The sequence below is a fragment of the Streptomyces spiralis genome (assembly GCF_014654675.1).
GTDB lineage: Bacteria > Actinomycetota > Actinomycetes > Streptomycetales > Streptomycetaceae > Streptomyces > Streptomyces spiralis.
This window is the reverse complement of record NZ_BNBC01000002.1, coordinates 110,686-167,369: the sequence shown is the minus strand read 5'-3', so window position 1 is coordinate 167,369 and position 56,684 is coordinate 110,686. Positions and strand designations below refer to the sequence as shown.

49 protein-coding genes and 1 pseudogene (2 of these 50 only partly in view) are annotated in these 56,684 nt (G+C 71.6%); 22 read left to right on the top strand and 28 right to left on the bottom strand.

Going from position 1 to position 56,684, the window contains the following annotated elements:
• Together IE318_RS03180 and IE318_RS03175 are read left to right on the top strand one after the other, a co-directional pair.
• A protein-coding gene (locus tag IE318_RS03180; RefSeq protein ID WP_229903306.1) for a carbohydrate ABC transporter permease crosses the window boundary here: on the top strand, positions 1–226 show its final stretch. The gene continues 728 nt to the left of window position 1, outside the view; only the last 226 of its 954 coding nucleotides appear in the window; the start codon falls outside the window, past its left edge; the stop codon is at positions 224–226.
• A gap of 147 nt (positions 227–373) precedes the next feature.
• The gene (locus IE318_RS03175; protein ID WP_189896024.1) at positions 374–2,011 is read left to right on the top strand and encodes a GH39 family glycosyl hydrolase; all 1,638 of its coding nucleotides are present in this window, start codon (positions 374–376) and stop codon (positions 2,009–2,011) included.
• 154 nt (positions 2,012–2,165) lie between these two features.
• Here the strand turns inward: IE318_RS03175 and IE318_RS03170 are convergent, their stop codons facing one another.
• From IE318_RS03170 to IE318_RS03125, 10 genes and pseudogenes are all read right to left on the bottom strand, one after another.
• Complete coding sequence (locus IE318_RS03170; RefSeq protein ID WP_189896022.1) at positions 2,166–3,482, bottom strand: RICIN domain-containing protein; 1,317 nt, start codon at positions 3,480–3,482, stop codon at positions 2,166–2,168.
• A 77-nt stretch (positions 3,483–3,559) separates the two neighbouring features.
• Positions 3,560–5,542 carry an alpha-L-fucosidase gene (locus tag IE318_RS03165; RefSeq protein WP_189896020.1) on the bottom strand — a complete coding sequence of 661 codons (1,983 nt, stop codon included), beginning with the start codon at positions 5,540–5,542 and terminating at the stop codon, positions 3,560–3,562.
• 43 nt (positions 5,543–5,585) lie between these two features.
• Positions 5,586–7,997: a ricin-type beta-trefoil lectin domain protein gene (locus IE318_RS03160; protein WP_189896019.1), complete on the bottom strand. Its 2,412-nt coding sequence runs from the start codon at positions 7,995–7,997 to the stop codon at positions 5,586–5,588.
• Positions 7,998–8,025: 28 nt separating this feature from the next.
• Positions 8,026–8,214 (bottom strand): hypothetical protein, encoded by a 189-nt coding sequence (locus IE318_RS03155; RefSeq protein WP_189896016.1) that lies wholly within the window; start codon positions 8,212–8,214, stop codon positions 8,026–8,028.
• Positions 8,199–9,716 carry an arabinofuranosidase catalytic domain-containing protein gene (locus IE318_RS03150; RefSeq protein ID WP_189896015.1) on the bottom strand — a complete coding sequence of 506 codons (1,518 nt, stop codon included), beginning with the start codon at positions 9,714–9,716 and terminating at the stop codon, positions 8,199–8,201. The genes IE318_RS03155 and IE318_RS03150 overlap by 16 nt, the downstream gene beginning before the upstream one ends.
• Before the next feature lie 75 nt (positions 9,717–9,791).
• Positions 9,792–11,429: a glycoside hydrolase family 27 protein gene (locus IE318_RS03145; RefSeq protein ID WP_189896013.1), complete on the bottom strand. Its 1,638-nt coding sequence runs from the start codon at positions 11,427–11,429 to the stop codon at positions 9,792–9,794.
• An 84-nt stretch (positions 11,430–11,513) separates the two neighbouring features.
• The gene (locus IE318_RS03140) at positions 11,514–12,938 is read right to left on the bottom strand and encodes a lectin (protein WP_189896432.1); all 1,425 of its coding nucleotides are present in this window, start codon (positions 12,936–12,938) and stop codon (positions 11,514–11,516) included.
• A gap of 422 nt (positions 12,939–13,360) precedes the next feature.
• Positions 13,361–14,827: pseudogene (locus tag IE318_RS03135) on the bottom strand (glycoside hydrolase family 10 protein); the annotation flags it as partial.
• A 69-nt stretch (positions 14,828–14,896) separates the two neighbouring features.
• Complete coding sequence (locus IE318_RS03130) at positions 14,897–16,045, bottom strand: SGNH/GDSL hydrolase family protein (RefSeq protein ID WP_189896008.1); 1,149 nt, start codon at positions 16,043–16,045, stop codon at positions 14,897–14,899.
• A gap of 136 nt (positions 16,046–16,181) precedes the next feature.
• A complete protein-coding gene (locus tag IE318_RS03125) occupies positions 16,182–16,715 on the bottom strand; it encodes an RICIN domain-containing protein (RefSeq protein ID WP_308438550.1) in 534 nt (177 codons plus the stop codon).
• A 708-nt stretch (positions 16,716–17,423) separates the two neighbouring features.
• Here IE318_RS03125 and IE318_RS03120 point away from each other — a divergent pair.
• Genes IE318_RS03120 through IE318_RS03110 form a run of 3 tightly spaced genes read left to right on the top strand, consistent with a single transcriptional unit; the run spans position 17,424 to position 20,658 of the window.
• Complete coding sequence (locus IE318_RS03120; protein WP_189896007.1) at positions 17,424–18,722, top strand: ABC transporter substrate-binding protein; 1,299 nt, start codon at positions 17,424–17,426, stop codon at positions 18,720–18,722.
• 11 nt (positions 18,723–18,733) lie between these two features.
• Positions 18,734–19,759: a carbohydrate ABC transporter permease gene (locus IE318_RS03115; protein ID WP_189896005.1), complete on the top strand. Its 1,026-nt coding sequence runs from the start codon at positions 18,734–18,736 to the stop codon at positions 19,757–19,759.
• Positions 19,756–20,658 carry a carbohydrate ABC transporter permease gene (locus IE318_RS03110; protein ID WP_189896003.1) on the top strand — a complete coding sequence of 301 codons (903 nt, stop codon included), beginning with the start codon at positions 19,756–19,758 and terminating at the stop codon, positions 20,656–20,658. Before IE318_RS03115 ends, IE318_RS03110 begins: the two co-directional genes overlap by 4 nt.
• Before the next feature lie 100 nt (positions 20,659–20,758).
• Here the strand turns inward: IE318_RS03110 and IE318_RS03105 are convergent, their stop codons facing one another.
• The 5 genes from IE318_RS03105 to lnt all read right to left on the bottom strand — a co-directional run bounded on the left by IE318_RS03105 (position 20,759) and on the right by lnt (position 26,104).
• Positions 20,759–21,031 (bottom strand): hypothetical protein, encoded by a 273-nt coding sequence (locus IE318_RS03105; protein ID WP_189896001.1) that lies wholly within the window; start codon positions 21,029–21,031, stop codon positions 20,759–20,761.
• A gap of 172 nt (positions 21,032–21,203) precedes the next feature.
• Positions 21,204–21,434 carry a DUF397 domain-containing protein gene (locus tag IE318_RS03100; protein WP_189895999.1) on the bottom strand — a complete coding sequence of 77 codons (231 nt, stop codon included), beginning with the start codon at positions 21,432–21,434 and terminating at the stop codon, positions 21,204–21,206.
• Between the two features lie 239 nt (positions 21,435–21,673).
• Positions 21,674–23,677: a helix-turn-helix domain-containing protein gene (locus IE318_RS03095; RefSeq protein WP_189895997.1), complete on the bottom strand. Its 2,004-nt coding sequence runs from the start codon at positions 23,675–23,677 to the stop codon at positions 21,674–21,676.
• A 245-nt stretch (positions 23,678–23,922) separates the two neighbouring features.
• Positions 23,923–24,402 (bottom strand): NUDIX hydrolase, encoded by a 480-nt coding sequence (locus tag IE318_RS03090; RefSeq protein WP_189895994.1) that lies wholly within the window; start codon positions 24,400–24,402, stop codon positions 23,923–23,925.
• A gap of 73 nt (positions 24,403–24,475) precedes the next feature.
• Entirely contained in the window at positions 24,476–26,104 is a 1,629-nt protein-coding gene (gene lnt, locus IE318_RS03085) for an apolipoprotein N-acyltransferase (RefSeq protein WP_189895992.1), read from the bottom strand.
• A 250-nt stretch (positions 26,105–26,354) separates the two neighbouring features.
• Between lnt and IE318_RS03080 the strand changes: the two genes are divergently transcribed.
• Positions 26,355–27,509: an O-antigen ligase family protein gene (locus tag IE318_RS03080; RefSeq protein ID WP_189896429.1), complete on the top strand. Its 1,155-nt coding sequence runs from the start codon at positions 26,355–26,357 to the stop codon at positions 27,507–27,509.
• A 204-nt stretch (positions 27,510–27,713) separates the two neighbouring features.
• Here IE318_RS03080 and IE318_RS03075 read toward each other — a convergent pair whose 3' ends face one another.
• Positions 27,714–28,256: a hypothetical protein gene (locus IE318_RS03075; protein ID WP_189895990.1), complete on the bottom strand. Its 543-nt coding sequence runs from the start codon at positions 28,254–28,256 to the stop codon at positions 27,714–27,716.
• 105 nt (positions 28,257–28,361) lie between these two features.
• On the bottom strand, positions 28,362–29,147 hold the full coding sequence (locus IE318_RS03070; RefSeq protein ID WP_189895988.1) for a glutamate racemase: 786 nt from the start codon (positions 29,145–29,147) through the stop codon (positions 28,362–28,364).
• Positions 29,148–29,204: 57 nt separating this feature from the next.
• Here IE318_RS03070 and IE318_RS03065 point away from each other — a divergent pair, with 57 nt between their 5' ends.
• Positions 29,205–30,386 carry a glycosyltransferase gene (locus tag IE318_RS03065; protein WP_189895984.1) on the top strand — a complete coding sequence of 394 codons (1,182 nt, stop codon included), beginning with the start codon at positions 29,205–29,207 and terminating at the stop codon, positions 30,384–30,386.
• Positions 30,387–30,426: 40 nt separating this feature from the next.
• Here IE318_RS03065 and IE318_RS03060 read toward each other — a convergent pair whose 3' ends face one another.
• A complete protein-coding gene (locus IE318_RS03060; RefSeq protein ID WP_189896427.1) occupies positions 30,427–31,803 on the bottom strand; it encodes a TerD family protein in 1,377 nt (458 codons plus the stop codon).
• Positions 31,804–32,099: 296 nt separating this feature from the next.
• On the opposite strand from IE318_RS03060, the gene IE318_RS03055 reads away from it, so the two are divergent.
• From IE318_RS03055 to IE318_RS03040, 4 genes are all read left to right on the top strand, one after another.
• Positions 32,100–32,552 (top strand): DUF6643 family protein, encoded by a 453-nt coding sequence (locus IE318_RS03055; protein ID WP_030164454.1) that lies wholly within the window; start codon positions 32,100–32,102, stop codon positions 32,550–32,552.
• A 41-nt stretch (positions 32,553–32,593) separates the two neighbouring features.
• The gene (locus IE318_RS03050) at positions 32,594–33,418 is read left to right on the top strand and encodes an MOSC domain-containing protein (protein WP_189895981.1); all 825 of its coding nucleotides are present in this window, start codon (positions 32,594–32,596) and stop codon (positions 33,416–33,418) included.
• A 231-nt stretch (positions 33,419–33,649) separates the two neighbouring features.
• A complete protein-coding gene (locus IE318_RS03045; protein ID WP_189895978.1) occupies positions 33,650–34,255 on the top strand; it encodes an Rv1733c family protein in 606 nt (201 codons plus the stop codon).
• Positions 34,256–34,406: 151 nt separating this feature from the next.
• Positions 34,407–36,848, top strand: coding sequence for a right-handed parallel beta-helix repeat-containing protein (locus IE318_RS03040; RefSeq protein ID WP_189895976.1), 2,442 nt, complete (start codon positions 34,407–34,409; stop codon positions 36,846–36,848).
• On the opposite strand, the gene IE318_RS03035 is transcribed toward IE318_RS03040, so the two are convergent.
• Entirely contained in the window at positions 36,818–39,211 is a 2,394-nt protein-coding gene (locus IE318_RS03035) for a hypothetical protein (RefSeq protein ID WP_189896425.1), read from the bottom strand. The genes IE318_RS03040 and IE318_RS03035 overlap by 31 nt on opposite strands.
• Positions 39,212–39,575: 364 nt before the next feature.
• Here IE318_RS03035 and IE318_RS03030 point away from each other — a divergent pair, with 364 nt between their 5' ends.
• Both IE318_RS03030 and IE318_RS03025 read left to right on the top strand, forming a co-directional pair.
• The gene (locus IE318_RS03030) at positions 39,576–40,403 is read left to right on the top strand and encodes a DeoR/GlpR family DNA-binding transcription regulator (protein WP_030164439.1); all 828 of its coding nucleotides are present in this window, start codon (positions 39,576–39,578) and stop codon (positions 40,401–40,403) included.
• A 115-nt stretch (positions 40,404–40,518) separates the two neighbouring features.
• On the top strand, positions 40,519–40,992 hold the full coding sequence (locus tag IE318_RS03025) for an SRPBCC family protein (protein ID WP_189895974.1): 474 nt from the start codon (positions 40,519–40,521) through the stop codon (positions 40,990–40,992).
• Between the two features lie 28 nt (positions 40,993–41,020).
• Here IE318_RS03025 and cds1 read toward each other — a convergent pair whose 3' ends face one another.
• Entirely contained in the window at positions 41,021–42,145 is a 1,125-nt protein-coding gene (gene cds1, locus IE318_RS03020; RefSeq protein WP_030164434.1) for an L-cysteine desulfhydrase Cds1, read from the bottom strand.
• Positions 42,146–42,515: 370 nt separating this feature from the next.
• On the opposite strand from cds1, the gene IE318_RS03015 reads away from it, so the two are divergent.
• Together IE318_RS03015 and IE318_RS03010 are read left to right on the top strand one after the other, a co-directional pair.
• Positions 42,516–42,839, top strand: a complete 324-nt coding sequence (locus IE318_RS03015) for a hypothetical protein (protein WP_189895972.1) — start codon at positions 42,516–42,518, stop codon at positions 42,837–42,839.
• Positions 42,840–43,037: 198 nt separating this feature from the next.
• The gene (locus IE318_RS03010) at positions 43,038–43,583 is read left to right on the top strand and encodes an ATP-binding protein (RefSeq protein ID WP_229903305.1); all 546 of its coding nucleotides are present in this window, start codon (positions 43,038–43,040) and stop codon (positions 43,581–43,583) included.
• Positions 43,584–44,062: 479 nt separating this feature from the next.
• On the opposite strand, the gene IE318_RS03005 is transcribed toward IE318_RS03010, so the two are convergent.
• Genes IE318_RS03005 through IE318_RS02995 form a run of 3 tightly spaced genes read right to left on the bottom strand, consistent with a single transcriptional unit; the run spans position 44,063 to position 47,711 of the window.
• Complete coding sequence (locus IE318_RS03005; RefSeq protein ID WP_189895970.1) at positions 44,063–46,624, bottom strand: ABC transporter permease; 2,562 nt, start codon at positions 46,622–46,624, stop codon at positions 44,063–44,065.
• Positions 46,621–47,403, bottom strand: coding sequence for an ABC transporter ATP-binding protein (locus IE318_RS03000; protein ID WP_189895968.1), 783 nt, complete (start codon positions 47,401–47,403; stop codon positions 46,621–46,623). The genes IE318_RS03005 and IE318_RS03000 overlap by 4 nt, the downstream gene beginning before the upstream one ends.
• A complete protein-coding gene (locus tag IE318_RS02995; protein WP_030164418.1) occupies positions 47,400–47,711 on the bottom strand; it encodes an SHOCT domain-containing protein in 312 nt (103 codons plus the stop codon). The genes IE318_RS03000 and IE318_RS02995 overlap by 4 nt, the downstream gene beginning before the upstream one ends.
• 174 nt (positions 47,712–47,885) lie before the next feature.
• Between IE318_RS02995 and IE318_RS02990 the strand changes: the two genes are divergently transcribed.
• From IE318_RS02990 to IE318_RS02970, 5 genes are all read left to right on the top strand, one after another.
• Complete coding sequence (locus IE318_RS02990) at positions 47,886–48,485, top strand: TetR/AcrR family transcriptional regulator (protein ID WP_189895966.1); 600 nt, start codon at positions 47,886–47,888, stop codon at positions 48,483–48,485.
• Positions 48,486–48,506: 21 nt separating this feature from the next.
• Positions 48,507–49,118: a DUF4865 family protein gene (locus IE318_RS02985; RefSeq protein ID WP_189895964.1), complete on the top strand. Its 612-nt coding sequence runs from the start codon at positions 48,507–48,509 to the stop codon at positions 49,116–49,118.
• A complete protein-coding gene (locus IE318_RS02980) occupies positions 49,115–50,023 on the top strand; it encodes a phosphotriesterase family protein (RefSeq protein ID WP_189895961.1) in 909 nt (302 codons plus the stop codon). Before IE318_RS02985 ends, IE318_RS02980 begins: the two co-directional genes overlap by 4 nt.
• A 136-nt stretch (positions 50,024–50,159) precedes the next feature.
• The gene (locus tag IE318_RS02975) at positions 50,160–50,345 is read left to right on the top strand and encodes a DUF1272 domain-containing protein (protein ID WP_189895959.1); all 186 of its coding nucleotides are present in this window, start codon (positions 50,160–50,162) and stop codon (positions 50,343–50,345) included.
• Between the two features lie 15 nt (positions 50,346–50,360).
• Positions 50,361–50,771 (top strand): tautomerase family protein, encoded by a 411-nt coding sequence (locus tag IE318_RS02970; protein ID WP_189895957.1) that lies wholly within the window; start codon positions 50,361–50,363, stop codon positions 50,769–50,771.
• 16 nt (positions 50,772–50,787) lie between these two features.
• Here the strand turns inward: IE318_RS02970 and IE318_RS02965 are convergent, their stop codons facing one another.
• Together IE318_RS02965 and IE318_RS02960 are read right to left on the bottom strand one after the other, a co-directional pair.
• Positions 50,788–52,026, bottom strand: a complete 1,239-nt coding sequence (locus IE318_RS02965) for an ROK family protein (RefSeq protein WP_030164399.1) — start codon at positions 52,024–52,026, stop codon at positions 50,788–50,790.
• A 36-nt stretch (positions 52,027–52,062) separates the two neighbouring features.
• Entirely contained in the window at positions 52,063–52,713 is a 651-nt protein-coding gene (locus tag IE318_RS02960; protein WP_189895954.1) for an alpha-ketoglutarate-dependent dioxygenase AlkB family protein, read from the bottom strand.
• A 68-nt stretch (positions 52,714–52,781) separates the two neighbouring features.
• Here IE318_RS02960 and IE318_RS02955 point away from each other — a divergent pair, with 68 nt between their 5' ends.
• Positions 52,782–53,915 (top strand): methyltransferase, encoded by a 1,134-nt coding sequence (locus IE318_RS02955; RefSeq protein ID WP_189896422.1) that lies wholly within the window; start codon positions 52,782–52,784, stop codon positions 53,913–53,915.
• On the opposite strand, the gene IE318_RS02950 is transcribed toward IE318_RS02955, so the two are convergent.
• Positions 53,905–54,801, bottom strand: coding sequence for a ketose-bisphosphate aldolase (locus tag IE318_RS02950; RefSeq protein ID WP_189895952.1), 897 nt, complete (start codon positions 54,799–54,801; stop codon positions 53,905–53,907). The two genes, IE318_RS02955 and IE318_RS02950, sit on opposite strands and share 11 nt — an antisense overlap.
• Positions 54,802–54,831: 30 nt before the next feature.
• Positions 54,832–55,713 carry an SIS domain-containing protein gene (locus tag IE318_RS02945; RefSeq protein WP_189895949.1) on the bottom strand — a complete coding sequence of 294 codons (882 nt, stop codon included), beginning with the start codon at positions 55,711–55,713 and terminating at the stop codon, positions 54,832–54,834.
• Positions 55,714–55,841: 128 nt separating this feature from the next.
• On the opposite strand from IE318_RS02945, the gene IE318_RS02940 reads away from it, so the two are divergent.
• Positions 55,842–56,621 (top strand): DeoR/GlpR family DNA-binding transcription regulator, encoded by a 780-nt coding sequence (locus IE318_RS02940; RefSeq protein WP_030164383.1) that lies wholly within the window; start codon positions 55,842–55,844, stop codon positions 56,619–56,621.
• Positions 56,622–56,649: 28 nt separating this feature from the next.
• On the opposite strand, the gene IE318_RS02935 is transcribed toward IE318_RS02940, so the two are convergent.
• Positions 56,650–56,684 carry the 3' end of a luciferase domain-containing protein gene (locus tag IE318_RS02935; RefSeq protein ID WP_030164380.1) on the bottom strand. The gene runs 346 nt beyond the window's last position, so the window shows 35 of its 381 coding nt (coding positions 347–381); the start codon falls outside the window, past its right edge — the gene reads right to left on this strand; it ends in the stop codon at positions 56,650–56,652.

Genomic DNA, 56,684 nt, shown 5'->3' with positions numbered 1-56,684 from the left:
CAACTACTTCCTTCCGCTGATCATGCTCAAGGATCCCAACTGGTATCCGCTGACCATCGGACTCAACGAATGGAACAAGCTGGGATCGACCGCGGGGAACGGCGCTCTCATCCAGAATCTCGTGATCACGGCCGCGCTACTGACAGTCGTACCGCTGATCATCGCGTTCCTCAGCCTGCAGCGGTATTGGCAGTCAGGCGTTTCGCTCGGCGCCGTCAAGGGCTAGGGGGTGTCTCGTCGTTCAGCCCGGCCTGATCGGCGAGACACCCCCTGGGGCCTGCCCTGCGGACCTTGGAAGCCCGATATCGACCTTGGGCCGGCATTGACGAGCCGGCTGTCTTCCACAAGCGACCCTGCAAAGAAATGTGAGACGATGACAAACGACGCCCAGAGCGAATCTCGGTTCCGGATCGACGGCGAGCTTCGCGACGAGAGCCCGCTTCCGCATATCTGGTCGGAGTGCGTCGGCGCCGGACGGGCGAATGAGGCATTGCGCGCAGACTGGCAACAGCAGTTCGGCGAGGCTGTCGATGCCTGCGGATTCCGTTACATCCGGTTCCACGGGGTTTTTCACGACGACATGTTCGTGTACCGGGAGAGCTACGGGCACGGGTTCGGCCCGGATACGCCCCTCGCCTCCCCGATGTACACCTTCAGCTACGTCGACAAGGTGTTCGACTTCATCCTGGAATCCGGGGCCCGTCCCTTCGTGGAACTGGGGTTCATGCCACGCGAGTTGGCGACGGTACACGAGACGGTGTTCTGGTGGGGTGCTCACTGCAGCCCGCCCAAGGACATGGCGCGCTGGGTTGAACTGGTGACGCGTTCGATCGAACACTGGATCGACCGATACGGTCTCGCCGAGGTACGCCAATGGCGATTCGAAGTGTGGAACGAACCGAATCTGGTTCCCCATTTCTGGACGGGAACGAAGACGGAGTACTTCGAACTCTACGAGCACACTGTGACGGCGATCAAGAACATCGATCCCGAGCTGAAGGTGGGCGGGCCCTCGACGAGCGTCTTCGTGCCCGACGACCGCTACCAGGGCGAGGTCGAGGACCGCTCGGCGATGCACGGGACGGCGAGCGCGTCCGACGTGGACGTGCTGGACTGGCGCCCGGTGTGGATCGACGACTTCATCGACTGGTGCGCGAAGCGCAGACTCCCGGTCGACTTCATCTCGACTCACCTGTACCCGACCGATTTCGCCTACGGCGCCGACGGCCAGGCGGTCCACATCACCCGATACGCCGATGCGACGTTCGACGACCTGACCCTCCTCCGCGATCTTGTGGCGAACAGCGCATATCCGGACGCGGAGATCCATATCACGGAGTGGTCGACCTCGCCGTCCGCCCGCGACTTCATCCATGACACACTCTTCGCGGCCACGTACATCACGCGGGCGTACCTGAAATGTGCCACCCTCGCCGACTCGATCTCCTACTGGACCTTCACGGACGTGTTCGAGGAGGGCGGGGCCGGGCTCGGACCGTTTCACGGCGGGTTCGGCCTTGTGAACGAGGCCGGCATTCACAAGCCCACATTCCACGCGTTCAGGATGCTCCAACGGCTCGGTGACCGACTGCTTCTCGCGACGTCCGACGGCGTCGTGACCCGGGACAGCCGGACATCGACTCTGTCAGCGCTGTTCTTCAACTACCCCGAGGAGATGGCCACGAGGGGTGTCGGCTCGGCGAACTCGTATCCGGCGACGCGCGCGCTGGCCGAGAAGGGGCCGAACCGAAGGATCCGCCACTCGATCGGTGAACTCGAGCCAGGGACCCGGTTCCTCGTCGAGATCATGGACTGGGAGCACGGTAACGTCGCCGAAGCCTGGCACCAGCTCGGATCGCCCCTCAACCTGTCCAGGGCGGACAGCTCATACTTGCGCACTGTCGCCGACTCGCTCCGCAGTTTCACGCTGACTGTGCCCGACAACGGCGTGCTCGAGATCGATGTCGACCTCTCGCCGTGGGCGGTGATGTCGCTGAGGCAGGCGGCGTGAGGCCCGCCGACCGTTCGGACGGCCGGCAGCGGTCCCGGACGCCGCTGCGCCCGCGTCAGGAGCACGGCAGGGAACCTGCGCGGTCCGGCTCGGCGTGCTGAGGTTTCTGTGGGGCCGGGCCCGCACGGTGTCGTGCGGGCCCGGCCCCGGCGTTTCAGTTCACCAGGCGCCAGTGCTGGTTCGCACCGCCCGTGCAACTCCAGAGCTGGACTTTCGTCCCGTTGGCGGTCCCCTGGCCGACGGCGTCCAGGCAGAGCCCCGACTGCACCGCTGTGATCGTGCCGTCAGGATTGATGTTCCACTGCTGGTCCGCCTGGCCGCTGCAGTCCCAGATCGCCGCCGGGGTGCCGCTGCCCGCGGACTGGCCGACGCCCAGGCACTTGTTGCCGTAGACGACCAGCTGCTTTCCGGCGGTGTAGGCCCACCGTTGGTTGGAGCCGCCGTTGCAGTCCCACAGTTGTGCCTGCGTGCCGTTGGTCGTGGTGAAGTTGTTGATGTCGAGGCAGCGCCCCGACTGCTGTCCGACGATCTCCTGGTTGCCGGACGGCGGTGGCGGCGGCTGGTTCGAGTCGAACTGTGTGAAGAACTGCCACACCGCTGCCGAGGTCCAGGTGCGCCAGCCGTCACCGGTGGAACCGTCTATGGGCCCGGGGTCGTGGCCCGCGCCGTCGAACGCGGCCCAGACGACGGGGTATCCGGACTTGCATCCCGAGTAGGCGGTGATGACGTGCGTCAGGCTTCCGTAGGCCGGCTCGGGCGGGTTCTGCGGGGTGCAGCCGTTCGCCCGGACGAAGGTGTCGCGCAGTTCCCGTCCCAGCGAGATGGGCAGCACGTCGTCCCTGAGGCCGTGCAGGCCCATGTAGGCGATGGGCTGAGTACCGCCGTCGCAACCGCTGAGGTTCGCGCCGGAGTAGACCGCCACCGCACGGAAGACCGTCGCACGGGAGCAGGCGAGGGCGTACGACATCGCGCCGCCGTAGCTGAAGCCGGCGGAGAACAGCTGGGTGGTGTCGACGCACAGACCCGTTTCGATCTGGCTGACCATGGCGTCGACGAAGGCCACGTCCTGGCCGCCGGTGTTGGCCCAGCCGTTGCCGATGCCCTGGGGGGCGACGAAGATCGTGCCGTTGTTCGCGCTGTCCGCCAGGCGCCTGAGGCCGTAGTAGGACCAGTTGTACCCGTCCGTTCCGCCCGAGTCGACGTCGGCGGCCGTGCCGCCCCGCCAGTGGAATCCGAAGATCAGCCGGTAGGGGTGGTTGCTGTCGTAACCGGCAGGCACCCGCAGTATGTAACTGCGCGTCTGGCCGCCGCTCTGCATCGTGTGTGTGCCACTCGTCAGTGCCGGGGCCTTGCCACAGCCGGAGCTCGCCGCGGCGGCGGTCCTCGTGACCGACGGGGGCGCGCCGAGTCCGCTGCTGAACGAGGTGCCCGCGGCTGACAGGACGAGAACTATCGCAGCCGCCATGGACATTAAGAGTGGTGCGCGTTTCATGCACTCCTTCTTCCGTGGTCGAGGGATGAACAGGGAGCGTCGGTCGCCGGGGCGGTTCAGACGCCGGTAACGGTCCATTCGTTGTTGGTGCTGGAGTTCGGCGTCCACATCACCGTGGTGGAGCCGACCGCGGTGCTGCCGCTGCCGTCGAGGGCGGTACCAGTGCCCCGATTGATGATCTGGTAGCGGTTGCCACCGAGGCTGCCCAGCGACCACTGCTGGTTGTTGCCGCCGTTCCACGCCGCCTGGCGGGCGGGAGCGCCGTTGGCGGAATTGCCCCAGCTGTCGACGGCCATGCCATTGGTGCGGTTCATGATGCGGTAGTAGCCGTTGCCGAGGTCGATCAGCTGCCACTGCAGGTTGGTGCTCCCGTCGTAGTTCCACTGCTTGAGGTTGGAGCCGGAGGCGACGTCGCCCCCGCTGTCGAGCACCAGTCCGCTGGTCACATTGGCGATCTTCACCCAGGTGGTGGAGCCACCCGGCCCGCCCAGGGCGGGAATCTCACCGGAGAAGGTGAGCTTGACCGTGTACGCCAGGGCGTTGAACGGCGGGTTGGCCGAGGGCATGACCACGTGCAGTCCCGAGGCGTCCTGGGTAGGTGCGGGCAGGTTGATGTAGGTGCCGGCGGCGTTGTTCAGCAGTTGCGCGCCGGTCAGGCTGCTGAGGTTGATCTGGTTGGAGTTCAGCGTCGTGATGGTCATCGTGCTGCCCTGCCAGCCCAGCGCGGTGGCGTAGAGCACCTTGTTGTTCTGACTGCGGGTGAACCGGATGTCCTTCGGCGTGCCGGCCACCGGTCCGCTGAACGATCCTCCGCCCATCTTGGTGGGCCCCTCGCCGTAGCCGGCCCAGGAGCGGGTGCCGTAGACCGCCTCCCCGAAGCGACCGAGCCAGTCACCCATGCCGAGCAGGATCGACTGCTGCCCGGAGGGGATCGTGCCGTCGGCCATCGGCGCGATGTTCAACAGCATGTTGCCGCCCTTGCTGACCCGGTCGATCAGCGAGTGGAGCAGGGCCTGCGTCGAGTAGTAGCCGATGCCCACCGTGTAGCACCAGCTGGAGGAGGAGACGCTGTCGTCGGTCAACCAGTAGGGGGTGAGCAGCCCTGACGGGCCGCCGCGCTCGAAGTCGAAGACCTCGCCCTTGTTGTCGAAACCGTCCTTGTAGGTCGCGACCACGTCCTGGTTCCAGGAGACCGCCTGGTTGTAGTAGTGCGCGAGGAACTGGAGCCGGTAGGACTCCTGCACCAGGCCCAGGTCGAAGTCCTGCCATACCAGGTCCGGCTGGTAACCGTCGACGATCTCGATCAGCTTGTCGTACCAGAGTTTGTTCTCCGCGGCCGAGCCCTGCTGGCCGAAGAGGATGCGCAGCGTCGGGTCCGACTGGGACGGCACGTGGTCGTAGAAGCCGTTGAAGTGGTAGGCGTGGTGCAGTGACGCCATGAACTTCAGCCCCTGCCCGCGGATGGCCTGCGCGTGCAGCCCCACGAGGTCGAGTCGGGGGCCGCGCTGGACCGAGTTCCACGGGTTGGAGCGGCTGTTCCACATGGAGAAGCCGTCGTGGTGTTCGGCGACGGGGCCGGCGAACTTCGCGCCCGCGGCCTTGAACAGCTGCGCCCAGGCGTTGGGGTCCCAGTTGCCGCCCTGGGAGGCGAGCTTCGGGGCGAACTGCACATGGTTGCCGGCCTTGTCGCGGGCACCGTCGATGAAGTTGTTGTACGGCCACACCGAGGGATCGCCGTAGGTGGCGATGTGGTGCTGGTTCTCGGCAGAGCCGCCGATGTACATATTGCGCGGATACCACTCGTTCCCGAACGCGGGAACGCTGAAGACGCCCCAGTGGTAGTAGATGCCGAACTTGGCGTCCTGGAACCAGGCCGGGGCCGGGGGGTGCTGGTCCACGGAGGACCAGGTCGCGGTATAGCTTCCGGGGCCGTCGGTCGCGGCCGCCTCGGGAGCGAACCGCAGCAGACCGAAGGCCGTGGCCGCGCCGGCCGCCGACAGCAACCGGCGCCGGCTGATCGGAAGGGAAGAAGATGTCATAGGGGGCCTCTCCGAGTGAGTGGCGCGGGTGGATTCGGGTGGGTCAGCTGTGCGTCCACTTCTGGTTGCTGCCGCCGTTGCAGGTCCACAGCTCCAGCAAGGTGCCGTTGGCCGTTCCCCCGCCGGTGGCGTCCAGGCACAGGCCGGACTGAGCACCGGTGATCGTGCCGTCGGCGTTGAGCGTCCACTTCTGGTTGCCGCCCCCGTTGCAGGTCCAGATGTCGACCTTGGTGCCGGGGCTGGTGCCCTGGCCCGAGGCGTCCAGGCAGGAGCCGCCGTAGACCCGCAGCTCGCCTGCCGATGTGTACGTCCACTGCTGGTTGCTGCCACCGTTGCAGTCCCACAGCTCGACCTGGGTGCCGTTCGTCTGCGACTGGTTGGGCACGTCCACGCACCGGCCGGAGCCGGTCCCTGTGATCGGGGCGGTCGTGCCACCGCCGGTTCCTCCGCTGCCGGGGGTGAGGGAGAGGTTGTCGAACTGCGCCGTCTCCCCCTGGCTGGTCGCGTAGCCGACCTGTCCGCCGGCCCAGGTGTAGTCGTTCACGGAACCGACGGTGGAGCCGTCGATGACGGCGGTGATGCTGTTGCCGGCGAAGGTCAGCCCCAGGGTGTGCCAGCGGTTGGTGCCCAGCGCCGTGGTCGTGCCGTGCGCCAGGGTGGAGACGTTGCCGTTGGTGTCGGAGTTCAGGACGGACCAGGCTCCGGTGTCGCTCACCCGCAGGTGGTAGGCGTTCAGCCCACCGGTGCTGCTGTAGTCCTGCGCGTTCGCGCGCCCGATCAGCTCGGCGTATCCCGGCTGTTCGAGCATCACGTCGGAGGACACGCTGTAGTTGCTCCAGCCCACGTCGCCGAGCAGCGCGTGGGGATCGGACAGCACGTCCCAGGTGATCGGCTTCTGCGGGCTCATCTGGCGCACGCACTTGCCGCTGCGGCCGCCGCCGCATCCCGTCACCTCGAAGGCGCCCTGCCAGTCCATGAGGTACTTCGCCTCGGTGCCGGCGGTGTAGCCGTCGAAGGAGTCGCCGTACGGCAGGCTGAACGCGCCCCGGCCGGGACCGGTGGCGGCGCCCTTGCCCTGTCCGGTCGTGGTGGTCAGGGTGTACACGCGGCCGGGCTGCACGGTCAGGCTGAATGCGCCGCCGGACGGGGTGATGTCCGTGGTGTGCACGAGGTAGTCGGCCGTGTTGCCGGATCGGACGTCGGTCGACCAGACGTGGACGGTCTTGGTGGCGGACAGCCCTCCGGTGACGTTGAAGTTCAGCGTCTGGGCGCTGCCGGCGTCCATCGTCTCGACGACCGTGGAGTAGTCGGAGTTGTTCGTGGACTTCAGGGACACATAGCTGCCGTTGTTCCGGTTGCCGCCGATGTAGCCGCTGGAGTCGTCGAGGTAGTGCCACCCTGGGGCGGTGAACTGGGTGGTCTGCGCCATCACCCAGGCGTTCCTGCCGATGGCGTAGTAGCCGGACCACGGCTCCGGGGCCAGGGCGAGACCCATCGTGGGATAGGGAATGTTCGGTGTGACCGAGGCGATCACCGGCCAGTTGAGATAGGCGGTCATCCGGCCGTCGATGTATCCGCGGTTGATGCCACGGGCCATTGCCGTCGCGCCCGCGTTGTAGTCGTCCGAGCCGTTCTCGCTGGCCCACAGCTGCTTGCCCGAGGAGGTGGCGGCCGACGGCACCGAGCAGTTGGTCTGGGCGGACCGGTAGCCGCACGGGTAGTGCGTGCCGATGACATCGACCGACGCGCGGAAAGCCGCGTCGGAGTTGACGTCGCCCGCCACCGCCCAGTCCGAGTCGGCCGCGACGATCTTGACGGTGCCGTAGCCGTTGGAGTTCAACGCGCTGCGCAATTGCTCGTACCAGGAGATGTTGTAGCCCCGCTCGTTCCACCCGCCGAGGTAGTCGACGGTCAGCCCGTGCTGCTTGGCGCACCCCAGCCACGAGACCAGATAGTTGATCATGTCGGTGGACCAGAAGTTCCCGCCGCCGATCCAGCCAGGGGCGCCCCAGGCGAGCCCGTACAGCTTGATGTCCGGGTTGCGCGCCTTGGCCTGCTCCATCAGCCACCACTCGTAGCCCCGGTCGCAGTTCAGGTCGGACCGGGTGTGCTGGTGACTTGGCTCGGCCCCCGAGGTGGAGTTGGTGTCCCCGCCGATCTCGGCCTTGAGGATCTGCAGGGAGGCGCCGTAGCCGGGCTTGAACAGGTAGTCCAGGACCTGGCCGCGTTGAGGCTCGGGATAGTCGATCAGGAGTCTGCTGTTGCCGCCTCCGCCGCTGATCGCACCGACGCCGTCGAAGGTCCGTCCGCCGGACGCGCCGTTGATGGTGATGGAGGTGGCGGCCTGGGCCGGCGCGGCCGCCGTGCCCACGATGCCGCCCGCGGCCAGGAGGAGGCCCGTGAGCACGGCCGTCAAGGCGCGTGAGCGTCTCAGCAGCCGACGGAGAGTCGACACGATGAGGGTCCCTTCCGAGGAGATGTGTTCAGCCGAGGATGAAGTCCTGGTTGGTGCCGGGCGCGTTCTTGCACGGCCGCTGTGCGGGGAGCCTCATACGGTCCTCCTGCAGCTTCGGCGCGCGGACGGTGCGGTGCGGTGACACGCCGGGGCGGCGGTCACGTGCCGCCCCGGCGCCGCATGATGCGGGTTTGTCACGGGTCAGTTCAGCGTCCATCGCTGGTTGGATCCGCCGTTGCAGGTCCACAGCTCCACAGCGGTGCCGTTGGCGGTCGCGGCGCCGGTCACGTCCAGGCACAGGCCGGACTGTGCGCTGGTGATGGTGCCGTCGGCGTTGACGTTCCACTGCTGGTTGGCCTGGCCGTTGCAGGTCCAGGTGATGACCTTGGTGCCGGGGCTGGTGCCCCGGTTGTAGGCGTCCAGGCACAACTGGCTGCCGCCGGAGTACACGGTGAGCTGGTTGGACGAGGTGCGGGTCCAGGTCTGGTTGGCGCCGCCGCTGCAGTCCCAGATCTGCAGCTGGGCGCCGGCCGTGGTGGACGAGTTCGGCACGTCCAGGCACTTGCCCGCGCCCACGGCGTGCACCGCACCGGTCGTGCCGCTGTTGCCTCCCCCGCCGTAGCCGGCCGCCGTGATGCCGGCCTGGACGGCGTTCTCGGTGGCGTCGGAGGGATAGCCCGCCGTCATCGCACCTTCGAAGAACTCGCCCACGCCCGAGACGCTGTTGTCTCCCCCGGTGCCGAGCAGGACCGAGCTGTCGGACTTCATCGGTGAGTAGCCGTTCGGCAGGGGGCCGGAGAAGGTGGTGGTCAGACCGCCGCTCGCGCCGTTGCCGTATTTGAGGGTGAAGTTGCTGGTGCCGTTGTTCTTCTCCCACGCGCTGACGAAGGGGTAGTGCACTCCGGGGTTGCCGGGATCTTTGTTGGAGCCGGTGTTGGTGTGGTACATGCCGTTCTCCAGGTCGGCCTCGACCCATGGGCCGCTGCCGGTGCAGCCGCCGAACCAGCAGGCGTTGCCCCAGTAGATGGCGTTCATGGTGGCGTTGCCGGTGTCGGTGTGGGAGTTCTCGCCGCTGCCGTAGTCGAAGCAGCACCACTGGTTCGTGTAGTTCGACGACGTCACCATGTAGATGCCTTCGGGCTGGGATCCGGTGGCGACCCCGCTCGCGTGGTCGAGCCGGTACCCGACACCCTGCGTGACCTTGACCCCGAAGACCTGGTGGCCGCCCACGGTCACCGGCAGGGCCATGGCGTCCGCCCCCACGTCCGACCCGTTCGGTCCTGGCCCCTTCCAGTAGCCGCCCCAGGAGATCGGCAGGTCGTTGTGCAGGGCGGTCTGGTCGTAGATCTTCGTGATCGTGCACGACGTGCCCGAACAGAAGGAGACCTGGGACGCGGCGTCGGCGTACCCGCCCGCGCCGAGCAGCCCGATGTCGCGGTAGCTGTGATCCGAGGCTCGCTGGATCTGGTACAGCGGCCCGTTGTACGAGGCGAAGAGCGACCTGGTGGTGGAGTGCGCCGTCACACACGGTGTGCCGCCCGCGGCGTAGATGTCGCAGGGAAGCGACGACGCGGCGGCCGCGGCCGCCGCATGGACGGTGGCGGTCTGCGAGGACTTGGCGAACGCCGGTGTGCCGAACGCGGCCACGACCATCGCCAGGACGACCAGGAACAGGGCTGTGCATCGCCTTCGTCGGCGATCAGTGACCGGCTTGAGCATGGAGACCTCCTCTGTGGCGGTGCCGCCACGCGGTGGCACGGAAGGCTGACGGTCGTCGATGGAGGGGCGCCCGGCTCACCCCAGCGTCCACTGCTGGTTGCCGCCGCCGTTGCAGGTCCACAGCTGGGCGAGGGTTCCGTCGGCGGTGGCCGCTCCGGTGACGTCGAGGCACAGGCCGGACTGGACGCCGGTGACCGTGCCGTTGGAGTTCACCGTCCACTGCTGGTTTCTCTGGCCGTTGCACGGCCAGATCTCCACCTTCGTCCCGGGAGTGGTCTGGTTGTCGTAGGCGTCCAGGCACATCTGGCTGCTGCCGGAGTAGACGGTGAGCTGGTTGGAGGTGGAATGCGTCCATGTCTGGTTGGCCCCGCCGTTGCAGCTCCAGATCTCCACCTGGGTGCCGGCGGTCGTGGTCGAGTCCGGTACGTCCAGACACTTGCCCGCACCCACCGCGTGCAGCTCACCGGTCACGCTGGTGCCGCCGCCGCTGCTGGTGCCGCCCGCGACCCGGTACATCACCGTGCCGTGCGCCGGCACCGAAGCGCTGATGGTGCCCGAGGTGGTCGAGGACGCCCCCGACCAAAGGTCCGTCAGGGTGTAAGCGGACGCCCCGGTCTTCCCGATCGCGGCCGCCGTGGTGGTGATGGTCGCCGTCGAGCCCGTCTCGTTGAACAGCGCCACCGACACGTCCCCATTGGCCAGCGGCTTGGCCAGCACGTCCAGCCCGCCCGAGGAGGACACCATCGTCCCCTGTTTGCCGAGCGGGTCCTGGTCGACCGCGATCACCCGGGAGTTGGTCAGGACGGACAACGTGTCGGAACTGGCCGAGGGGATGTTGGTGCCGGCGATGAGCGGCGCGGCCATCTCGGCCCACAGACTGAACTCGGTGCGGTTCTCGGTGGCCGTCAGCGAGCCGTTGCCGACCTCCAGCATGTCAGGGTCGTTCCAGTGGCCGGGGCCGGCGTAGGAGGCCAGTCCCACGTTGCTGTGGAAGATCGACAGCATGCTGGAGAAGCTCGGGCTGATGTCCCCGGTGGTGCGCCAGCTGTTGCCCACGCCCGCGCCCCAGGTCCACACGTTCTCCTGACCCCAGTTGCACAGGCTGAACAGGATCGACCGCCCGGTGGCCGCCAGGGCGTCCCGCATCGCGGTGTACCGGGTCTGCGCCGGAACCCCGGTGTTGTTGCAGTTGTCGTACTTCAGATAGTCCACACCCCAGGACGCGAACGACTGCGCGTCCGTGGTCTCGTGCCCCAGGCTGCCCGGATACCCCGCACAGGTCGCGGTGCCCGCGTCCTCGTAGATCCCCAGCTTCAGCCCCAGCGAGTGCACGTAGTCCGCGGTGCCCTTGATGCCGTCGGGGAACTTGGCCGGATCCGGCACCAGGTGTCCGCCGGAATCGCGACTGTGGGTCATCCAGCAGTCGTCGATGTTGACGTACGAATAGCCCGCCGCCTGCATGCCGTTGGTGTGCATGGCCTGCGCGGTGGACTTGATCAGCGACTCGGAGACATTGCAGCCGTACGCGTTCCAGTCGTTGAATCCCATCTGCGGGGTCAGCGCGAGCCCGTTGCCGAGCGCGGCGGCGGGCTGCGCCGTCCCGAGGGAGACGAGGGGGACGGTCACGGCGAGCAGCACGCCCGCGAAGGCGAGCGCCGACGTTCTGCGGAAGGACGGTCGCGGGAAACGGCGTCCAGCGAAGGTAATGGACATGTCAAAAACGCTCCTGGGCGGGTGTCGTGGCGGTGCTCCGGATGCGCGGGAGGCCGACGACCTCCCGCACGGGTGAACAAGAACTCAGCGGTATCCGGCCGCGGTGATGTCGGCCTGCACCGCGTTGTCGGTCGCGTCGGAGGGGTAGCCGGCGACGATGGCTCCTTCGTAGAAGGTGCCGGCACTCAGATTGGCGCCGCCGTCGGGCTTGCAGCAGTCACCGCCACTCCCCAGGACGATGGCCCCCTGCTTCTTCATGGGACTGTATCCGGCGGGAAGCCCGCCGTCCCACAGGGTGGTCAGGCCACCGGACTGCGCGTTGCCGCCCTTCAGGGCGAACCTCGACGTCCCGTTGTTCTTCAGCATCGCGGTGACGAACTTGCCGGGAAATGCCCGCTGGCCGGTGTTCCAGGACTGGCTGCCCCCGGAGTACAGACCCCATTCGAGATCGGCCTGCACCCAGGGTCCGCTTCCCGAGCAGCCGCCGAACCAGCACTCGGTGCCGAAGTTGATGGCGTCCATCGCCCCGGCGGCGTCGGCCTTCCTTGTCGTCTCGCTGTTGCCGTAGTCGAAGCAGCAGCCGCTGTTGACGTGGGTGCCGCTGGTCACCATGTACGCCCCTTCGGGCGCGCTGCCGGTCGGGACGCCCGTCAGGTGACCGTCCCGCCAGTAGCTGTTCCCCGGGTTGATGTACAGCGAGTACGCCTTGGTACCCCCGGCGGTCAGCGACTCGGAGGTCGCCTTCGCGGGGCTGCTCTGGGTCGACCCGGGAACCTGCGCCGATCCCTGGTACCACAGGTCGTTGCCGTGCCCGGACTGATCACGGACGACCGTGATCACGCACGAGGTACCCGCGCAGAACGAGTCCTGCGCCGCCGCGTCGGCGAAGCCGCCGGGCGCCAGCACGCCGATGTCCCTGGTCGCGTTGTCCGAGGAACGCCGGACCTGGTACAGGGAGCCGTTGTACGAACGGTAGAGCGCCCGCACCGTGCTGTGCGCGGCCACGCACGGCGTACCGCCGGCGGAGTAGATGTCGCACGGGCCCGATCCGCTGGGCGGAGGAGGTGTCGGCGTGCTCCACTTCTGGTTGCTCCGGCCGTTGCAGGTCCACAGGATGACCGCAGTGCCGTTGGCCGTGGCCGCCCCGTTGACGTCCAGGCACAGGCCGGACTGGACACCGGTGACGGACCCGTCGGAGTTCTGCCGCCACATCTGGTTCGACTGCCCGTTGCAGGACCAGATGATCACCGGGGTTCCCGGAGCGGTCTGATTGTCGGAGGCGTCCACGCACCGGGTGCCGCTCATCGTCCTCAGCTCGCCCGCCGACGTGAACTCGAAGGCCTGGTTGGCCTGGTCGTTGCAGTCCCAGATGTCCAAGGCCGTTCCCGGCGTGTCGACGTTGCCCCTGACGTCCAGGCACCGCCCCGAGGCCGAGCTCACCAGGGGTGCCGCCGGCGCCGGGGCCGACCAGGTCGGGGCGGTGGTCAGCAACGCGGTCAGCAGTGCCAGCACGCATACGACGGCCGCCGCCGGTAAGCGGGGTCTCCGAGCCGCGGATCTCCAGGGCGCAACAGATGAAGGCTGCATTCTGTTCCTTGAATACGTGGGGGAAGGGGACAGAGAGTGCTGTGCCTGTTCCGAAGGGGCTCACAAGGGGGGTCGACCGCTCCCGTGAGAGTGCCCGAGAGCACCCACAGAAGGCCTCAGACATCCCATGTCGCATAGTGATCCCACAGGCCTGACGCCGTGTCAATAGACCTGCCACGCCGAATCGCCGCTCGATACATCCCATGTCTTGCTTCGGTCGGACCGCCGTGACGGCATGCCGAAACCCGCGTCCGGCGACGGCTGCCGTGCCGGGCGCGGGTGTGCGTTCGGGTCCTCCGAAGCGATCCGGGGGCAGGAGGGCGCGCTGGGCGCCGATCACCTCACCTGAAGTTCCAATGCTGGTTGGCGCCGCCGTTGGCATCCCAGATCTCAACCGGGGTCCCGTTGGCGGTCTGTCCGCCGGGCAGCTCCAGCGCCCGGCCGGACGCCACGTTGATCAAGGTGTACGAACCGTCGCTGTTCTGGCTCGCCCGCCAGTGCTGGTTCGCACCGCCGTTGGCATCCCAGATCTCCATCCGGGTGCCGTTGCCCGTCTGGCCGCCCGGCTCGTCCAGGACCCGGCCGCTGCCGACGTTCGTCAGCGTGTACGAACCGTCGCTGTTCTGGCTCGCCCGCCACTGCTGGTTCGCGGCAGTGCCGTTGGCATCCCAGACCTGCAGCAGCGTGCCGTTCCCCGTCTGTCCCGCCGGCACGTCCAGCACCCGGCCGGCGGCGGCATTGCTCACCGAGTACACCGTGCCCGACACGATGCCGCCCCCCGAGTTCCCCCCGCCGCCCAGCGCGGACAGGACCGCGTCATAGGCCGGCTTCTTGTTGCCGTTGCCGTCGAACAGCAGCGGATTGTCCCCGCTGCGCCAGGAGTCGCTGTCCCTGATCCCCCACACCGTGATGCCGGTGCAGCGGGCGACGTTCATGCACGCTCGGACCGTGTTGGCGTAGGCGGTCGACGGCGCCTGGGCGATGTCGAGTTCGGTGATCTGGACGTCGACGCCGAGGGCGGCGAAGTTGGACAGGGTGGTCTGGAAGCTCGCCGGCGGGCCGCCGGCGCCGAAGTGGCTCTGGAAGCCCACACAGTCGATGGGCACACCGCGGGACTTGAAGTCCTTGACCATCGCGTAGACGCCCTGCGTCTTGGCGTCGGTCCAGTTCTCGATGTTGTAGTCGTTGTAGCAGAGCTTGGCCGAGGGGTCGGCGGCCCGGGCGGTGCGGAAAGCCTCCTCGATGAAGCCGTTGCCGAGCACGTCCTGGAACACCGAGCTGCGGTGCTGGGTGGAGCCGTCGGCGAAGGCTTCGTTGACCACGTCCCAGGCGTAGATCTTGCCCTTGAAGTGGGTCATCTCGGTGGTGATGTGGTTGTCCATCACGCTGCGCAGCGTGTTCGCGTCCCTGATTCCGCTGACCCAGCCGGGCAGCTGCGAGTGCCACACCAGGGTGTGGCCTCGCATACGCTGCCCGTGCGCGGTGGCGTGGCCGACGATCTGGTCGGCCGGGCCGAAGTTGAAGCTGCCGCGGGAGGGTTCGGTGGTGTCCCACTTCATCTCGTTCTCCGGGGTGATCATGTTGAACTCCCGGTCGAGAATCGTGGAATACGTCGAGTCGCCGAGCTTCCCGGCAGCCACGGCCGTGCCGAAATAACGGCCACTGTCGGCCGCGGCCGCGCCCAGCGTGCCGGAAGCCGCATGGGCGGCGGGGGACACTGTCCCTGCCAGGGCCAGAACCGCGCCGGCTGTCAGTACGGTGGGCAGGGCCAGGGCCTTGCGGAGGCGGGGCTCCTCATTGAGCCAGGACATGAAGGATCATTCTCCTTTGTGTGTTGGGGGCGGACACCGATCACGAGCCGGTGCCGCGGTGAGGTCGGATCACGGGGCCGAGGTGACCGGCAGAGCGGTCCACTGCTGGTTGGCGCCGCCGTTGCAGTCCCACAGGACCAGTTGCGTACCGTCGGCGGTGGACGCGCCGGGGTCGTCGAGACAGCGGCCGGAGACCGGGTTGCGGTAACCGCCGTTGTACGCCTGCCACTGCTGGTTGGCGCCGCCGTTGCAGTCCCAGATCTCGATCTTGGTGCCGTTGGCGGTACCGCGGCCGGTGACATCGAGGCACTTGCCGAGCGCCCGCAGGGTGCCGTCGGAACGCGCGGACCACTGCTGCGACTCGGAGCCGTTGCAGGACCAGATGTCCGCGGCGGTCCCGTTGGCGCTGTTGCCGCCGAACACGTCCAGGCACTTCCCCGCGATTCCGGAGCGCACCTGCCCGCCCGAGGAAACCGGCGGCTTGATCCAGCCTGCCGCGTCCGCGGCCTGGACCCCGGCGTTGAAGGCGTCCGCCATCTTGCGGTAGCCGTCGTCGTCGGGGTGCAGGGAGTCGGACAGGTCCGCAGGGGTCAGAGCACTCATGTCCACCAGGCGTACGTGCTTGCCGGCAGCCTGCTCGGCCTGGACGATTCCGGGGAGCTTGGCGTTGAACGCCGGCCGGCTGGCCTCCTCGGTGCCGCTGGTGGAGATGATCAGGGTGCCGACGAGGACGGTCGCGTCGGGGACGTCGCGGGTGATCTGGTCGATGAGCGCACGGAGCCGGTCGGTGGCGGTCGGGACCTGATAATTGCCGTTCAGGTCGTTTGTACCGATCTCCAGGGTGACCACGTTCGGCCGGTAACGGGCCAGCACGTTGTCCGCGATGCCCGCTATCTGGTCGATGCGCCAGCCGGAGTGGCCTTCGTTGTCCGGGTCGGACATGGTGCCGTTGCGGCCCGAGCCGACGAAGTCCAGGGCGTGCCCCTCGGCCGACAGCTGGTTCCACAAAGAGCCCCGGTAGCCGTTCCCGGACGGGCTGCCGACGCCCCAGGTGATCGAGTCGCCCAACGGCATGAGCCGCAAGGTGGCGGGTGCGGCGGCAGCCCGCACGGCGGAGGGTGGCGCCTCGGTGCCGGTGGCGGCCGCCGCGGGCAGTGCACAGCCCATGCCCAGCGCGGCCGTCAGCGCCGCTGCCCATGGAGCCGAGTACTTCTTCATCAGCGTTCCTCACTGGTGCGGGACAGTGGGTGGGGTGAACGAGCCCGCGAGCGGTCAGCGGGGGGGGTGAAGTCCTGGTTGCTGCCGGCCGTGTTCTTGCAGGCCATTGGTCGAGCTGTCGGCCGGGATCGCTGCCTCAGCCGTAGACGTCCAGGCACAGGCCGCTGTTCTTGTTCCGGATGGCGCAGGAGCTTTCGGACTGCTGAACCGGCAGCCGCAGAGCGTCGACCGCTCCGTCCGGGGCCTGCTGCACGACGTTCGGTGTGCCGGCCGCCGTGGAGCCGTCCGACACCGCCACGACCAGTCCGGAGCTCTGCGCCCGCAGCTGCCCCCGACCGCCGGTGTCCGGCACGAACTTGAACTGCTGGTCGCTCCACGCGTTGGAGGTCCACTGGTCGATCGCGGCGCCCGCGCTGCCGAAGTGGCCGTATACATCCAGGCACAGGCTGTCGTTGCCGATCACCAGCTGGCGGTAGCCGCTGGGGAAGCCGTCGCCACCGCCGACCGCCGACTGGATGCCTGCCTGCTGGATGACCTGCCTGGCGCCCTGCGGCCAGTTGGTGCCGCTGACCTGGACGTTGCCGGTGAGGACGTTGTCGTGCGGAGGACCGGTGGCATCGGGTGCGGGTGGGGACGGTGGCCGGGATCGGCCCGAGATTGACGAGTCCATGACATGTACATCGTTCGGCGCGCTCCTTGCGACTCGGCCGTTGCGGTGTGGTAAGTCCCGAGAGGTGCCCTGCTGCGCAAGTGGACCGCCATCGTTCGTGATGTCGAACGGAGGTCGAAGTGTCGAGCAACTTGGATGATAGGGAACCCGTGAGCGACGTCAATACCTCTCGCAACGATTCGTGATCAACACCGAAAGGTTCGCGCACAGACCGAGTGGTCGGCCCCTGCGGAATGTGCGACTGCCCCGCCACCTCGCGACCGCGGTACTGACGATCCCCACGACGCCGGCTCAAGCAGGATTGCCTGGTGGGCCGTTCACTCGAGGATGGCCGAAAAGTTTCGACAGCCCCTCGCGGCGCGCAGTCGTAACTTTCGGCGAACTTTCGTAAACGAACCAATTGACTGCCGCTCTGCGCCCAGCGCATACTCACGAGCGATCGAAGCCTCCCCGTAACGGAGACGACTCCATACGGTCACACCGGTCCACCTGGCACGTCCACACACACATGCCCGGAGGGGGGAAGCACGGGTTGCAGTGATCGTCGCGAACTCGCGCACCCAGACCCTCACTGCCACCACGGTCGGCCTGCCGCTTGAACACCCAAATCAGCGCACCCAAAAGGCTTTTGTCAGTCAACAGTCCATTACTTCGCGCAAGACATCTGTACCGATTCCGCCTTTGATGACAGATCAGGAAGTTTCCACGATGACGAGGAAAGCACGCAGCGCGACGGCCGTCGCGATCGGCCTGGGCATCGCGCTCGCCGCCACCGGGTGTGCCGGCGGCAACGACTCCGGCAGCGGCGGCGGTTCGGCCGACGGCAAGGTCACCCTGACCGTCTGGGAGAACGCGCAGCCCGGGGCCGGTGACGTGTACTGGAAGAACGCGGCGAAGGCTTACCACGCGCTGCACCCGAACGTCACGGTCAAGATCCAGATGATCCAGAACGAGGATCTCGACGGCAAGCTGCAGACCGCGCTCAACGCCAACACCGCGCCGGACATCTTCCTGCAGCGCGGTGGCGGCAAGATGCGTGCCGAGGTCGACGCCGGCCAGCTCCAGGAGCTGAACCTCACCGACACCGACAAGGCCAACGCGGGCGCGGCGGCCATCGGGGGGTACTCGATCGACGGCAAGGTCTACGCCATGCCGCTCGACACCCAGCCGGAGGGCATCTACTACAGCAAGGACCTGTTCAAGCAGGCCGGCATCTCCGCGCCGCCGACGACGATGGAGGAGCTCAAGGCCGACGTCGCGAAGCTGAAGAAGATCAACGTCGCGCCGATCGCCGTCGGCGCCAAGGACGCCTGGCCGGCTGCGCACTGGTACTACAACTTCGCCCTGCGCGAGTGCAGCCGGAACACCCTGGACACGGCGGCCAAGGAGCTCAAGTTCAACGATCCGTGCTGGACCAAGGCGGGCGACGACCTGGCTGCGTTCCTGAAGGTCGAGCCCTTCCAGAAGGGCTTCCTGACGTCCACGTCGCAGCAGGGCGCCGGGTCGTCGGCGGGCCTGCTCGCCAACCACAAGGCGGGCATGGAGCTCATGGGCAACTGGGACCCCGGTGTGATCAAGAGCCTCACCAAGGACCAGAAGCCGCTCCCCGACCTGGGCTGGTTCCCCTTCCCCGCAGTGACCGGCGGCCAGGGCGACCCGAGCGCCATCATGGCCGGCCTCGACGGGTACTCGCTGTCCAAGAAGGCACCGAAGCAGGCCCTTGAGTTCCTCCAGTGGCTCGTGACCAAGGACCAGCAGGAGGCCTACTCCAAGGCCTTCATCACGCTCCCGGTGAACAAGCAGGCCCAGGAGGTCGTCACCGACTCCTACAACGTCTCGACGCTGCAGGCCTTCAACAAGGCCCCCTACTCCATGATGTTCCTCGACACCCTGTACGGCCAGAACGTCGGCAACGCCATGAACACCGCCGTGGTGAACCTGCTGGCCGGCAAGGGCACCGCCGCGGACATCGTCAAGGCCACCAACGCCGCTGCCGCGAAGGGCTGAGTAAGCACACCATGAGCGACACCCTGGGTACTGACCCGGCCACCGGCCGCCAGTCGCAGGGCACGCCCAGAGTCGGGGGCGCGGCCGTGGCCGCGCTCCCGACTTCGGCGCGCGCGGCTGCGCGCCGCCGCGGCCGTGCCAAGATGCGACTCGAGATCGCGCTCCTGTCCGGACCGGCGATCATCATGTTCCTGGCGTTCGTGATCTTTCCGATCGCGCTCGCGGCGTACTACGGCTTCTACCGGTGGCACGGCTACGGGCCACCCACGGACTGGGTCGGCCTGAACAACTACAAGCTGATCCTCACCGACCCCGCGTTCCATGAAGTCCTGTGGCACACCGGACTGGTCCTGGTGCTCTCCCTGGTCATCCAGGGCCCGCTGGCGGTCGTCCTCGCGCTCCTGCTCAACCAGAAGATCCGCGGCCGCTCGGTCATCCGCGTCCTGATCTTCGCGCCCTACATCATCTCCGAGGTCATCGTCGGCACCGGCTGGGGCCTGATGCTCCAGAGCAGCGGCGCCGTCAACGACCTGCTGCACCACCTCGGTCTGGGCTTCCTGCAAGCGGAATGGCTCTCCAACTCGAAGCTGGCCATCTGGACGCTGATGGCCATCATCACGTGGAAGTACATCGGCTTCGCGGTGATCCTTATGCTCGCCGGCCTGCAGTCGATCCCCGACGAACTCTTCGAGGCCGCACAGATCGACGGCGCCTCCTACTGGCAGATCCAGCGTCGTATCACGCTGCCGCTGCTGGCGCCGACGATCCGCATCTGGGCGTTCCTGTCGATCATCGGCTCGCTGCAACTGTTCGATCTGGTCTACATCATCTGGGGTCCGTACGTGGCGAGCACCGCGGGCACCTCGACCATGGCGATCTACATGGTCGCCCAGGGACGCAACGCGGGCAACTACGGCTACGGCAGCGCCATCGCGGTCGTGATGTTCCTGATCTCGCTCGTCGTCGCGCTGATCTACCAGCGCTTCGTCCTGCGCCGCGACCTCCAGGGCGCCGTCACCGAAGGAGCCAACCGATGAGTGCGACCACCGCCGACTCCTGGTCCTCCTCCGCAGCCGAGCCGAAGGCGCCCACCGGCCGTCGCGGCCATCGCGACAAGCCGCAGAAGTGGGGAAGTCCCTTCACCTACTTCGTCGCGCTCCTCTTCATCGGGGCCTGTGTCGCGCCGGTGATCTACATCGTGCTCGGCGGATTCCGCACCAACTCGCAGATCACCACGAACCCGGCCGCGCTACCGCAGCCCTGGGTCTTCAGCAACTACGCCGCCGTTCTGAGGTCGGTGACGTTCTGGGGCGAATTCGCCAACTCCGTCATCGTCGCGCTCGCGAGCACCGTCGGCACTGTGATCCTCGGCCTCATGGTGAGCTTCGTGATCGCCCGCTACGACTTCAAGCTCAAGGGCGCGATGTACTCCCTGTTCGCCGCCGGCCTGATGTTCCCGCTGGTCATCGCGATCACCCCGCTGTACATCGTCGTCAAGGACCTCGGCCTCCTCGACAACCTGTTCGGTGTGATCATTCCGCAGATCGCCTTCGGCCTGCCGATGACCGTCATCATCCTGGTGCCGTTCCTCAAGGCCATTCCGAACGAGCTCGAGGAGGCCGCCGCCATCGACGGGGCGAGCCGGCTCGGGTTCTTCGTCCGGATGGTGATCCCGCTGTCACTGCCCGGTGTGGTGACGGTCGGCATCCTCGGGTTCGTCAACAGCTGGAACAACTACGTGCTGCCCCTGTACATCCTCAACTCGCAGGCGAACTTCACCCTGCCGCTCGGCGTCCAGGCCTTCTCCTCGCAGTACTCCGTGGACACCGCGAAGGTCCTCGCGTTCACCTCGCTCGCGATGCTCCCCGCGCTGATCTTCTTCTCGGTCTTCGAGAGGCGGATCGTCGGCGGGCTCACCGGCGCCGTGAAGGGCTGAAACCGGCACCAGGATCTGCGCCGCACCGTCGTCACACGCCTGCCCCTGCCGTACCTCCGGCAGGGGCAGGCCGCTGTGCACACGGGTCACCGCCTGTCCCTCACGGCGGGTTGGCGGCCAGTCGGCAGGCGCCGGTCGCGGCGCCGCCCGGCACGCCGACCCCGGTCAGGGCAGCGACACAACCCTGCAGGTCGCCGTGCACACCCTGGGTGCACGCCGCCGTGACGGCGGCCGACGCTTCGACGCCCGTCTGCTGAACCATGTTCATACAGGCCGGGATGTCCGCCTGGGCGGTGGGGGCGGCGAACGCGGCGCCGCCGAGTACGAGGGCCAGACCGGTGAGTACACCGGGGACAAGGGTCGATGTGCGCATGGAAGACACCTGTGTCACAGCCACGTATGGCTGCCCATGGTCAAGAGACAAGACACTCTGATGAGTGGCACTGCAGCATGGAGCGCGAGCAGATGCTCGCGAAAGAACCGCTCAGGCGGAATCCGCACGAGCGAAGCCGGGCCCGGCCAAGCGTTGTGAAGCGCGAGACGTTCTAGCCGAACTCGCCCTCGCGCACACCTTCTCGGAACGCAGCCCATTCCTCTGCGGTGAACCGCAGTGGCGGCAGGTCCCTGTTGTTCGAGTCACGCACGGCAACGGCACCGCCACCGAGGTCTGCCACCTCGACGCAGTAAGGCGTTGTCTTGTCGATGCTCTTGCTGCTCTTGACCCAGCGCGCTTCCGTCAGGTCGAGCGCGTAGAGTTCGGCCTTCCTCGCTTGCATATGAAACCCCTTTCGGCGCTCGGTCGTGTGTTCTCTTTCCACCCTCACCCGTTCGGACCAACCCTGCAACTGGCCAGGCAGGCGCCATGGGCACTTGGTGGCGCAGCTGCGGGGGCAACCTACGGAGCGAACTCAACTCCCGGCAGGACAGCGGCAGTTTCACGGTGCGGGAGGCGAACTCTGCTCGGCCAGGTCGCCGGAGGCCGCTGCGTGTCAGAAGTCCCTCTCGGCAACGGGGGTCAGTGCTGGGGCGGCGCCGACAGGCGGTGCAGGCGCAGCGCGAGCTGGATCTCCAGGGTGCGGGCCGGGGTCTGCCAGTCGTCGCCGAGCAGGCGGCCGACACGTTCCAGGCGCTGGGCGACGGTGTTGACGTGCACGTGCAGCTCGTCCTTGGTGCGGGCCGGGCTCATGCCGCAGGTGAAGTACGCCTCCAGAGTGCGTATGAGGTCCGTGCCACGGCGCTCGTCGTAGGCGGTGACCCGGCCGATGGTGCGGTCGACGAAGCCGGCGATGTCCCGGTCGCCGGCCAGGAGCAGGCCGAGGAAGCCGAAGTCCTCGACGGCGGCGCCGTCGCCGGTGCGGCCGAGGAGCCGCAGGGCCTCCAGGCAGCGCCGTGCCTCCGCGTAGGCGGCGGCCGCGGTGTCGGGGTGGGCGGCGAGGTCGCCCACGGGGGCGGAGGCGCCGACGGTGACCGCCTCGTGCACGGCGGTGCCGAGGTGGTGGGCGGTGCGGCGGGCCAGGTCCGTCGCGGTGGTGCCGGGCTGGAGGGGCAGCAGCAGGACGGTGCCGCCGTCGCGGGCCGCGGCCAGGCCCTGGCGGGTGGCGGCCAGGTGGGAGGCGGCGGACCACAGCCGCCGGCGGGCGGCGGCCTCCTGGTCGGCGTCGGCGGCCGGGGCGTCGAGCCGGGCGGCGAGCACCACGTGCGTGGCGTCCAGGTCGGCGTGCAGCCGGGTGGCGCGGTCGCGCAGCAGGCGCGGGTCGCGGTCCCGGGCGTCGAGGAGGTCGTCTAGCAGTTCGCCGCGGACGCGCTGTTCGGCCTCGGCGGCCGAGCGTCTGGCGAGCAGCAGCAGGGAGGTGACCATGGCGGCGCGCTCCAGGGTGCGCTGGTCGACGGGGTCGAGGCCGGGGTGGCCGCGCAGCACCAGCGCGCCGAGCAGTTCTCCGCCCGCGGTGACCGCGGCGATCCAGTCGTCGCCGTGCCGCACCGCGTGCCCCTCGGCGCGGGAGGCCTCCAGGGGGCCGGCCGGCGCGGCGGTGGCCTCGGTGAATTCGACGGTGCCGGAGAGGACCTGGGAGACCGCCGCGGCCACGTCATGGACTCCGCCTCCGCGCAGCACGAGTTCGGCGAGCCGGTCGTGCACGTCGGAGGCGCGTTCGATGGCGCCGCTGCGGTCCCGGATGATCTCGTTGGCGTGTTCCAGGTCGGCGAGGGCCGAGCGGGTCTCGGTGAGCAGGTTGGCGCTGTCGATGGCGGCCGCGGCGAGGGCCGCGAAGGAGCCGAGCAGGGCGATCTGCTCGCGTTCGAAGACCCGGGCCCGCCGGTCGGCCGCGAACAGGACGCCGATGACCTGCGGGCCGAGCATGAGAGGCACGCCGAGGATGGCGACCAGACCCTCGTCCTGCACGCCGGCGTCGATGGTGCCGGTGTGCTGGAAGCGGGCGTCCTTCATGTAGTCGTCGGTGACATAGGGCCGCGCGGTCTGGGCCACCAGTCCGCCGAGCCCCTCCCCCATGCCCAGGCGCAGCTGCTGGAAGCGGGCGGCCACGGAGCCCTCGGTGACGCGCATGTAGGTGTCGCCCCGGGCCGCGTCGTTCAGGGTGAGGTAGGCGACATCGGTGCCGAGCAGCGAGCGGGCGCGCTGCACGATCGCCGGCAGCACCGAGTCCAGGTCTCTCAGGCCCGCCAGGTCGTGGGCGGTCTCGAAGAGGGCGGACAGCTCCGCCTCCCGGCGGCGGCGTCCGTCCAGTTCGGCGCGGACGCGCAGGGCGAGCAGCTTGGCGTGCTCGAGCGCGGCGACGCAGTCGGCCGGCCGGTCCTCGGCGCGGGCGCGCAGCACCGGCTGCTCGTAGGCGTCCGCGGGCGCGCCGCGGGCCAGCAGCTCGAGGAACGGGGCTCCGGCGTGGCACCCGGTGCCCTCACCGCACGGGGTCCCGTCGCTGCCGTGCGGCAGGGCGCCGGTGCCGCGCGGGGTCGCCGCGTCGGCGGTGGGGCGGTCGGCGGACTGCACGTGATCGGTGGACATGCCCACAGGATTCACCATTCGCCCGTCGCCCGTTGAGCCCTGTGGAAAACTCGGCGGCGGCCGGCCTCCGGGCAGGTCGGTGGGCGGTCCGGCCGCCGTCGAGAACGAGCGAGGTGCCGGTGACGAGCGCCGTGCGACCGCCGAGATCGAGCGAGGGGCGTGGGGAGCCGGGAGGGCGCTGGACGACGTCATGCCCTGACCTCAGGCAGCGCCCTCCCTGGCTACATGTGGCACGGCCCCACGCTTCACTCAAAACCCATGGGCTCGAACCACGTGGGTCCGTCGGAGAGGGCCTGCTTGATCCGCACCAGCCCGAACTCGTCGAGATCGGGCAGGGCGTCCACCGCGAACCAGCCCACGTCCAGGGACTCGTCGTCGTTGACCCGTGCCTCGCCGCCCACGGCACGGCAGCGGAAGGTGATGTCCATGAACTGGCAGATGTCGCCGTTGGCGTAGGTGACGGGTTCCAGTGCCTGGACGAGGACCACCCGCTCGGCGACGCAGCGCACCGCGGTCTCCTCGTGGACCTCCCGCACGGCGCAGGCGGCCGGCTGCTCACCGGGGTCCGGGATGCCGCCGATCACCGACCATCTGCCGGTGTCGGAGCGGCGGCCCAGCAGCACGTTGCCCTCGTCGTCGAAGACGATCGCGGTGACCCCGGGGAGCCAGAGCAGCTGTCGGCCGGCGGAGGCCCGGATCGTGCGGATGAAGTCAGGAGTGGCCATGGAGCGACCCTAACGGGCCCGGGCCGGATCCCCGGATCGCGGCACGGTCCGGGGGCGTACGTCCGGCGTGCGGTTACCCGGCCGTGGCCGACTCCGCGGCCTCCGTGCGCCGCCCGCGCACACCGGCCCCGATCGCCCAGCCCAGGCCGCCCGCGGCGAGGAGGACGAGAGCGATCTCCGGCGCGATGCCCAGCTCGGTCGCGGGCGTCTTGGAGGAGCGCAGCGGCACCTTCTGGACCAGGTAGGCGGGGGTGAACATGCCGGTCTTCTGCGTGATGCGCCCGTCGGGCATGATCACCGCGCTGACACCGCTGGTGACCGGCACGGTGACGGTCCGGCTGTGCTCGACCGCGCGGATCCGGGACATGGCGAGCTGCTGGTAGGTCATCTCGCTGCGGTCGAAGGTCGCGTTGTTGCTCGGTACGGAGATCATCTGCGCCCCGTGGGTGACCGTGTCGCGCACGGCCCAGTCGAAGGCGGCCTCGTAGCAGGTGGCCAGGCCGACCTTGGCGCCGTCGATGGTGAACACGCCCGGCTGGGTGCCGCGGCTGAAGTCCCGGCGGACCATCGAGGTCCAGTCCTTGTTGATCGCGCCGAGCAGCGGGCGCAGCGGCAGGTACTCACCGAACGGCTGGATCTGCCGCTTGTCATAGGTCTGGACGGGTCCCTTGGCCGGGTCCCACAGGATCTGCTCGTTCAGCAGCCTGCCGTCCCGCTCGACGACGCTGCCCACCGAGATCGGCACGCCGATCGCCTTCGCCGCCTGGTCGATGACCATGCGCGCGTCGGGATAGGCGAAGGGGTCGATGTCGGAGGAGTTCTCCGGCCAGAGCACGAAGTCGGGCCGGGCGGCCTTGCCCGCCTTCACGTCGGCCGCCAGGCGCAGCGTCTCGCGCGCGTGGTAGTCGAGGACGGCGCGGCGCTGGGCGTTGAACTCCAGACCCGAGCGCGGCACGTTGCCCTGGATGACCGCGACCGTCACGGCACCGTTCTCGGCCTTGTCGCTGACCAGGCCGCGGGCGGCCACCGCGCCCGCCACCGGCACGGCCACGCTGAGCAGGGCCGCGGCGGCGGCCGAACGCCGCAGGGCCCGGGTGCGCCGCCCCTCCACCGCCACCCTCACGGCCTCGCCCAGGCCGAAGCCGCACAGCACCACGGCGAAGCCGAGCACCGGTGTGCCGCCGACCGCGGCCAGCGGCAGGAACACGCCGTCCGCCTGCCCGAAGGCGATCTTGCCCCAGGGGAAGCCGTCGAACGGCACGCGCGCGCGTACCGCCTCACCGGCGATCCACACGGCCGCCGCCCACACCGGCCACGCCGGCAGCTTCGACACCGCGGCGATGCCCGCCCCGACCAGGGCGACGAAGATCGCCTCCACCGCGACGAGCGCCAGCCACGGACCGGGTCCGACCTCCACGCCGGTCCACACCAGCAGCGGCAGCAGGAAACCGAGGCCGAAGAGGTAGCCGAGACCCAGCGCGGCCTTCCAGCCCCGGCCGCGCAGCACCCCGCCCAGGACGGCGAAGGCCGGCAGCGCCAGCCACCACAGTGTGCGCGGCGGGAAGCTGACGTAGAGCAGCAGCCCGGACAGCGCGGCGGCAGCGGCGGGCACGAGCCGGACGAGCCTCGCGCGCCAGAGCGCGGGAGCGGACTGCGGGCTCAGCCGCTCCGACTCGCCGACGGAAGTTGCGGTGACGGTCATCCCGGGAGTGTACGGCGGTTGACCTGGGCCTCGACAGCTCGGTCCGTGGGGCGTACGCCACGGTCCGGGACACGGCACCAGCAGGAGTGCGCCCGGTTCCCGCACGGGACGTCCACAATCCGGTCATCAGCCGTTACGGTGTGCCGGGGGCCCGGTCTGCGGCCTGTCGTTGCCGGAGTGGGCCGGCCGGACAGGGGAACGGGTCGGGGGCGACCGGGGTTGCGGGGGGCGAGGGGTGCGGTCCACTGAGATGACGTCCGCGGGCGGGGCGGACGGGGGAAGATGCGGGGACGACGGAAGACACGGGGACGACGGGCGTCGAAACGTTTCTGACGCGGCCGGTGTGGTGGTGCTGGGAGCCTGCGCCACCTGGTCGCTGGTCACCGGCGCGCTGCACGAGGGCCGGCCCGAGGGCGTGCTGCTCGCCGTGCTGGCCGTGGCCGCCGGGTACGCGACCGGACGCATAGGCGGCGCCCTGCTGCCGGTCGCCGCGCCCTGCACCGGGGCGCTGGCCGGCCTGGCGCTGGCCGTGACGGTCCCCGGGCTGGCGCCGGGGCCGCGGTTCGCCGGCCCGCTGGGGCACGCGGGCGCCACCGCCGCCGTGCTGGCCCTGTCCGCGGGTGCCGCCTGCTGCGCCGCCTGGGCGGCGACCGCCCCGGCCGTACGGCTGGCGCTGCGCGCGCTGGCCGTCGCGATCGCGTTGACGGCGGCCGTTCTCGGCTCGGGCAGTGGTTTCGTCTGCTGCACCGCGGTGCTGCTCTGCTCGCTCGCCGCGGGCCGGATGCGCCGTCGCGGCCCCGCCATCGCGGGTCTCGCCCTCGTCGCGGCCGCGGTGACCGGGGCGAGCTGGGCGGTCGCCGCGCGGGTCCTGCCCGACGGGCTCGCCGAGGTCCTGGAGGGCCGGCTGACACAGCACCGCGTCCAGCTGTGGCGGGACGCGCTGCGGCTCGCCCACCGGAACGCGGGCCTGGGTGCCGGACCTGGCCGTTTCGTGGACTTCAGTCCGACGGCCGCACAGTCGCTGCAACCCGACGGCAAGCCGCACTCGGCGCTGTTCCAGCAGGCGGCCGAGCAGGGACTGATCGGCGTGGGGCTGCTGGCGGTGGCGTACGGCTGGCTGCTCTACGCGCTGTGGCGGACCGCGCGTCCCACGCCGCTCGCCCTCACCGCGGGCGCGGCGCTCACGGCTCTCGCGGTGATCGCCACCGTGGGCGACGCGCTGAGTTTCACCGCAGTGTCGGTGGGCGCGGGTCTGTTGGCCGGCACGGCGACGGCCCGCCCGCTGGCCGACGAGGCGGGCCCGACGCGATACGGGGGCGGCCCGGACGGAACGGGCCGGCACCGTGACGAGGCCGACCCGACGGACCAGCGGCAACGGCCTGGACAGAACCAGCCGGCGCCCTGACCGGACGGGTGCGACGAGGATGCGGCAGCAGGCCCCGGCGGGACCGGCCGACGCCGTGGCGAGTCCGCCTCTCCGGGTGGCGCGGGCATGTCGTGCATCGGCGGCGCGTGTGCGAAGCCGCTCAGGTACGGCCGCCCGACGCGGTCGCTCAGACCCGATCGGAGCCGCCGCCACTCGGACCCGGACGGAGGCCGCCGACGCCGCTCAGACCCGCCCGCGTGCCGGCGGGTGCAGGCGGTCCTTGATCACGCGTACCGCCGACTCGGCGTTGTCCACGGTGATCGTGAACGTGTGTCCGTCCCACAGGCGCAGCACGACGCCCTCACCGCGCCGTACGACGACGGCGGTGCCCTTCTCGGGCCGCCAGCGATATCCCCAGCCGCCCCAGTGGCGCGGAGTGACGTGAGGGACGAACTCGGCGCCCGCCACATGGGCGAGCGGGATGCGCCGGCGCGGCAGGCCGATGTGGCCGCAGCGCACCTCCAATGTCTCCTTGTCGACTTTCAGTGCGACATGGACGAAGGCGAGGGTGCCGAAGAGAACCAGCAGCCCGGCGGCGATGCAGCCCACGACGGACATCACCAGCGGGGCGACCCCGGAACTCCAGGCCGAGTCCACGGCCAGCTCGATGCCGAGGGCCAGGCAGGCGGCGCCGACCAGCGCCAGCAGCCACTGGAAGCGGTTGGTGGCGCGGCCCGTCCAGACCTCGGGGTGCGGCCCGTCCTCGCTGCGGGAGTGGTCCCTCATGTCAATGAGGTTACTCAGGTTTCGCCCTGCGGGTAGCGCGTCGCACACGGGGAGTGTTCCGTACCGGCGCGTACGCGACGGGTGTGTCCGGAACGCGACCGTGCGTCAGCGGGCCGGGGTGACGGCCTCGAGCAGGCGGCCCTCCGCGTACGCGAGGGCCGGCGCGGGCAGTGTGCCCTCCTGCCCGTTGAGCAGCACCGTGACGGTGCCTGTGGCCGCGGTCTCGGGCTCGGGGCGGGCACCGAGCCGGCGCAGGGCCTGTGCGGCGACGGCGCCGGCCGAGCCGTGCAGCACCAGTGGCGGACGGTCCGGGCGCTGCACGGCGGCCCGGATGCGGTCGGCGACCAGTTCGTAGTGGGTGCAGCCCAGGACGACGGTCGTCACGTCGTCGGGGGTGAGCCCGGCGGCGGCGGTCACGGCCTCGTCGATCGCGGCCTGGTCGGCGTGCTCCACGGCCTCCGCCAGCCCCCAGCAGGGCACCTCGGTGACCGGCACGCCGTCGGCGAAGTCGCGGATGAGCCCCTGCTGGTAGGGGCTGCCGGTGGTGGCGGGGGTGGCCCAGATGGCGACGGGCCCGCCACCGGCCGCGGCCGGCTTGATCGCGGGCACCGTGCCGATGACCGGCAGGTCCGGTTCGAGGCGGTCCCGCAGGGTGGTCAGCGCGTGCACGGTCGCGGTGTTGCAGCCGACGATCAGGGCGTCGGGGCCGAGGGCGGCGGCCGCCTCGGCGACGGCCACCGCGCGGGCGGTGAGGTCCTCCGGAGTGCGTGGCCCCCAGGGCATGCCCGCGGGGTCCAGGGAGAGCACCAGATCTGCGTCGGGGCGCAGGCGCCGCACCGCGGCGGTGGCCGCCAGCAGCCCGATTCCGGAGTCCATGAGCGCGATCTTCACCCGGCCACGATAGACGATCCCGTCGTACGGGACGCCCCGGTGGGGCAGACTGCGGGCGTGAGCGTGATCGTGTGGACCGCCGTCGCATCACTGGCCGCCTGGTTGTGGCTGCTGCTCTGCCAGGGCTTCTTCTGGCGTACGGACGTCAGACTGCCACCCGCGGTGGAGCCGGCCCCGGACGACTGGCCGACGGTATGCGTCGTGGTGCCCGCGCGGGACGAGGCCGCGGTGCTCGGCGAGAGCCTTCCGTCGCTGCTCGCGCAGGACTACCCGGGGCGGGCGGAGGTCTTCCTCGTCGACGACGGCAGCAGTGACGGCACCGGTGAGCTGGCCCGGCAACTGGCGCGGCGCGCCGGCGGGCTGCCGCTGACCGTGAGTTCGCCGGGCGAGCCGCCCGCGGGGTGGACCGGCAAGCTGTGGGCCGTACGGCACGGCATCGGCCTGGCACGCGCGCGTGGTCCCGAGTTCCTGCTGCTGACCGATGCCGACATCGCCCACGCCCCGGACAGCCTGCGCCGTCTGGTGGCGGCGGCCCGCACCGGGGGCTTCGACGCCGTCTCGCAGATGGCCCGGCTGCGCGTCGAATCCCTGTGGGAGCGGCTGGTCGTACCGGCGTTCGTGTACTTCTTCGCGCAGTTGTATCCGTTCCGCCGGATCGGGCGCAGGCACGGTCGGACGGCGGCGGCCGCGGGCGGTTGCGTGCTGCTGCGCGCCGAGGCCGCCGAACGGGCGCGGATCCCGGACGCGATCCGGCACGCGGTGATCGACGACGTGGCCCTCGCCCGGGCGGTCAAGGGCAGCGGCGGGCACATCTGGCTGGGCCTGGCCGACGGGGTGGACAGCGTGCGCCCGTATCCGCGCCTGCACGACCTGTGGCGGATGGTCTCGCGCAGCGCCTACGCGCAACTGCGCCACAACCCGCTGCTGCTGCTCGGCACGGTCGCCGGGCTGGCGCTGGTGTACCTGGTGCCTCCGGTGGCACTCGTCGCGGGCCTGGCGGCGGGCGACGCGGCGGCGGCAGGGGCCGGTGGCGCGGCGTGGCTGGTGATGACGGCGACGTACGTGCCGATGCTGCGGTACTACCGCCAGCCGCTGTGGCTCGCTCCGCTGCTGCCGTTCACGGCGTTCCTCTATCTGCTGATGACGGTGGACTCGGCGGTGCAGCACTACCGGGGCCGGGGTGCGGCCTGGAAGGGCCGCACCTACGCGCGCCCGGACGCCGTGCCCGAGGAGGGCTGAGCGCTCACCGGCGAGCCCGCCACGGGCAAGGGTCGGCCGCTCACTTGCGGCCGGGCGTCCAGTTCATGCCCCAGCCGTAGGCCTGGTCGACGGTGCGCTGGGGGCTCACCCCGCGCGCGGGCACGAGGTAGCGGGCCTCGCGCTGGACGACCAGGTCACCTCCGGTGTGGGTGATCAGGGCGAGCGCGCACACCGTGGAGGGCACGGTGCACTCGTCGAGGGAGAAGTCGACGGGGGCGCCGTGCTGGGGCTGGAGGGTGACGGTGGCGTGCAGGTCGGCGAAGGAGCGGGCGCCTTCGTAGATCGTCACGAAGACGAGGATGCGCCGGAAGTCGTTCGTGTGGTCGAGGTTGATCGTCAGGTTCTCGCCGGTGGTCACGGCGCCGGTGCGGTCGTCGCCGTCGAGGTGGATGTACGGGGGCCGGTGCACCGAGCCGAAGGCGTTGCCGAGGGCCTGAACGACACCCTTGCGGCCGTCCGACAGCTCGTAGAGGGCGCACAGGTCGAGGTCCAGGTCCCTGTGCATCGCGACCGCCCGGCCGCGCTTGCTGCCCCAGCCGGCGAACTGCTTGCGCACCTGCCAGTTCAGGTTCACGCGCATGGTCCCCGAGGTGCCGCCCTGTTTGGTCAGCGACACCGACGGGGCGGCCTTGGTGAGCGTCACCTTGGTGAGGCGGACGGGAGACGCCGCGGGGGCCGGCGGCGGGGGCATGGCGGGTGCCGTGGCGGGCGGCGGCACGGTGACCGGTGGGGCGACGGGCGGGGGCAGGGGCACGGGCGGCCCGGCGGGCGGCGGTGCCATGGCCGGGGAGGGCGCAGGCGCGGGGGCTGCCGTCGGTGCCGCGGGCCGGGCCGGTGCCGGGTAGGGCGTCGGTGCCATGGGCTGGGCCGGGTGCTGCGGCTCGTCGACCGTGATGCCGAAGTCCGTGGCGAGGCCCTCCAGCCCGCTGCTGTAGCCCTGTCCCACGGCCCGGAACTTCCAGGCGCCCTGACGGCGGTAGAACTCGCCCAGCACGAAGGCGGTCTCGACGCTCGCGCCGGTGCTGTCGAAACGGGCGACCGGCGTGCCCGCGGCGGCGTCCCGCACCTCGATGTACAGGTCCGGCACCCGGCCGAACGTGCCGCCGTCCGCCGAGGCGGCGAGCACGACCCGGTCGATCGAGGGCTCCACGCGCGGGAGGTCGACCAGGAGAGTGTCGGTGACCCGGCCGCCGAGGTCGCGCTTGCCCTCGTACCGCACCGACCCGGAGGGGTGCGCGGGCTGGTTGTAGAAGACGAAGTCGCCGTCCGAGCGCACCTTCCCGCCCGCCAGCAGCAGCGCCGAGGCATCCACGTCGGGGATGCCCGGGCCGGACCGCCGGCCCACCTCCACGCGCAGAGTGGTGGTCGGCACCGGCGTGTTCGACCCCTTCAACATGGACATGCTCGCCCCCATCACGTGTGTCGGCCCCGGCCGTGTCCGGCAGTCCGCCGTCTCGCTCCCGCCCAACCTATGCCCGGGCGGCGCGTACGCCCACGGGCGAGCGCCGGAACACGCGTGCGCAACCTCCGGTAACCCCTCGGGAACTCGCCCTTTACACGATCCTGGCCCGGAGGGACGCCCCTTTTTCACCAAGTTCGCTCGCATTGGGTATTCCGCGTCACTGCGGACACGGAAAACAACCCTCTTATCGGTCTCCCCAACCAGCACATCGTGGGCTTAACTTATGTGCCATGACCTCCCCCCGCTCCACTTATGGCGGCGGCTACTACTCCGCCTCCTTCCCGGACACCCCGATCTACGACTCGCTCGTCGCCGAGCGGGGCACACCGCAGATCGCCCCGATCCGGGTCCCCGCGCCGTACGACACGGGAAGCCACCTGCCCGCGCCGGGCAGCCACCTGCCCGCGCTCCCCTCGGCGCTGCCCGCCCTCCCGGCGGCTCCGTCCCAGCCCTCCTACGGTTACCCGCAGGCGCCGCAGCCCACCCCGCTGCAGCAGGCGCCCACGGCGTACATCCCCCAGCAGGCCACCGCGCCGCGCGGATACCCGGCCCCGCAGCAGCCGATGCCACCGCGCCCGATGACGGGCGGCACGGGCTACGAGGCGATGCGCCCCGCGGCCCCGCGGCCCGCCCCGGCGCCCTACCAGGACCCGTACAACAACCAGCAGTACCGCGGGTACTGATCCGCTCCTCGCCTGTCCGTGCCACCTGGCAGGATGAGGTCATGGGGAATGCGGAACTGCGCTCGATACACATCCACCCGGTCAAGGCGTTCCGGGCCCTGGGGCTCCGGGAGGCCGTCGTGGAGCCCTGGGGGCTGGCCGGGGATCGTCGCTGGGTGCTGATCGACGACGGGGGAAAGGTCGTCACGCAACGCCAGCAGCCGTATCTCGCGTTGGCCGTCGCCGAGTTCGTGCCCGGCGGCGGCCTTCGGCTGTCCGCGCCGGGCCGCGAGCCGATCGTCGTGCCCGTCCCGGAGCCGGGTGCCACGGTGACCGTGGACGTCTTCGGCGACAAGGTGGAGGCCGTCCCGGCCGACGACGCCGCGCACGCCTGGTGCAGCGGCCTCGTGGGAGCCGGCGTCCGCCTCGTCCACATGGACGACCCCGCCACGCGCCGGTCCATCGACCCGGACTACGCGCTGCCGGGCGAGACGGTGAGCTTCGCCGACGGATATCCGCTGCTGCTCACCTCGCTCGCCTCCCTGGACTCCCTCAACTCGCTGATCGCCGAGGGCGACCACGCCGAGGAGGGCCCTCTGCCCATGAACCGCTTCCGGCCGAGCGTCGTGGTGGGCGGTACCCCTGCCTGGGCCGAGGACGACTGGCGGCGCATCGCGATCGGCGAGGTCGCCTTCCGTGTCGCCCGGCCCTGCGGCCGGTGCGTGGTGACCACCACCGACCAGGCCACCGCCGCGCGCGGCAAGGAGCCTCTGCGCACCCTCGCACGCCACCGCCGCTTCGGCGGCGCACTGCTCTTCGGGCAGAACCTGGTGCCCGAGGCGACCGGCACCATCCGCGTCGGCGACCCGGTCACGATCCTCGAATGAGCGCTCCTTGAACGAGCACTCCTTGAACGAACGCTCCTCGAACGAACGCTCCTCGAAAGGGCGGCGACGGACCTCCGTCCGGGAACCCCGGCCGGGGACCGGTCGTTGGAATGTTCTGAGAGCTTCATGAGAGCTCCGGGCCGGAGGTGATTTCGCTCTCTCTTCGGCCGGGTTCACGGGTGAGCGGCTCCGCGGGGGGTTATCAACGGAGCGGGAAGGGGGGTGCCGCGGATGCGAGCGATCTGCGGACTGTGGCGCTGGCGGCGCAATCCGCTGCGGCGCACGACCGATCTGGCCGAGTCCTGGGTGGCGTTGGCGGCCCTGCTGCTGATCCTGGTCGCCGCCCCCGTGCTCGGCGCCCTCGCCGGTTCCGCCGCCCAGGGCGCCCTCCAGCAGTCGGTGCGGGACCAGCGTCAGACCCGGCACACGGTGACGGCCACCGTGGTGAGGAAGGTGCGTCAGGTGGCGCCGGCGCCCGACCCGGAGATCTCCTCGGGGCGGGACATACGCAGCCGCGTCGAAGCCGACTGGACCGCCCCGGACGGCACGCGGCGGCACGGCCAGGTCACCACGGACCTCAAGTCCCCCCACCCCGGCGACCACTTCACGCTGTGGACCGACGGTCACGGGCGGACCGTGACCCGCCCCCTGGACCCCGCCACGGCCACCACCCATGCCGTGCTGGCCGGGCTCGGCGCGGCCATGCTGACCGCCGGACTGGTGGAGTGCATACGCAGACTGATCGTCTGGCGACTGCTCCGCCGCCGGTACGCGGGCTGGGACCGGGCCTGGGACCGCGCGGGCCCGGACTGGGGTCGCACCGGCACCGGCAGCTGACGGCCTGCCGCCTCCGGTCAACCGACCGCTCGCGCGCACGCTACGGTGGACCGGCCGACGCATTCGGCAACGACCCGCGCACGAGCGAGCCGTAGGGGCGTGCCCCGACGGTGAACGCGCCATCAGTACGAGGTGGGGGCACAGCAACGCCATGGCACAGGGCACGGTCCAGGTGACGCACACCGGCACTTCGCGGTGGCGGCGCCGCACGGGTGAGTACGCGTCGCTCGCCGCCGCCCTGGAGGCCGCGGCGGACGGCGACGTCCTCACCGTGGCCCCGGGCACCTACCGCGAGAACCTCGTCGTCCAGCGGGCGGTGACCCTCCGGGGACCCGAGGGCTCCGCGGGGTCGGTACGGATCGCCCCGGTGGACGGGGTGCCGCTGACCGTGCGCGCCTCGGCGGTGGTGCAGGACCTTCATGTGGAGGGCCAGGACGCGGCCGCGCCCGCCCTGCTGGTGGAGGAGGGCGCGCCGGAGCTGAGGGACGTGCGGATCGTGACCCGGTCCGCGACGGGCGTCGAGGTGCGTGGCGGTGCCCGGCCGACCGTGCGGCGCTGCACCGTCGACAACCCGGCGGGTATCGGTCTCGCCGTAGTCGACGGCGGCGGCGGGGTGTTCGAGGAGTGCGAGATCGTCGCGGCCGGGCAGTCGGGCGTGGCGGTCCGCGGCGGCGCCCATCCGCGGCTGGAGCGCTGCCGCGTCCACCACACCGCGGGCGCGGGCATCACCGTCACGGGCGACAACTCAGCCCTGGAGGCGGTGGGTTGCGAGGTGTACGAGGTGCGGGGCAGCGGTGTGCAGATCACCGGGCGGGCCACCGCGCACCTCACCGACTGCGATGTGCACCGCACCACCGCGGACGGGGTCACCCTCGACACGGACGCCGTCCTCACCCTCGCCGACTGCCGCATCCACGACATCCCTGAGAACGCGGTGGACCTGCGCTCGCGTTCGGTGCTGACCCTGACCCGGACCACGGTGCGCCGGTTCGGGCGCAACGGACTGTCGGTGTGGGACCCCGGCACGCGGGTGGACGCCAACCAGTGCGAGATCTTCGACAGCACCGGCGACTATCCGGCGGTGTGGGTCAGCGACGGCGCGACGGCGGTCCTGGACTCCTGCCGGGTGCACGACGTGCCGGACGCGCTGTTCGTCCTGGACCGGGGTTCCCGCGCCGACGTCGTCGACAGCGACCTGTCCCAGGTGCGCAACACCGCGGTGTCGGTGAGCGACGGCGCCACCGCTCAGCTCGACGACTGCCGGATCAAGGAGGCGGCCACCGGCGCCTGGTTCCGTGACCACGGCAGCGGGGGCACGCTCAACAACTGCACGGTGGACGGCACGCAGACCGGCGTGATCGTCACCAAGGGCGCCGATCCCACCATCGAGCGCTGCACCGTCTCCTCCCCCGCCGAGGCCGGTTTCTATGTCTCCGCCGGCGGCCGCGGCAGCTTCCTGGGCTGCCGGGTGACGGGCAGCGGCGGCTACGGCTTCCATGTGATCGACGGCTGCCGTACGACGCTCAGGAAGTGCCGTACGGAGCGGTGCGCGCGCGGCGGTTACGAGTTCGCCGACGGCGGGCCGGACGCGGCGGCCGGGTCGGGGCCGGTGGTCGAGGACTGCACCAGCGACCAGAGCGGCGGGGTGCGCCCGCCCGTGGCGCGGGAGACGGCCGTGCAGCAGACGCCGGACCCGTCGCCCGGTCTGCTGGGCGCCATCCCCGGCCAGCGCAGCACCGAGCAGGAGCCGCTGCTGACCGCGCCGGAACCGGAGCAGCCGACGCGCACCGCGAAGGACGTGCTGGGCGAACTCGACGCGCTGGTGGGCCTGGACAGCGTGAAGCGGGAGGTCCGCGCCCTGACCGACATGATCGAGGTGGGCCGGCGGCGGCAGCGGGCCGGTCTGAAGGCCGCGTCGGTCAAGCGCCATCTGGTCTTCACCGGCTCCCCCGGCACCGGCAAGACGACGGTGGCCCGCCTGTACGGCGAGATTCTGGCCTCGCTCGGCGTGCTGGAGAAGGGCCATCTCGTCGAGGTGTCCCGGGTCGACCTGGTCGGTGAGCACATCGGCTCCACCGCGATCCGCACCCAGGAGGCGTTCGAACGGGCGCGCGGCGGGGTGCTGTTCATCGACGAGGCGTACGCGCTCTCCCCGGAGGACGCCGGACGCGACTTCGGCAAGGAGGCCATCGACACGCTGGTGAAGCTGATGGAGGACCACCGGGACGCCGTCGTGGTGATCGTCGCCGGCTACACGGCCGAGATGGAGCGCTTCCTGTCCGTCAACCCGGGTGTGGCCTCGCGTTTCTCCCGCACCATCACCTTCGGCGACTACGGCCCCGACGAACTGCTGCGGATCGTGGAGCAGCAGGCCGAGGAGCACGAGTACCGGCTGGCCTCGGGGACGGCGGAGGCGCTGGTGAAGTACTTCACCGAGATCCCGAAGGGTGCCGCGTTCGGCAACGGCCGCACCGCGCGCCAGACCTTCGAGGCGATGGTGGAGCGGCACGCGGGCCGGGTGGCCCAGCTCGACGACCCGAGCACCGACGATCTGACGCTGCTCTACGCCGAGGACCTGCCCTCGCTGCCCTGAGCCTCCTTCCCTTCTTCCCGTGGGGCCGGCAGGTCCGGGCGCAGTCGGGCCAGCAGCCGCCGGCGTTCCTCGGCGAAGGCAGGGTCGGCCTGGTAGTCGGAGTGGCCGAGGATCGGGGCGGGCAGGGGATGCCGTGCGGTGCGGCCGTAGCCGAGCGGGTCCTTCAGCGGGGCGTGGTCAACCTCCGGACCGCTGCCGCCGGACAGCCCGATGGGGCCGCCGATGGGGTCGGTACGCCGGTACAGGTTGCGCCAGCAGTCGACGTCACGGTGCAGGGCGGCGAGGGCGTCCGCCCCGAAGTGGGCCGGGAACCAGCGGCCGTAGAGCCGGGTCAGCGGGGAGCCGTAGGTGAGCAGGGCGACCCGGCCCCGCACGGACGGTGAGAGCTGCCAGGCCGCCGCGGCGGCCAGCACGCTGCCCTGGGAGTGGCCGGAGAGCACCAGCCGGCCGCCCGTGGCCCGGGTCCAGGTCGCCATCCGCCAGGTGAGGTCGGGCACCGCGCGTTCGGCGTAGCAGGGCGGTGCGAAGGGGTGGGCGGCGCGCGGCCAGAAGGTGCCGACGTCCCAGAGGATGCCGATGGTGCGCCGGGCGGAGGCGTCCTTGTAGGCGCGTCGGCCCCAGGTCACCAGCAGTATGAAGCCCAGACCGATCAGCCAGGAGCCCAGCGTCTGGGCGGACTCGGCGGCGCCCTGGACGACGGGCGGCGCGTCGGCGGCTGCACCCGCCGGTGTCCGGTCGGTGCCGAGGGCGCCCGCGAGGGCCGCGGCGCCCAGCAGGAGGGTGGCGGCGGAGGTGACACCGACGACGAGAGGGCCGTCGTCGGTGAGGGTGGCCATCGCGCGGGTGCGGGCGATCCGGCGGGTGCGTTCGGGATCCTTGGGCTCGTCCGGGTACTGCCGTTCCACGAGGGGGCGTTCGGCGCGGGCCAGGCGCCAGGCCTGCCCGGCCAGCCGGCCGCAGAGCACCAGCAGGATCAGCAGCAGCGGCGGGATGACGGACGCCTGCCAGGTGAGCAGGACCGGCGGGCCCGGGATGGAGGTGCCGGTGCCGTCCAGCCAGTCGGACACGCGCTGGGCGACCCCGCCGGACATCAGTCCGCCGAGCGCGCAGGCCAGCATGGCGACCGCCGGACCGCCGAGGCCGCGCAGCGCGGCGCCGGGGCCGGTGGAGGCGTCTGCCGCCGGACCGGCGTTCCGCGCCGGGGGGCGGGTGCGGTGCAGTCGGTGTGCGGTGACCGCGAGGGCGACGACCAGCAGGCCCTGGCCCAGGGCGATGCCGCCGAAGGTGGCGTCGCCCGCCGGCCGGCCCGTCGAGTGCCACTCCGGGCGCGCCCAGCCGGCGTACAGCGCGGCGAGCACGAGCAGCAGGAGTGCGCCGAGGGGCAGCCGGCGTACCAGGTGGCGGTCCAGGTGCCGGTCGAGCCTGTGCTCGCTGCGGCCCCGGCGGCAGACCACACCCAGCACGACGGCCGCCGTGCCGGCCAGGGCGGCCAGCAGGAGCCATCCCAGGGTGTCCAGCGTCGTGGAGCCGCCGGGGCGCCGGTCGGCGTGCGCGGCCGGGGCGGCGACGGCGGCGGCCACGGTCAGCAGGCCGGCGGCGGTGTGGGCGGCACGCAGCCGGGCCACCAGGCGGCGCCCGTACCAGAAGCCGGGGCGGCCCAGGGCGCCGCTGTCGTCGTCCTCCCCGGGTTCGGGCTCGCCCTCGCGGGAGAGGGGCTGCTGGGACTCGTAGGCGTTCCAGGTGCGGTGGGAGAGGTACCACAGCAGGCCGGTGAGCGCGGTGGGGACCAGGGCGGCGAGGGCGAGCCGGCGGCCGGGCGTGCTCCACCAGCCGCCGGCGCCCGGTGAGAGGAAGCCGAGCCAGGAGTGGCGTACGGCGCACGCGCGCGTGCCCGCGCACTGCCAGACGGCGAGGTCGAGCGCGACCTCGCAGGCGGCGGCGACGAGCAGCACGGTCAGGGTCAGACCGGTGAGCCGGACGAGCAGTCCGTACAGGCGCACCGTGCGGGGGCGGCCGTGTGCGGTGGGACGCATCCAGTGGGCGAGGTTGACGACCATGAACGGAAGCAGCAGCAGCCACAGGGCCCGGCTGCCGTTGCCGGAGGTGAGGTTGCACCAGACGTACGCCTCGGGCACCGGCCGGCCGCCGCCGTGGGTCCGGTCCGGCCGGGCCTCGGCGTCGACGTCGGTGGCGCGCCGGTAGACGGCGGCCGTGTCGTCGCCGGTGATCCGCACGGTGCGCGGGTCGTCCAGCATCTTCTCGGGTGTGGTGCCGCCGACTCCGTGGACCAGGAGTTCCAGGGCGGCTCCGGCCCGCGCGGGCGGCGCGGGCGCGTCCGGCGCGCGGTCCGTGCCGGGCGGCACGTCCGGGTGGGGCGCCGCTGGGTCGAGCTGTGCGCGTTCCACTGTTCGCACTTCCCCCGTGATGCCGCATCGTCGCCTGTGTCCGTGCGGACTCCAGGATCGCCGCCGCCGGCGTGCCCGCACACCCCCTGTAACGGAATCTCCACGATCCGGGTGACGCCTGCGGGGCGGGCCGCGGCAGGGCTGCGCGCGGCACGACGGGTGCGGGTCCCGGCACGTGCGCGTCCAGGCAGGCGATGGCGCGACGGTGGGCGACCCGTGAAAGGATGGGACGGCCGCGCACCCGCGGTACGGCGAACCTCCTCGTCGGGGTGGGTACGCCGGGCGTGTCGGACGGTGTGAGGCGAAAGGAACCGGAGCCCACGTGAGTGAGAATCAGAACCTCCTCGCGGAGCAGCGGCGCGCCCTGATCCTGGACGAGGTCCGCCGCCGTGGCGGTGTCCGGGTCAACGAGCTGACCCGGAAGCTCGGCGTGTCGGACATGACGATCCGCCGCGACCTGGACGCGCTGGCCCGCCAGGGTGTGCTGGAGAAGGTGCACGGCGGCGCGGTTCCGGTGGTGGAGGCCAGCACGCACGAGCCGGGCTTCGAGGCCAAGTCGGGTCTGGAGCTCACGGCCAAGGAGGACATCGCGCGGGCGGCGGCGCGGCTGGTCGCACCGGGCACGGCGATCGCCCTGTCGGGCGGTACGACGACGTACGCGCTGGCCCATCATCTGGTGGACGTGCCGGACCTGACGGTGGTCACCAACTCGGTGCGGGTGGCGGACGTCTTCCACACCGCGCAGCGCGCCTCGGGCCAGCGGCAGGGCGCGGCGACGGTGGTGCTGACCGGCGGGGTGCGCACCCCGTCCGACTCGCTGGTGGGGCCGGTGGCCGACCAGGCGATCGCCGCGCTCCACTTCGACATGCTGTTCCTCGGCGTGCACGGGATATCGGCCGAGGCCGGTCTGTCGACGCCGAACCTCGCGGAGGCCGAGACCAACCGGCGGCTGGTGCAGTCCGCGCGGCGGGTCGTGGTGGTCGCCGACCACACCAAGTGGGGTGTGGTGGGCCTGAGTTCCTTCGCCACGCTGGAGCGGATCGACACGCTGGTGACGGATGCCGGGCTCCCGGCCGAGGCGCGCGCGGAGATCTCGGAGCACCTGCGGCTGGTGGTGGCGGGCGAGCCGGGGGACGGGGAAGACGTCTGAGGGCCTGCGGGAGACCGCTGACGGGCCCGCGGGAGACGGCTGAGAGGGCATCAGCTACGGTGGCGGCGGTGCTCGTGCCACCGCCTTGTCGCCGTGCGTGAAGGGGGCCCTGTCCATGGCTCACCGTCTGCGTCCCGTGGAGAGCGGCTTCGTGGAGACCGCGCCGGTACGGCTGGTCTTCGCACGGGAGGTCGCCGCCTCCCCCGAGCGGGTCTTCTCCGCGCTCGCCGAGGACGTGCCGGGCTGGGCGCAGTGGTTCCCGGCGGTGACCTCCGCGCGGCCACTCGGGGACGGCGCCAAGCGGGACATCCGGCTCTGGGGCGGGACACGGTTCGAGGAGGCGGTCCTCGTCGCCCGGTCCCCCGAGGTGTACGCCTACCGCGTCGACGTCACCAACGCGCCGGGCGCCCGTGCGCTGGTCGAGGAGTGGCGGCTGGCTCCGGCCGGGACGGGCACGCGGGTGCGGTGGACCGTCGCCGCCGACGGTACGGCGGTCTTCCGGCTCGCCGTCTCTCTGGGCCGGGTGGGATTCGGGCGTGCCTTCCGGGGTGCCGTGACCGCCCTGGACCGGCGCCTGTCCGGGCGCTGACCGGCCCGGGACACACCGGCCGTCCGGCTCAGCGGGGCCACTCCCCCGTGGCGAGGAAGGTGCCGATCGCGGCCGTGTACGGGGCGCTGTCCAGGCCCTGTTCGGCCAGCCATGTGTCCGAGTAGTACTTGTCGAGGTAGCGGTCGCCCGGGTCGCACAGCAGGGTGACCACGCTGCCCTGGCGTCCCTCGGCCAGCATCTCGGCGACGATCTTCAGGGCGCTCCACAGTCCGGTGCCGGTCGAGCCGCCCGCCTTGCGGCCGATGGCCCCTTCCAGTGCCCGTACGGCGGCGACGGCGGCCGCGTCGGGCACCTTCATCATCCGGTCGATGGCGCCGGGCACGAAGCTCGGTTCCATCCGCGGCCGGCCGATGCCCTCGATGCGCGAGCCGCAGTCGCAGGTGACGTCCGGATCGCCGGTCGCCCAGCCCTCGAAGAAGCAGGAGTTGTCCGGGTCGGCGACACAGATGCGGGTGTCGTACTGCATGTAGTGGACGTAGCGCGCGATGGTCGCGGAGGTGCCGCCGGTGCCGGCGGTGGCGACGATCCACGCGGGCTCCGGGAAACGCTCCAACTCCAGTTGGCGGAAGATGGATTCGGCGATGTTGTTGTTGCCGCGCCAGTCCGTGGCCCGCTCGGCGTAGGTGAACTGGTCCATGTAGTGGCCGCCGGTCTCCACTGCGAGCCGGGCGGAGGCCTCGTACATGGTGCGCGGGTCGTCCACGAAGTGGCACCGCCCGCCGTGGAACTCGATCAGACGGCACTTCTCGGCGCTCGTCGTGCGGGGCATCACCGCGATGAAGGGCACGCCGATCAGCTTCGCGAAGTACGCCTCGGAGACGGCCGTCGAGCCGCTGGAGGCCTCGATCACCGGGCGGCCGGGCCGGATCCAGCCGTTGCACAGGCCGTAGAGGAACAAGGAGCGGGCCAGGCGGTGCTTGAGGCTGCCGGTCGGGTGCGTCGACTCGTCCTTCAGATACAGGTCGATGCCCCAGTCCTCGGGCAGCGGGAAGCGCAGCAGGTGGGTGTCGGCCGACCGGTTGGCGTCCGCCTGGACCTTGCGGACGGCCTCTTTGAGCCAGTCCCGGTAGCCGCTGTCGCTGCGGTCGAGGTCCAGTGTTTCACCGGTCCGGCGCTGCTCGATGGTGCTCACGGCGGGACTCCTCACTCTGGGCGCCGACGGCGTGTCGCGCGGCCGGACGCCACCGATGATAGACACCTTCCGCACGCTTCTCACCTGCATAAACGCCACTTTGGGCGGATCAAAGTCGGGCCTGGGGAACGGCTCGCCAGGGGCGCGTCACCGGCGCACGGCGCGCATCGGTGGGGGCGCATTCGCGCGAATGCTCCGGGCGCCGGCCGGGAAGGGGCCGCGTGCACTGGTGCCGCGTGCCGAAGGGGGGCAGACTCCACCGCGCGGGACGAAGAGCCCGACGGGACGCCCACGGGATCCCGGACGGACCACGTCGGCTCGGGACGGTGCGGAGCCAGGAGCCGGCGGCACGCACGAGGGGGCGGCAGCGATGGCGGAACCGGAGTTCACGGCCACGGGCGTGCGGATCGCCCGACGGCTGCGCTCGATCACCCGGGCCGGGCGGATCCGGATCAGCGACGGCAGGCTGGAGTTGCTCACCAGCTACGGCAGCGAGATCGACAGCGCGCCGGTGCGGGCGGTGCGCGCGTCCAGGCCCTGGCTGGGCCCCGCCGACCGGGCGCTCGCCGACCTCAACGGCAACCGCTACTCGCTGACCCTGGGCGCGGCGGACCCCGCTCCGGGCGAGGCGGGACCGCCGGCGGCACGCCGGTTCGTCGAGGCCGTCCGCAGGGCGGCGGGACGCGGCGGCTGACGCCGGTCGCGAAGGTGGCTCGAAGTTGCGGTGCCGAACCCCTTGCGTCACGCTGGTCTCACGTCACTCTGGGTTTACCGGCGATAACGCTGCGAACCAGCCCGCCGGCCACGACAGCAGGCGGCAGTGTCACGCAGGCGTCCTGCTGCATCCGAAACGTCGTGTTCTTCCGGACCTCAACGTCGGGGAGTCGCAGCCGTGATCAGTCACCCAAGCAGGCACTGCACGGTGGAGCTCCAAGCCCTGCCGTCGCGGATCGGCCAGGTCCGCAGAATCGTATCGGCGCACTTGCGCTACTGGCATCTTGACCCTCTGATCGACCGGGCGGCGCTCGGTGTGACGGAGTTGCTGACCAACGTCCACCAGCACGCCCGGCCCGACAAGTTGTGCACGGTCGAGCTCGAGCTGCTGCTCGACCGGCTCACGGTCTCCGTGCGCGACCACGATCCGCGTCTTCCCGTGGTGGAGGACCTGGGCGAGATCGCGCCGCTGGCCACCGAAGGCCGCGGGCTGGCGATGGTGGCCGCGATGAGCGAGAGCTGGGGCGCACGCCCGGACGGCGAGCAGGGCAAGGTGGTCTGGTTCACCCTGCCGACCTCCGGCGGCCCGGTCGGCGTGCCGACACGCGTCCCGCGGTTGGCGACCCCGGACCAGCCCGTGCGTCGTTTCACGGCGCCCGAGCCCGCGCTCGACGGCGCCAGGCCGCCCGCCCACGCTCCCGCCCGGTCCGCCGTTCCCGGCTGACCGGGCGGTGACCGACGCGCCCTACGGCGACCGGCAGCACCGCGTACGCGACGGTACGCGGCGCCGCCGATCGCCACGGGCGGCGTGTCGGCGCGTCAGCGCATCGGCGCATCGGCGCGTCGGCGGGCGACCGTGCCCGCCGCACCAGACCGCCGACCGGACGCGCTCGCCATGCCGCCCCGCCGGCCATGGCACGCCTCCCGTGCCCGGGCGGGCTGCGTGCGGGATAGTACGCATATGGTGCGCCCGCCCGCCCGTTCACGTCCGCCCGCCCGTTCACGTCCGACATGCCTGCCGGGTCGGCTCGGCGTGTCACCGGGTGGCGTCTCTTCACCCGGTCGGCGGCCTCGTCACAGCGGTGACGAGGCCGCCGGCTCTTCCGCCGCCCGCGCTCACGGACAGCCGTTCGGCCGCGGTCGGGACAGCTCACCGACCGTGACCGACCGGCTCGCGGTGCCGTGTCAGCGCCGGTGCGGCGGTCATTCCGTCGCGATGGCCCGCAGGACGTCCAGGCGGGCCGCGCGCCGGGCCGGGCGCAGACCGGCCAGGGCGCCGGCCGTGATGCCCACGAGGGCCACCACCGCGAGCCGCGCCGGCGGCAGGGAGAAGGCGAACGCCGTGTCGCTCGCGCCGTCGGACGCCTTCACCAGTACCCAGCCGAGGAAGGCGCCCAGGGCGAGCCCGCCGGCCGTGCCGAAGGCGGCCACCAGCACCGACTCCCAGCGGACCATGGCCCGCACCTGGGAGCGGGTCTGACCGACGGCCCGCAACAGGCCGAGTTCCCGGGTGCGTTCGTGGATCGCCAGCGTCAGCGTGTTGGCGATGCCGAGCAGCGCGATGAGGACCGCGAGGGCGAGCAGGGCGTAGACGAGGGTGAGCATCATGTCGATGCCGCCCGCCGAGGACTGCGCGTACTCGCCGCGGGTCTGCACCTGCGGGTTGCCGTACCGGGCGGCGACTTTCTCTATGGCGGCCTTGCCCGTGTCCGCGCTCACCCCCGGCTTGAGGGAGACGGCGACGAGCGTGTCGGAGTCCTGGGTGCGGTGCGGGGCCCAGGCCTGGCGGGTGATGACGTAGTCACCGGCGAGTTCGGACCGGCCGTAGACCGCGCGGACCGTGAAGGTCTCCGTCCTGCCGTCGGTGAAGGTGAGCCGCGCCTTGTCGCCGGTCGTCAGGCCCTGCTTGTCGGCCTCGTTCCGGGTCAGGGCGAGTCCGTCGGCGCCCAGGTCGCCCAGGGAGCCCTGGACCGTGCCCAGGTCGAAGGTGCGGGCGAGCGCGGCGGGGTCGGTGACGGTCAGGGACCGTCCCTTGCCGTCCACCTCGGCGACGCCCCGGCCCAGTCCGACGGCCGTGTCCACCTCGGGCAGTCGCTGGATCGCCCCCGCGAGCCGGGGGCTCAGCCCGCTGCCGCCGGCGCCGAAGGACGGCGTGCTCACGGCGAGGTCGCCCGCGAAGGAACGGGAGACCGTCTGGTCCATGGTGGCCTTGAGCGAGGCGCCGAAGACCGTGAACAGTGACACGACGGCGACCCCGATCATCAGCGCGCTCGCGGTCGCGGCGGTGCGCTTCGGGCTGCGCAGGGCGTTGCGCCGGGCGAGGGCGCCGGTGACGCCGCGCAGCCGGTCGAGCGGCCCGCCGAGCAGCCGTACGACGGTGGTGGAGGCGACCGGGCCGAGGACGACGAAGGCGACGAGGGCGAGCACGGCGCCGAGGCCGGCCAGCCAGACGGACGGGGAGACCAGGACGCCCGTCAGGGTGGCCGCGATCGCCAGTGCGGCGAGACCGGTGCCGGCGATCGCGCGCGTGCGGGAGGCGCCGGAGGAGTCGACGGCCGTCTCGCGCAGCGCGGCCAGCGGCGCGGTGCGGCCCGCCCGCACGGCGGGCGCGAGCGCCGACGCCAGGCAGACGACCACGCCGACCAGCGGCGGCAGCACCATCGACAGCGGCTTGACGACCAGGTCGGCGTCCGGGAAGGGGAACCCGATCGCCGGGAACAGCGCCTGCAGCCCGGCGGCGATCCCGATGCCGCCCGCCAGCCCGGCGGCGGACGCGGTGAGCGCGACGGCGCTCGCCTCGGCGAGGGCGGAGGCGGTCACCTGGCGGCGGGATGCGCCGAGGGCGCGCAGCAGCGCGTTCTCGCGGGCGCGCTGGGTGACGACGATCGCGAAGGTGTTGTGGATGGAGAAGGTCGCCACCAGCAGGGCGACGCCGGAGAAGACCAGCAGGAAGGTGGTGAAGATGGTCAGGAACTGGCTGGAGATCATGTCGGTGTTCTCCTGCGCGGACTCCTGACCGGTGATGGCCTCGACTCCCTTGGGCAGGACGGGAGTCAGCCGGTGGACGAGTTCCGCCTGGCTCACGCCGGACGCGGCCCGCACCTGGATGCTCGCCGCCTCGCCGGGCGGGGCGGTCAGGTACTTCTCCGCGTCCGCCTGGGTCATGCCGGTGAAGGTGACCTGCGCCATCCCGTCCTCGCCGCCGAAGGTGGCGAGGCCCACGATCGTCACCCGGACGGGATCCGGGGTGCGCAGGGTGGTGGTGTCGCCGATCCGCAGGCCGCCCTTCTTCGCGGTGCCGCGGTTGACGACGACCTCGCCGGTCTTCGCGGGGGCGCGGCCCTCGGCGAGCTGATACGGGTTGAGCGTGGGGTCGGTGATCCAGTTGCCGGCGACGGTGGGCGGGCCCTGGCCGCCGATGGGCTTGCCGTTCCTGCCCACGAGCTGGCCCGCGCCCTGGATGTCCGGGGCGGCGGCCGCGACGCCGGGGACCCGCTCGAGGGTCTTCACCAGCGAGGTGTGCACCGGCTGCCGTACGCCCTGGCTCTCGCCGGGTGTGGTGATGGTGTCGGCGCTGCGCACGACGGCGTCCGTGCCGCCGGTCGCCTTGCCGAACATCGAGTCGAAACCGGAGCGCAGCGTGTCCCCCATGACGAGCGTCCCGGCCAGGAAGGAGACGCCGAGGAACACCGCGAGGAAGGTGCCGGCGAAGCGCCGCCTGTGGGCCCGCAGCGAGGAGAGGCTGAGCCGGACGGAGGTGTTCATGTCCTCACCTCGAAGGCCTTCATGCGGTCCAGGACCTTGTCGGCGGTGGGGGACTCCATGCGGTCGACCAGGCGTCCGTCGGCGAGGAAGAGGACCTCGTCGGCGTGGGCGGCGGCGACCGGGTCGTGGGTGACCATGACGACCGTGCGGTCCATCTGCCGTACGGCGCGGCCGAGCAGGCCCAGCACCTCCTGGCCGGAGCGGGAGTCGAGGTTGCCGGTGGGCTCGTCGGCGAAGACCACGTCGGGGCGCCCGGCGAACGCCCGGGCCACGGCGACGCGTTGCTGCTGTCCGCCGGAGAGCTCGGCGGGCCGGTGGCGCAGACGGTCGCGCAGTCCGACGACGTCGACGAGCGCGTCGATCCACTCCGCGTCGCCCCTGGCGCCCGCCAGGTCCAGCGGCAACGTGATGTTCTCCGCCACGGTCAGCGTCGGCACCAGGTTGAACTGCTGGAAGACGAAGCCGATGCGGTCGCGGCGCAGCAGGGTGAGGCGGCGGTCGTCGAGGGCGCTCAGTTCGGTGTCCCCGATGTGGGCGGTGCCGGAGGTGAGCGTGTCGAGCCCGGCCGCGCAGTGCATCAGGGTGGACTTGCCGGAGCCGGAGGGCCCCATGATCGCGGTGAAGCGTCCGGCGGCGAAGCCGACGGTCACCCCGTCCAGGGCCCGTACGGTGGTGTCGCCCGCGCCGTAGACCTTGACGGCGTCGGTGACCCGGGCGGCCGTGCGGGCGGCCGGTCCCGGTGTGGAGGATCCGGTGGCGGCGGCGGTCGTGGCGGTCACAGGGCACCGTCCTTGCCCGGACGGCCGAACTGCTCCTCCAGCACCGACATACGGCGCCAGTACTCGTCCTCGTCGATCTCGCCCGAGGCGAAGCGGCGGCCGAGGACGGCGAGCGGGGAGTCGCCGGCGGGGCGGCCGTCGACGCCGCGCCAGGGGCCGGCGGCCACGCCGCGCCACGGGCCGCCGCGACCGCGCCACGCCGTGCGGCGCAGGACTGTGACCACGCCGACGACCACGGCCGCCCAGATCAGCGGGAAGAAGAGGATCCACGGCCCGGGATGGCCGTTCCAGTCCGCCAGTGTCTGCATCTCGGTTCATCTCCTCGGAAGGGTTGTCCGGTGATGTATCGAGCCTGGCTCCCGGGTGGGGTCCGGGTCGTCGTACGGCCAGCGGCAGTGCGCGTACCTCGCGGGGAGTACGGGGCCGTGCCGGGGCTGCTTCCCGAGGACGGCGACGTACTGTCGACTTCTGTACCTACTAGTATGTACAGTGGCTGTATGAGCACCCCGGAGCGACTGATCGAGTCCACCCGCGAGCTGCTGTGGGAACGCGGCTACGTGGGCACCAGCCCCAAGGCGATCCTGGAGCGCGCGGGCGCCGGGCAGGGCAGCATGTACCACCACTTCAAGGGCAAGCACGACCTGGCGCTGGCCGCGATACGGCGCACCGCCGAGGAGCTGCGCGCCACTGCGGAGGGAGTACTCGCCGGCCCGGGAACGCCGTACGAACGCATCGAGGCGTATCTGCGGCGCGAACGCGATGTGCTGCGCGGCTGCCCGGTCGGCCGGCTGACCATGGACCCGGACGTCGTCGCCAGCGCCGAACTGCGCGCACCGGTCGACGAGACGCTCGACCGGATCCGTGAGCGGCTCGCCGGGATCGTCGAGGAGGGCAAGGAGCAGGGTCAGTTCGCGCCCTGGCTCGACGGCGAGGAGATCGCGGCGACGATCCTCGCGACCGTGCAGGGCGGCTACGTCCTCGCACGCGCCTCCGGCTCCCCCGCCGCCTTCGACACCGGCGTGCGCGGACTGCTCTCCCTGCTCGCCTCGCGCTCCACGACGACCGACCGGCCCGAGACCTGACGGGGAAGGACCACCCTCACGATGCACGCGATGCAGTACGAACTGACCCTGCCCGCCGACTACGACATGGGGGTGATCCGGGGCCGCGTGGCCCGGATCGGGCACCTGCTCGACGACTGGGAGGGGCTCGGTCTCAAGGCGTATCTGATGCGCGAGCGGGGGGTCGACGGCTCGCCGGTCAACCAGTACGGCCCGTTCTACCTGTGGAACACCGTGGAGGGCATGAACACCTTCCTGTGGGGAGGCGCCTTCCAGGGGCTGGCCAGTGACTTCGGGCGGCCCGTGGTGCGGCAGTGGACCGGCCTGGTCCACGAGGAGGGCGCCGCCGCGGACGCGTCCGCCGCCGTCGCCGTACGGCATCGTCGCCCCGTCCCCGAGGGCGTGGTGCTCGCGGACTTCATGGCGGAGGAGGTGGACGCGACCCGGCGGCTGGCCGCCCGGGACGGTGCGGTGCTCGCGGCAGCGGCGGTGGACACCAGCCGCTGGGAGCTGGTGCGCTTCTCGCTCTGGGCGCACCGGGAGCCCGCGGCCGAGGCGGCCGTGGGCGAGGGCCCGGGTGAGGGCGAGGTGTTCCAGGTCCTGCACGTGTCCCAGCCCGGGCGGAAGACGCTGCCGCGGGGGCGCCAGTGGTGATCGCCGTCCGTACGGTTCTCGGCGATGTCGCCCCCGGGGAGCTGGGCGTGACGGACGCCCACGACCACCTGTTCTTCCACAGTCCTCAGCTGCCCGGCCGGGAACTGGCCGACGCGGCGGCGGCGCGGGCGGAACTGGACGCGTTCCGCGCGGCGGGCGGACGGAGTGTGGTGCAGTGGACGCCGTACGGGCTGGGGCGCCGGGCCGCCGACCTGCCGCTGCTCTCCCGGGCGGCCGGGGTGCACCTGGTGTGCGCGACGGGGCTGCACCAGGCGGTCCACTACGACCAGGAGGAGCTCGCCGCGCTGCGCGGCCGGCTCGCGGAGGTCTTCGTCTCCGAACTGACCACGGGGATCGGCCCGTCGGGGGTCCGGGCCGGGCTCGTCAAGGTCGCCGGCGGTTTCCACGGCCTGGACGCGCACGCCCGCTGGACGATGAGAGCGGCGGCCGAGGCCCACCACGCCACGGGCGCGCCCGTCGCGGTCCACCTGGAGCTGGGTACGGCGGCCCTCGATGTACTGGACCTGCTGTGCGGCGAGTCGGAGATGCCGCCGCACCGGGTGATCCTCGGGCACCTCAACCGCTTCCCCGACCCCGTGGTGCAGCGCGAGGCGGCGCGGAGCGGCTGCTATCTCGCCTTCGACGGCCCGTCCCGCACCCACCACGCCACCGACTGGCGCATGCCCGAAGCGGTACGGGCCCTTGCCGAGGCCGGGTTCGGCCACCGGCTGCTGCTCGGCGGCGACACGGTGGTCGCGGGCGCGCGGTCGGTCGACGGCGGCCCCGGCATGCCGTACCTGCTGCGTCGGCTCCGTCCGCGACTCGCCGCCGAGCTCGGCACGGAGCTCGTCGACCGCATCCTCACGGACAACCCGGCCGCGGCGTTCGCCACCGACTGGCGCTGAGCACGGCCCGCCCACCGCGCCGGGTCGGCCGTCCGGCCCGATCCTGCGCAACCTTGGCCCGGGCCGATCTTCCCGAGGCCGCGCCCGGCCCGAGGATGGAAGGACCCGGCCACCGACAGGAGGAAAGGCGACGACCATGGCCCTGGAGATGCGCGACCACTGCGAACGCTGCGAGACCGCCGCCCTGCCGCCGGACGCACCGGCCCGGATCTGCTCCTACGAGTGCACCTTCTGCGTGCCCTGCGCCGAAGGAATGCACCACGTCTGCCCCAACTGCGGCGGCGAACTGGTCCCCAGACCCCGCCGCACCGCGGCCACCTGAAAGGAACCCCCGCCCATGCCCCTGGTCCGTATCGACGTCCTCGGGGCCGGCGCCGGCCGGCTCGACACGCTCGGCCGCGCGGTGCACGACGCCCTGGTCGAGACGCTCGGTGTCCCGCCCGACGACCGGTTCCAGGTGCTCACCGCCCACGACGGCACCCGCGGCACCCTGCGCTACGACGACTACCTCGGCGTGCACCGCGACGAGGGCATCGTCTACGTCGCGATCACCATGCGCTCCGGCCGCACCGACGCGCAGAAGCAGGCGCTGTACCGGCGCATCGCCGAACTCGCCGAGGCCTACGCCGGGACCGAGCCCCGCAACGTGTTCGTCACCGTCACCGAGAACGGGCCCGCCGACTGGTCGCTGGGCCACGGCGTGGCGCAGTACCTCGCCGGACGGTCCGCACCGGACAGGAGGGCCTGACCGCTTCCGGGGCGGCTCAGGCCAGTGCGCCCAGCGGGTCGTCCAGGACCGGCTGCCAGGCCATCTCGGCGGCGCCGACCAGGCTGTTGTGGTCCAGGGTGCAGGGCAGGATGGGGACACCGCCGCTGCGGCCCCACAGACTGCGGTCGGCGACGACCGCGCGCAGCCGGTCCGGGTCGGCGTCGAGCAGGGTGCGGTGCAGCCCGCCGAGGATGATCCGGTCCGGGTTGAGGATGTTCACCAGGCCCGCGAGGCCCAGGCCGAGGCGGTCGATCAGGGCCTCGGTGGCCGTGCGGACGGCCGGGTCGTCGTAGTGGTGCCGGATCAGGTCGTTGGCCTGCTGCAGTAGTGACACCTCCGGTCCCGGTTCGCGGCCCGCCGCGGTGAGGAAGGCCAGCGGGTCGGCCTCCACGTCGAGGCAGCCGCGGCTGCCGCAGTGGCAGGGGCGGCCCTCCGGGTTGACGGTGAGGTGGCCGACTTCGAGGGCCAGGCCCGAACTGCCGGTGTGCAGCCGCCCGTCCAGCACCAGCGCACCGCCCACGCCCCGGTGCCCGGTGGCCACGCACAGCAGGTCGCGGGCGCCGCGCCCGGCGCCGTGCCGGTGCTCGGCGAGCGCGGCGAGGTTGACGTCGTTGGCCGCGAACGCCGGGCCCGTGATCCCGGCCGCGCGCACGCACTCGGCGAAGAGCTCCCTCACGGGCGCGCCCGGGGGCCAGGCCAGATGGAGCGGGTTCAGCGCCAGACCCTCCGGTTCGGCGACCGCGGAGGGCACGGCGAGCCCGGCGCCGACGCAGCGGCGTCCGGTGCCGCGCAGCAGCTCGGCGCCGGCCTCGACGACGGAGCCGAGCACCTTGGCCGGGTCGGCGTCCACGGTCTCGCAGCCCGGCGCGGTCGCCACGATCCGGCCGCCCAGGCCCACCAGGGCCGCGCGGAAGCCGTCGGCGTGCACCTGCGCGGCCAGGGCGACGGGCCCGTCCTCGGCGACCGCGAGCCGGTGCGAGGGCCGTCCCTGCGAGCCGGCCGCCGCGCCCGGGCGGGCGTCCACCCGGATCAGGCCGAGCGCCTCCAGCTCGGCGGCGACCGCGCCGGCCGTGGCCCGGGTCACCCCCAACTCGGCGGTGAGCACGGCCCGGGTCGGGGCGCGCCCGGTGTGCACGAGCTCCAACGCGGGCCCGAGCGCACCGCGCCCCCGGTCCAGCCGCGTCCTGGAGGTGGTCCCTTCCCCCGCCGTCCGGGGGTCCGCCTTGCCGCTCATGAGGGGGAGTCTCCCATGATCCGCGGACCGGGCCGTCTACAGGCCGCTCACGCGGAGCGTGATGTTCAGCCGGCCGGTCAGCCCCAACTCGGGCGGTGCCGTGCCCGGATGGACCCGGGGCACGCCGTGGTACGCGAGCCGGGACGGGCCGCCGAAGACGAACAGGTCGCCGCTGCGCAGCTCGACGTCCGTGTACGGCCTGGCTCGGGTCTCGGTGTTGCCGAAGCGGAACACGCATGTGTCGCCGAGGCTGAGCGAGACGACGGGCGCGCCGGACTTCTCGTCGCTGTCGCGGTGCATGCCCATGCGGGCGTCGGCGTCGTAGAAGTTGATCAGCGCGATGTCGTACGCCGCCCCGGTGGCCGGCGCCGGTCCGAGCGCGTCGGTCACCGCGCGCCGCCCCAGCTCGCCCAGCCAGTCCGGGAACGGCTTGACCGGGGCACCGTCGCCGTCGACGACCGTGCGGGCGTAGGCGTACGGGTACCAGTGCTGGCCGAGGCAGACCTGCCGGGCGGTCATGGTGCCGCCGCCGGGCGTGCGGACCGTGCGCAGACCGGCCGGCGGGCGGGCCCACTCCCGGCAGGCCGCGAGCAGCTCGCGCTGACGTGCCCCGTCCAGCCAGTCCGGTACGTGCACCGCGCCCGGCGCGATCTCCGTACGGCTCCGGGGGAACAGCTCGGCGTCCATGGGTCCCATCCTGCCGGAACGGGCCTGAGCTGGGCCTCGGCTAGCCTGGACGGACGATGAACGACGGTATGACGACCCCCTGGGGCGAGCGCGCGCTGGCCCGGTTCCCGGAGGACCCGCGTGACCGGCTGCGTGCCTGGGACGCCTCCGACGAGTATCTGCTGCGGCACCTTGCCGCGGAGGCGACCGACCTGTCCGGCACGGTCGTGGTCGTCGGGGACCGCTGGGGCGCGCTGGTGACGGCGCTGGCCGAGCACGGTCCGGTGCAGATCACCGACTCGTTCCTCGGGCAGGAGGCGACGCGCAGGAATCTCGCCCGCAACGGTGTCGAGCCAGGTGCCGTACGGCTGCTCACCACGCAGGACCCGCCGCCCGGCCGGATCGACGTGCTGCTGGTGCGCGTCCCCAAGAGCCTCGCCCTGCTGGAGGACCAGCTGCTGCGGCTGGCGCCCGCGCTGCACGAGGGGACGGTCGTCGTCGGCACCGGCATGGTGAAGGAGATCCACACCTCCACGCTCGCGCTGTTCGAGCGGATCCTGGGCCCGACGCGGACCTCGCTCGCCGAGCGCAAGGCCCGGCTGATCCTGTGCACACCGGACCCGTCCCGCGACCGGCCCGCCAACCCGTGGCCGTACAGCTACGACCTGCCCGACGGGGTCGGCGCCGTCTCCGGCCGCAGGGTCGTCAACCACGCGGGCGTCTTCTGCGCCGACCGGCTCGACATCGGCACCCGCTTCTTCCTCGAGCACCTGCCCGAGGGCCGCGGGGCCCGCCGGGTGGTGGACCTGGGCTGCGGCAACGGAGTCGTCGGCACGGCGATGGCGCTGGCGAACCCCGAGGCCGAGGTGCTGTTCACGGACGAGTCGTTCCAGGCGGTGGCCTCGGCGGAGGCGACGTACAAGGCGAACGGGGTGCCGGAGCATGCCGAGTTCCGGGTCGGGGACGGTCTGTCCGGGGTGCCGGCCGGCAGCGTGGACCTGGTGCTGAACAACCCGCCCTTCCACTCGCACCAGGCGACCACGGACGCGACGGCCTGGCGGATGTTCACCGGGGCGCGGCGCGCGCTGCGCCCCGGCGGCGAGCTGTGGGTGATCGGCAACCGGCACCTGGGCTACCACGTCAAGCTGCGCCGGGTGTTCGGCAACAGCCGGCTGGTGGCCAGTGACCCGAAGTTCGTGGTGCTGAAGGCCGTCAAGCGGTAGGCGGCGCGGGCCGTCGGGCGGTGGGAGGCGCGGCGGGTGTGCCGACCACGCCGATGAGCCGTTCCACCTCCCGTGCCATCGCCTCCCGGCCCACGCCGAGGTACTTGCGGGAGTCGACCGCCTCGGGGTGGGCGGTGAGGAAGTCGCGGATCGCGCCGGTCATGGCGAGGTTCAGGGCGGTGCCGACGTTGATCTTGGCGAGGCCGCCGGCGACGGCCGCGGTCAGTTCGCCGTCGGGCACGCCGGAGGAGCCGTGCAGGACGAGCGGCACGTCCAGCGTGCCGGCCAGGCGCTTGACGAGGTCGTGGTCGAGGGCCGCGGTGCGCTCGGTCATGGCGTGGGAGTTGCCGATGGCCACGGCCAGGGCGTCCACGCCCGAGTCGGTGACGAACGCGTGCGCCTCGCCGGGGTCGGTGCGGGCGCCGGGGGCGTGGGCGTCCAGCGGCGGCCGGCCGTCCTTGCCGCCGACCTCCCCCAGCTCCGCCTCGATCCACAGTCCCTGGGCGTGTGCCCAGGCGGCGGCAGCCCGGGTCGCGGCGAGGTTCTCCGTGTACGGCAGCCGGGAGGCGTCGTACATCACGGAGCTGAAGCCGGCGCCGGGGGCCTGGCGCAGCAGATCGTCGCTCTGCACGTGGTCGAGGTGCAGGGCGACGGGCACGGCGGCACGTTCGGCGGCGGCGACGGCGGCGCGGGCGAGCGGCAGCAGCCGCCCGCCGCGGAACTTGACCGCGTTCTCGCTGACCTGGAGGACGACCGGCGCACCGGCCGCCTCCGCGCCGGCGACGACGGCCTCGATGTGTTCCAGCGTGATGATGTTGAAGGCGACGACGGCGGAGCGCGCGGCGGCGGCGCCGCCGACCAGCTCGCCGGTGGCTGCAAGCGGCACGGCCGGTCCTTTCCGAGTGGGGTCGGGGCGTCAGGGGGTGAGGATCACCGAGCGGGTCAGGTGGCGCGGCTGGTCGGGGTCGAGGCCGCGGGCCGCGGCGACGGCGACGGCGAGCCGCTGGGCGCGGACGAGTTCGGCGAGCGGGTCGAGTCCGCCGTCCACCCACAGCCCGCCGGTGGCGCGCACCTGGTCGGCGAGGCCCTCCGGCGCCCGGCCGAGCATCCAGGTCGCCGTGCCCTGCGTGGTGATGCTGATGGGGCCGTGCCGGTACTCCATCGCCGGGTAGGCCTCGGTCCACGAGAGTGAGGCCTCGCGCATCTTCAGGCCGGCCTCGTTGGCGAGGCCCACGGTCCAGCCTCGGCCCAGGAAGGTGAACTGCGTGCAGTCGACGAGCCCTTCGGGCAGGAGCTGGGACAGCGCGGTGCGGGCGTCGGCCACGACCGCGTCGGTGTGCAGGCCGAGGTGGGCCCGGAGCAGGGTGAGCGCGGTGGTCGCGAACCGGGTCTGCACCACGGAGCGTTCGTCCGCGTAGTCGAGGACGACGACGTCGTCGGCGGCCGACATGACCGGGGTGCCGGGGTCCGCGGTGACGGCCGTCGTACGTGTGCGGCCCTTCAACCGGTCCAGCACATCGAGCACTTCGGTGGTGGTGCCGGAGCGGGTGAGGGCCAGGACCCGGTCGTAGGAGCGCCCGTGCGGGAACTCGGAGGCGGCGAAGGCGTCGGTCTCGCCCTGCCCGGCGCCCTCGCGCAGCGCGGCGGCGGCCTGCGCCATGAAGTACGACGTACCGCAGCCGACGATCGCCACCCGCTCCCCCGGCGCCGGCAGCGCCCCGCCGTGTCCGGCGGCGTCGGCCGCGACACGGGTCCAGCACTCCGGCTGGCTGGTCAGCTCGTCCTCGACATGGCTCATGGCCACACCCTCCCGGGGCGATGATTGATTGTTCTTGCAAGATAACCGTGATTTTCGAGCAGAATCAAGCATTTGGCCCCGAGTCGGGTGCGCTAGGGTCACGGAGGGTCGAGGAACGGAGGCCGCGGATGTCGCGCGATGCCCGGTGGAAGTCGCTGCTGGAGCTGCTCGTCGAGCGCGGCCGGCTGGAGGTCGAGGAGGCGGCGGCCGAGCTGGGGGTGTCCGCCGCGACGATCCGGCGCGACTTCGACCAGCTCGCCGAGCAGCAGATGCTGGTCCGCACCCGGGGTGGCGCGGTCGTGCACGGCGTCTCCTACGAACTGCCCCTGCGCTACAAGACGGCCCGCCGCGCCTCCGAGAAGCAGCGGATCGCCAAGGCCGTGGCGGACCTGGTCGCACCCGGCGAGGCGGTGGGCCTGACCGGCGGCACGACGACGACGGAGGTGGCCCGCGCGCTGGCCGTGCGCGGCGACCTGGCCTCCGGCTCCCCGGCCCTGACGGTGGTGACGAACGCGCTCAACATCGCCAACGAGCTCGCCGTACGGCCCCAGTTCAAGATCGTGGTGACCGGTGGGGTCGCGCGCCCGCAGTCGTACGAGCTCATCGGCCCGCTGGCGGACGGGGTGCTCGGCCAGATCACGATCGACGTGGCGGTCCTCGGCGTGGTCGCCTTCGACGTCACCCACGGCGCGGCGGCCAACGACGAGGCGGAGGCGGCCATCAACCGGCTGCTGTGCGAACGCGCCGCACGCGTGGTCGTCGCCGCGGACTCCAGCAAGCTGGGCGGGCGAGCCTTCGCGCGCATCTGCCCGGCCGAGTCGGTGGACACCCTGGTCACGGACTCGGCGGCAGGGAAGGAGACGGTGCGCCGGTTCGAGGAGGCGGGCATCCGGGTCCTCACCGTCTGAGGACGCCCCTGCTGGTGAGGGCACGGCGTCAGGTGCGCAGGAAGCCCACACCGCGGCCGTCGT

Bases quoted from the DNA above. Each gene is read 5' to 3' on its own strand.
- IE318_RS03100 (WP_189895999.1), bottom strand. From the start codon at position 21,434: ATGCAAGCGAGGAAGGCCGAACTCTACGCGCTCGACCTGACGGAAGCG.
- IE318_RS02960 (WP_189895954.1), bottom strand. From the start codon at position 52,713: ATGGACGCCGAGCTGTTCCCCCGGAGCCGTACGGAGATCGCGCCGGGC.
- IE318_RS03095 (WP_189895997.1), bottom strand. From the start codon at position 23,677: ATGTCCACCGATCACGTGCAGTCCGCCGACCGCCCCACCGCCGACGCG.
- IE318_RS03130 (WP_189896008.1), bottom strand. From the start codon at position 16,045: ATGAAGAAGTACTCGGCTCCATGGGCAGCGGCGCTGACGGCCGCGCTG.
- IE318_RS03090 (WP_189895994.1), bottom strand. From the start codon at position 24,402: ATGGCCACTCCTGACTTCATCCGCACGATCCGGGCCTCCGCCGGCCGA.
- IE318_RS02965 (WP_030164399.1), bottom strand. From the start codon at position 52,026: ATGAGCGGCAAGGCGGACCCCCGGACGGCGGGGGAAGGGACCACCTCC.
- IE318_RS03040 (WP_189895976.1), top strand. From the start codon at position 34,407: ATGGCACAGGGCACGGTCCAGGTGACGCACACCGGCACTTCGCGGTGG.
- IE318_RS03155 (WP_189896016.1), bottom strand. From the start codon at position 8,214: ATGGACGCTGAACTGACCCGTGACAAACCCGCATCATGCGGCGCCGGG.
- IE318_RS03015 (WP_189895972.1), top strand. From the start codon at position 42,516: ATGGCGGAACCGGAGTTCACGGCCACGGGCGTGCGGATCGCCCGACGG.
- IE318_RS03025 (WP_189895974.1), top strand. From the start codon at position 40,519: ATGGCTCACCGTCTGCGTCCCGTGGAGAGCGGCTTCGTGGAGACCGCG.
- IE318_RS02945 (WP_189895949.1), bottom strand. From the start codon at position 55,713: ATGAGCCATGTCGAGGACGAGCTGACCAGCCAGCCGGAGTGCTGGACC.
- lnt (WP_189895992.1), bottom strand. From the start codon at position 26,104: ATGACCGTCACCGCAACTTCCGTCGGCGAGTCGGAGCGGCTGAGCCCG.
- IE318_RS03075 (WP_189895990.1), bottom strand. From the start codon at position 28,256: ATGAGGGACCACTCCCGCAGCGAGGACGGGCCGCACCCCGAGGTCTGG.
- IE318_RS02975 (WP_189895959.1), top strand. From the start codon at position 50,160: ATGGCCCTGGAGATGCGCGACCACTGCGAACGCTGCGAGACCGCCGCC.
- IE318_RS03110 (WP_189896003.1), top strand. From the start codon at position 19,756: ATGAGTGCGACCACCGCCGACTCCTGGTCCTCCTCCGCAGCCGAGCCG.
- IE318_RS02940 (WP_030164383.1), top strand. From the start codon at position 55,842: ATGTCGCGCGATGCCCGGTGGAAGTCGCTGCTGGAGCTGCTCGTCGAG.
- IE318_RS02955 (WP_189896422.1), top strand. From the start codon at position 52,782: ATGACGACCCCCTGGGGCGAGCGCGCGCTGGCCCGGTTCCCGGAGGAC.
- IE318_RS02985 (WP_189895964.1), top strand. From the start codon at position 48,507: ATGCACGCGATGCAGTACGAACTGACCCTGCCCGCCGACTACGACATG.
- IE318_RS03005 (WP_189895970.1), bottom strand. From the start codon at position 46,624: ATGAACACCTCCGTCCGGCTCAGCCTCTCCTCGCTGCGGGCCCACAGG.
- IE318_RS03115 (WP_189896005.1), top strand. From the start codon at position 18,734: ATGAGCGACACCCTGGGTACTGACCCGGCCACCGGCCGCCAGTCGCAG.
- IE318_RS03050 (WP_189895981.1), top strand. From the start codon at position 32,594: ATGGGGAATGCGGAACTGCGCTCGATACACATCCACCCGGTCAAGGCG.
- IE318_RS02990 (WP_189895966.1), top strand. From the start codon at position 47,886: ATGTACAGTGGCTGTATGAGCACCCCGGAGCGACTGATCGAGTCCACC.
- IE318_RS03045 (WP_189895978.1), top strand. From the start codon at position 33,650: ATGCGAGCGATCTGCGGACTGTGGCGCTGGCGGCGCAATCCGCTGCGG.
- IE318_RS03080 (WP_189896429.1), top strand. From the start codon at position 26,355: ATGACGTCCGCGGGCGGGGCGGACGGGGGAAGATGCGGGGACGACGGA.
- IE318_RS03175 (WP_189896024.1), top strand. From the start codon at position 374: ATGACAAACGACGCCCAGAGCGAATCTCGGTTCCGGATCGACGGCGAG.
- IE318_RS03105 (WP_189896001.1), bottom strand. From the start codon at position 21,031: ATGCGCACATCGACCCTTGTCCCCGGTGTACTCACCGGTCTGGCCCTC.
- IE318_RS03170 (WP_189896022.1), bottom strand. From the start codon at position 3,482: ATGTCCATGGCGGCTGCGATAGTTCTCGTCCTGTCAGCCGCGGGCACC.
- IE318_RS03145 (WP_189896013.1), bottom strand. From the start codon at position 11,429: ATGTCCATTACCTTCGCTGGACGCCGTTTCCCGCGACCGTCCTTCCGC.
- IE318_RS03060 (WP_189896427.1), bottom strand. From the start codon at position 31,803: ATGTTGAAGGGGTCGAACACGCCGGTGCCGACCACCACTCTGCGCGTG.
- IE318_RS03150 (WP_189896015.1), bottom strand. From the start codon at position 9,716: ATGCTCAAGCCGGTCACTGATCGCCGACGAAGGCGATGCACAGCCCTG.
- IE318_RS03120 (WP_189896007.1), top strand. From the start codon at position 17,424: ATGACGAGGAAAGCACGCAGCGCGACGGCCGTCGCGATCGGCCTGGGC.
- IE318_RS02970 (WP_189895957.1), top strand. From the start codon at position 50,361: ATGCCCCTGGTCCGTATCGACGTCCTCGGGGCCGGCGCCGGCCGGCTC.
- IE318_RS03165 (WP_189896020.1), bottom strand. From the start codon at position 5,542: ATGACATCTTCTTCCCTTCCGATCAGCCGGCGCCGGTTGCTGTCGGCG.
- IE318_RS03125 (WP_308438550.1), bottom strand. From the start codon at position 16,715: ATGGACTCGTCAATCTCGGGCCGATCCCGGCCACCGTCCCCACCCGCA.
- IE318_RS03055 (WP_030164454.1), top strand. From the start codon at position 32,100: ATGACCTCCCCCCGCTCCACTTATGGCGGCGGCTACTACTCCGCCTCC.
- IE318_RS02995 (WP_030164418.1), bottom strand. From the start codon at position 47,711: ATGCAGACACTGGCGGACTGGAACGGCCATCCCGGGCCGTGGATCCTC.